Below are 57671 nucleotides of genomic sequence, written 5' to 3'. Positions count from 1 at the left end.
TTTGGTCCAATGCTCTTGCTTTGCTTCTATGGCATTCTTGTCGTTGGCTACGTTACCTTCCGTGATGGGATAGGTAAAGATGCGTTGTTGCTTCTGTGAGTAGTCTATGCCGAACGTAGAGCGGAGATTGAAGTTCTTGAACGGGTTCAGGTTGACGTATGCATCGCCGAACATGCGCCAGTATGTGTAGCGGTTGTCGGCATTGCGTTGCAGGCGCGCTACCGGATTTTCGCGGTCGGGATAGCCGCTGACGGGGCCGGCAAATTCACCTTCGGTAGTATATACCGGTAGTGAAGGATTGGCTTGCAGCACGTTTTGCAGGAATCCGCCGGGAGCTTGCACTTCGCTGGTACGGTTTACGGTGAAGTGCTCGCCTACGGTCAGCAGATTGTCTATCAGCTTGTAGTCGGCATTCATACGGGCGGATATACGGTCGAAATCGGTATCTTTGATGATACCCAGATTCTTGTAATATCCTAAGGAGAAGAAAGAAGAACCTTTCTCCGAGCCGTTGCTCACGGATACGTTGTATTGTTGGATGATACCTGTGCGTGTGGTACGGTCGAACCAGTCGGTGTCTGCGGCGGGTACTGTGCCGGCGGCATCCAGATACTTGCGCATGCTGATGCCGTTGAGTTGCGGGTAACCGTTTGCGCCGTAGCTCCAGTCATAGAGGTAGCCCAGGTTGTTGGTGTTCGGGTCTTGTCCTTCGTTCACGTAGGCTTGCCACATGGCGCGGCCGTATTCTTCGGCGTTCAGCACTTCCAGCTTGTTGGTGTACATGGAAGCGGAAACGGAAGCATCAAAGTTAATCTTGAGTTGCCCTTCTTTACCTTTCTTTGTGGTAATGATGATGACGCCGTTGGCGGCGCGGCTACCGTAGATAGAGGCGGAAGCGGCATCCTTCAGTACCTGTATGGATTCGATGTCACTGCCGTTCAGTTCGTGCATACCGCCTTTGGTGGGTACGCCGTCGATGATGTAGAGCGGGTCGTTGTTGTTCAGCGTACCTACGCCGCGAATACGGATGGTGGTACTGCCGCTCGGATTACCGTCGGCCGTAATGTTCATGCCCGGTACACGCCCCTGCATGGCTTTCATCGGATTGTTTTCGTTCTGCTTGGCTATCTCGTCCATGCTCACTACGGAGATGGAACCGGTAAGGTCGGCCTTGCGCTGTGTGGTGTAGCCGGTTACTACTACTTCCTGTAACATTTCCGAATCCTCGTGCATGATGACGGTCATGGATGTTTCCGCTTTCAGGGTCAGTGTTTGGTAGCCTATATAAGAGAAAGTGATTTCGGAGCCCGGCTTTACGGTGAGGGTGAAGTTGCCGTCTATATCCGTAATCGTTCCGTTGGTTTTATCTGCCTTATCCACAACGGATGCCCCGATGATGGGGTAGCTGTCGGTAGCAGAAGTTACCGTTCCCTTTATTTGGATGTTTTGCGCATAGACAAAACCGCATAATCCTAAAAGGAACATCATAATGCTAAGTTTTCTCATACATTATAAATTTATTGTTAACAGTTATCTTGTGAATTCTCAAAACAGCTTTCCCGATCATGTTTTGATGTTGCAAAGTAAATGGTTTGTATTGAAACAGGCTATAAAAAATGATACGGATGCTGCGAAATTTGTTTCATGATATGAGGCTGACCGCGCCCAGGAGATAGCCTGGTATCATTTTTAGCAGCATTTGTAACATTTGTGTTAGCCCTTTTCGCTTTTATTCCTTTTCTTTGCAATGTGCTTTCCCGAGCATTGAGCGAGTTCATAAAGTAAACATTAAATTTAATACCTGATTTTGAAAATGAAGCATTACTCTCATAGAACACTTCTTCCTTTTTGGGGAAAGGTTATTTTAACTTCTCTTATTATAATAATGAATATCGGCATTTGTGCGGCGCAGTCTGCCGGACTGAAAATCCATTATCTGGGTGCAAACCACAGTTTGGTGCAGGTGCGGGAACCGCAGAAGTATCTTTTGCTACCGGTGGAAGAGGCTGCTCCCGAAGCTACCGTCAATGTATTGGTGAACAATAAGACAGACCGGAGTTTTCAGGTTCGCCTGGCTGTCAACCGTATCGACTACCTCGTTCCGTTTGATTTGGAGCAGTATAAAGGCAAGACGGTAACTTTCGATATTCATACCGGCAACAGCCGTGCCAATGTACGTGATGCCATGGCGGATGCCTGTTGGAAAGAACTGAAGCTCTCCGATACGTTTGATGATGCCAACCGTGAGGAATTTCGTCCTCTTTACCACCATTCTCCCCTTTATGGCTGGATGAACGATCCTAACGGGATGTTTTACAAGGACGGAGAATACCACCTCTACTACCAGTGGAACCCATACGGCTCCATGTGGGGCAACATGAACTGGGGACATTCATCCAGCAAGGACTTGATAAGCTGGCAGCATCATCCGGTAGCCATACAGCCCAACGGCTTGGGCACTGTGTTCAGCGGTAGCAGTGTGGTGGATAAGGATAATACGGCAGGTTTCGGAAAGGGAGCTGTGATTGCCATTTATACTTCGGCGGGAGCCAGCCAGATGCAAAGCCTTGCGTATAGTCTGGACAACGGAATGACTTTCCATGTCTATGAAAACAATCCTATCATTGCCGTCGACAAGGAATGCCGTGACCCGAATATGTTCTGGCACGAGAAGAGCGGTAAATGGATTCTTATTTTGGCGGCCGCTCTGGAAAAGGAAATGTGGATATATTCCTCTCCCGATTTGAAGAACTGGACGAAGGAGAGCAGCTTCGGCCATGGATATGGCGCGCAGGATGGCGTATGGGAGTGTCCGGACCTCATGGAATTGCCCGTTCGCGGAACAGACCGTACAAAATGGGTACTGATTTGCAATATCAATCCCGGTGGACCTTTCGGCGGAAGCGCGGCACAGTATTTTGTCGGTGACTTTGACGGGAAGACCTTTACTTGCGATACTAAGCCCGAAATAACCAAATGGATGGATTACGGTAAAGACCATTATGCCGCCGTATCCTGGAGCAATGCGCCCGAAAAGCGACATACCGTGATTGCCTGGATGAGCAACTGGCAATATGCCAACAATGTACCTACCAAACAGTTCCGCAGCGCCAACACATTGCCGCGCGACATCGAATTGTACGAAGGCGGTGACGGTGAGCTCTACCTGGCCGTAACCCCTGCACCGGAAGTAAATGCATTGCGTGCAGGCAAGGCGTTGAAATACGGCTCTTTTTCTGCCGGAACAAAGAAGGTTTCCCGAAAACTTCCGGCCGAGAACAGCGGTATCTGTGAGATTAATCTCGAGCTGCTTCCCCGTTCGGCAGGTAAAGTATACATTACGCTGTCCAATGATAAGGATGAACGGACTGTGATGACTTACGACTTGGAGAACTCCACATTCAGCATGGACCGTACTGCAAGCGGACTTACGGATTTCAATAAGGATTTCCCTGCCATAACCGTAGCTCCCTGTCCGGCAGAAGCCAAGCTGCGTCTGCGTCTGTTTGTAGACCGTTGCAGCGTCGAAGCTTTCGAGGGTGACGGACGTTTTGCCATGACAAACCTTGTATTCCCACAGCATCCTTACACTACCGTTTCCGTTGCCGTAGATAAAGGGCGTTGCAAAGTCAACGACTTGACTGTAAATTCTTTAAAAGTTAACAACTAAATTCCGATATCTTATGAATAACAATAATAATTCACTTGCAAAGCTGCTTCCTATGATGCTTTGCTTCTTCGCCATGGGGTTTGTAGACCTTGTAGGCATCGCTTCCAACTATGTAAAAGCAGATTTAAACCTGACTGATTCCCAGGCAAATATATTCCCTTCTCTTGTGTTCTTCTGGTTCCTTATCTTCTCCGTACCTACGGGTATGTTGATGAACCGCATCGGACGCAAGAAAACGGTACTTCTCAGTTTGGTCGTAACTTTTGCATCCCTGTTGTTGCCGGTTTTCGGAGACGGGTATGCGCTGATGCTGATTTCGTTCTCGTTACTGGGTATCGGTAATGCGTTGATGCAGACATCGCTCAATCCGCTGCTTTCTAATGTTGTCAGCGGCGAGCGGTTGGCCAGTTCGCTGACTTTCGGACAGTTTGTAAAGGCGATCGCTTCTTTCCTTGCTCCTTATATCGCCATGTGGGGGGCTACGCAGGCTATACCTTCGTTGGGTATGGGCTGGAGAGTACTGTTTCCCGTTTATATGGTGATAGCGGTTGTCGCTATCCTATGGCTGGGCACTACGTCTATTCGTGAAGAAAAGGAAGAAGGACGTCCCTCTACTTTCGGCGAATGTCTTGCTTTGCTGGGGAAACCGTTTATATTGCTTTGTTTTCTGGGTATTATGTGCCATGTGGGTATCGATGTAGGTACGAATACCACTGCACCCAAGATATTGATGGAACGTCTGGGTATGTCGCTTGCCGATGCGGGGTTTGCAACAAGTCTTTATTTCATTTTCCGTACGGCAGGTTGTTTCCTCGGAGCCTTTATTTTGCAGAAGTTATCTGCGCGAACTTTCTTCGGAATCAGTGTGTTGTGTATGCTGGTGGCGATGATAGGGCTGTTCGTTTTCCAGGAGATGACGATGATATATGTGTGTATCGCTCTGATTGGTTTCGGCAACTCGAATATTTTCCCTGTTATTTTCTCGCAAGCGTTGCTGGCGATGCCGCAGAAGAAGAACGAAGTCAGCGGGTTGATGATTATGGGGTTGTTTGGCGGTACGATATTCCCGCTTGCCATGGGTGTGGCAAGTGACGCTATCGGTCAAAGCGGAGCGGTGGCCGTGATGACGGTGGGAGTACTGTACTTGTTTTTCTATATGATGAGAATGAAACGCTGACACTTTTGCGAGCGACTCTGCAAGGTATTGTGAGAGGGGGGTATCTCAGTCGTATACAGAGATACCCTGAGTATACGACTGAGCCTATCTGTGTATACGACTGAATAGGGCTCGATATGCGACCCTGTTTCTTTACCTTTTGCAATAACGATGACAATATGTAAAACTGTAAAATAATAATATCATGAATCAGATTGTAGTAGGAATGGGTGAGGCGCTTTGGGATTGCCTGCCCGAAGGAAAGAAAATCGGCGGTGCTCCGGCAAACTTTGCCTATCATGTATCGCAATTCGGCTTTGACAGCCGCGTAGTCAGTGCGGTAGGCGCTGATGCCGACGGTGATGAAATACTGGAAGTGTTTGCGCAGAAAGGTCTGCGTACGCAGATTGAACGTGTGCCTTATCCTACGGGCACGGTGCAAGTGACGCTCGATGCGATGGGCGTGCCCTGTTATGAAATAAAAGAGGGTGTGGCTTGGGACAATATACCTTTTACGGATGAGCTGAAACGTCTGGCTCTGAACACGCGCGCCGTATGCTTCGGTTCTTTGGCGCAGCGCAATGAGGTCAGCCGCATTACGATAAACCGTTTTCTCGATACCATGCCGGACTGTGAGGAACAATTGAAGATATTCGACATTAACCTGCGTCAGGGCTTTTATACCAAAGAGATACTATGTGACTCTATGCGTCGTTGCAATGTCTTAAAAATCAATGATGAGGAGTTGGTGACAATCAGCCGTATATTCGGTTATCCGGGTATCGACTTGCAGGACAAGTGCTGGATTCTTCTTGCTAAATACAATCTGAAAATGCTTATCCTCACTTGCGGTACAAACGGCAGCTATGTATTTACTCCGGGAGTTGTATCGTTCCAGGAGACCCCGAGAGTGCCCGTTGCCGATACGGTAGGCGCAGGCGACTCATTTACCGCTGCTTTTACATCGGCTGTTCTTAGCGGTAAACCGGTGCAGGAAGCTCATAAACTGGCAGTGGAAGTTTCAGCTTATGTATGTACGCAGAGTGGGGCGATGCCGGAATTGCCGCAGGTATTGAAAGACAGAATCTGATTTTTTTGTTATCTTTGCTCATCTGCAATCACTTAAACTCAGCGAAAGAAGATGAGACGATATATTTACCTGTTACAGTTTGTTCTGTTGGTATGTGGCGGCATAGTGACTTCCTGTTCCCGGCATGAGGTACGTTTCCATATCGGAGTATCGCAATGCAGCGATGACGAGTGGCGCCACCAGATGAATAATGAAATGTTGCGTGAAGCTCTTTTCTACGATGGCGTAGAAGTGGAGATACGTACAGTGAAAGATGATAATGCCAGGCAGGCAGAGGATATCAGACACTTTATAGAGGCGGGAGTGGACTTATTGATAGTCGCTCCCAATGAAGCCGAACCCATAACCCCGGTTGTAGAAGAAGCCTACGACCGGGGTATCCCTGTTATTGTGGTAGACCGCAGAATCCTTTCCGAAAAGTATACCGCTTATGTCGGAGCCGACAATTTCGAAATAGGCAAGGCGATAGGTAAATATGTGTCCAATATGCTTCATGGAAAAGGTACGGTAGTGGAGATTGCGGGATTGGCGGGTTCTACTCCTGCCATAGACCGGCATGAAGGATTTATGAGTGTCATATCCGCTTGTCCGGACATTCGGCTGCTGGCAAAAGAAGACGGTGCTTGGTTGCGTTCGCGGGCAGAAGAGAGAATGGATACTTTGCTCGACCGTTTTCCGGAAATAGATGTCGTCTATGCCCAAAACGACCGTATGGCTGCCGGAGCATATGCGGCCGCCATGCGCCGGAAAAGGGAAAAGGAGATGCGTTTTGTCGGTACGGATGCCATTCCCGGTGAGGGCTACGGGGTGGAACAGGTACTTTCGGGCGAATTGGATGCCACATTTATCTATCCCACAGGCGGTGACCGTGTCATGCAGATCGCGATGGATATTCTGAATAAACGGGACTTCCCCCGCAAAACGATTCTGAATACTTCGGTGGTAGACCGTGATAATGCGCTTATCATGAAGATGCAGACTGCCCATATCAGTTCACTCGATGAGAAGATTGAAACCTTGAATGGAAAAATCAATCAGTATCTGACACGCTATGCCACGCAGCAAGTCGTTTTGTATGGCAGCCTGCTGGTGCTTCTGTTGGTCGTGGGGTTACTGGTTGCCGTTTATCTTTCCTTGCGTACAAAGAATAGGCTGAACCGTGAGCTTTCCCTTCGGAAGGAACAACTGGAACAACAAAGAGACCAGCTGGAACAGCAGAAAGACCAGTTGGAACGGCTCTCTCGTGAACTGGAGGCCGCCACGCATGCCAAACTGGTATTCTTCACCAACGTTTCCCACGATTTCCGTACGCCGTTGACCCTGATTGCAGACCCCGTAGACCAACTTCTTGCCGACCGCTCTATCAGTGAACAATCGCACCAACTGTTGGAGCTGATGAAGAAGAATGTACATATTCTTTTGCGCCTTGTCAATCAGATTCTTGATTTCCGCAAAGTCGAGAACGGGCGTATGGAACTGCATCTCGAACCCTTTGATTTACTGAACAGCTTTGAGGGGTGGAATGATTCGTTCCGTGTGGCTCTGCTTAAAAAGCATATCGCTTTCAGCTTTGAACCTGCTCCCGGTGTAGACTATCGGATGCTGGCGGATGCCGAGAAAATGGAACGCATTTATTTCAATCTTCTTTCCAATGCGGTGAAGTACACACAGGAGAATGGAAAGATTGTGGTACGCCTCGAAGCGGAAGACCGTCACTTCCGGTTGTCGGTATTCAATTCGGGCAGCTATATTTCCACCACTGATGTCGAGGCTATTTTTGAACGTTTCTATCAGGTAGGCGGCCATCAGGCCGGTACGGGTATCGGTCTCGCCTTGGTGCGTGCTTTTGTGGAAATGCATGGCGGTAATATCATGGCGCACAGCAATGAGAAAGGAACTACTTTCACCGTCACTCTCCCGAAACGGGATGTGTCGCAGTATCATCCCGCCGTACCGACCTTGCCTGCCGATGAGAAAGATATTGCGTCCACATTGGTAGATGCGGATATTCCGACAGAAGAGGGGATGACGGAGGATGATTGTCCGACGGTGCTTGTCATTGATGATAATGCCGATATACGCCATTATGTCAAGGCTTTGCTTTCCAAGGAATATCGCGTACTGGATGCGGCGGACGGCGCGGCAGGCATCCGTCTTGCCATGAAATATGTGCCCGATGTGATTATATCTGATGTCATGATGCCCGGTATGGACGGTCTGGAATGTTGCCGTCGTCTGAAAGGGGAATTGCAGACTTGTCATATCCCGGTTATCCTGCTGACTGCCTGTTCGCTCGACGAACAGCGTATACAGGGTTATGAAGGCGGTGCGGATTCTTATATATCCAAGCCTTTCAACTCGCAACTGCTGCTCTCGCGCATCAGGAATCTTATTACGAACCACAGACAGTTGAAACAATTCTTCGGTGACAGCCGGTCGATAGAGAAAGAATCTATCAGCGAGCTTGATAAAGATTTTGTTACCCGTTTCAAGGTTTTGGTGGGCGAGAAGATGAAAGACCCGGAACTGAATGTTGAAGATTTGGGACGTGATATGGGAATGAGCCGCGTACAGCTTTACCGCAAACTAAAGTCGCTTACCAACTATTCTCCCAATGAACTGTTGCGCCAGATGCGCTTGAAGAAAGCCGCTTCTTTGCTTGCCGCTTCCGATATGACTATCGCCGAGGTTGCTTATGAAGTAGGCTTCTCATCACCGTCTTATTTTACGAAATGCTATAAGGAACAGTTCGGTGAAAGCCCTACCGATTTCCTAAAACGCAAAGGATGACATAGCCCGCCGGCAAAACGAATTTCAGTTATCGTATTGTCTTTCATTTCAGCATTTGCGGCAAATTATCCCTGCCCCAGAAGTAATATACGGCCAAGCCGATCCAGCTGGTCAGTATCACGAGGATGATTGCTACCAACCTCTTTTCGGTAGCGATGCCTCTCCATCGCCATATTTCCATTGCCGCCCTGATTGTCAGGATGACGCCGATTATCCAAATAATAAATCCGATCATACTATTTTCTTTCTTTTGTAAACAAATAGAGACTGCGTCCGGTTCACGGAGCAGTCTCTATTTTAGTGTATTATTTCAGTATCTGAAATTATTCGGCAACTTCAGCGCCCCAGTTTTCTTTAGAAAGACGCTTGTAGCTGTTGTAACGCCATTTAGCGTTTTCTTCAGCAGCTTTGAACAGCTCGTCGGCTTCCTGCGGATATTGTTTCATTACGGATGCGTAACGAACTTCACCCTTCAAGAAGTCTTGGAAGCCTGTCCAATCCGGTTCTTTGCTATCCAGCGTGAACGGATTCTTACCTTCAGCTTCCAGAGCCGGGTTATAACGCCACAAGTGCCAGTAACCGCACTTAACGGCTTTTTCTTCTTCAGCCTGGCTCTTACCCATACCTGCCTTCAAACCGTGGTTGATACACGGAGCGTAAGCGATGATGAGTGACGGACCGGGATATGCTTCTGCTTCGCGGATAGCCTTCAAAGTCTGAGCCTGGTCGGCGCCCATAGCGATTTGAGCAACATATACATAACCGTAAGTGGTAGCCATCAGACCGAGGTCTTTCTTGCGCACGCGCTTACCTGCAGCGGCAAACTTAGCGATAGCGCCTACCGGAGTAGCTTTAGAAGACTGACCGCCGGTATTGGAATAAACCTCAGTATCCAGAACGAGGATGTTAACGTCCTTACCGCTTGCGATTACATGGTCGAGACCGCCGTAACCGATATCGTAAGAAGCACCGTCACCACCGATGATCCACTGGCTGCGTTTAACCAGATATTGAGACAGACCTGCGATAGTCTTGCAGTTGTCGCATTTGTCTTTGGCAGCTTCTACCATAGGAATGATCTTTTCAGCCAATTCCTTAGTCTTGTCCGCATCGTACATGTTCTCAATCCAAGCCTGGAATACTTCTTTGTATTCAGCCGGAGTACCTTCTGCCGCGATAGCTTCTTCCATAGCCTTCACGATACGTGCACGCATCTTTTCGTTAGCGAGCTCCATACCCAGACCGAATTCGCAGAAGTCTTCGAACAGTGAGTTAGCCCAAGCGGGACCATGACCCTTTTCGTTCTTGGTATAAGGAGTGGAAGGAACAGAACCTGAGTAGATGGAAGAACATCCGGTAGCGTTAGCAACCATTTCACGGTCACCGAACAACTGAGAAATCAGTTTCACATACGGAGTTTCACCACAACCGGAGCAAGCGCCGGAGAACTCGAACAACGGAGTTGCGAACTGAGAGTTCTTAACGTTAGCCTTGATGTCAACCAGGTGTTGTTTGCTCTTCACGTTTTCTGCGCAGTAAGTCCAGTTGGCAGCTTCTGCCAGTTGGCTTTCAAGATGCTTCATGGTAAGAGCCTTGCCACCCTTCTTCGGGTTGCCCGGACAAACATCGGCACAGTTACCGCAGCCCAGACAGTCGAGAACGTCAACCTGGATACGGAATGTCATACCGTCGAATACCTTGCCGACAGCTTTCAGCTGGGCGAATTCAGCGCCCTTCTGCTCTTCAGCGTCGAGAACGAACGGACGGATAGAAGCGTGAGGACAAACGTAAGCACACTTGTTACACTGGATACAGTTTTCAGGATTCCATTCAGGAACGAAAGCTGCCACACCGCGTTTTTCGTACTTAGCCGTACCTTGTTCCCAAGTACCGTCTTCGATACCCTTGAACGCAGATACTTTCAGCAAGTCGCCGTCCTGTGCGTTGATAGGACGAACCACTTCGTTGATGAATGCAGGGTCGTTGTTTTCTGCTTTGGCGTCGTCAGCGAGGTTAGCCCAAGCCGGGTCAACGGCGAGCTGCTTGTATTCGCCACCACGGTCAACGGCAGCGTAGTTCTTGTTCACTACGTCTTCACCCTTCTTGCCGTAAGACTTAACGATGAATTTCTTCATCTGCTCAACAGCCTGTTCTACGGGAATTACACCTGTGATACGGAAGAATGCGGACTGGAGAATGGTATTGGTACGGTTGCCCAAACCGATTTCCTGTGCAATCTGAGTTGCGTTGATATAGTAAACAGAGATATTGTTCTGCGCGAAGTATTTCTTCACCTTGTTGGGCAGGTTCTTAGCCAACTCTTCACCTTCCCAGATGGTATTCAGCAAGAATGAGCCGTTCTTGCGCAGACCACGGGTTACATCGTACATGTGCAGGTAAGCCTGAACGTGGCAAGCCACAAAGTTCGGAGTATTTACCAAATATGTGGAGCGGATCGGAGTATCGCCGAAACGCAGGTGAGAACAAGTGAAACCGCCTGATTTCTTGGAGTCGTAAGAGAAGTAAGCCTGGCAGTGCTTGTCGGTGTTGTCACCGATAATCTTTACGGAGTTCTTGTTGGCGCCTACTGTACCGTCAGCACCCAAACCGTAGAACTTAGCTTCGAACATACCTTCGCCGCCCAATGCGATTTCTTCTTCCTGAGGAAGAGAAGTGAAAGTAACGTCGTCCACAATACCGATAGTGAAGTGGTTCTTCGGCATCGGCATGGCCAGGTTCTTGTAAACCGCGATGATTTGTGCAGGAGTAGTGTCCTTAGAACCCAAACCGTAACGGCCGCCTACGATAACCGGAGCGTTTTCCGCACCGTAGAAGCAGTCTTTTACATCGAGATACAACGGTTCGCCGTTAGCGCCCGGTTCTTTCGTACGGTCGAGTACGGCAATCTTCTTGGCAGTTTTGGGAACGGCGGCAAGGAAGTGCTTGGCAGAGAACGGACGATACAAGTGAACGGCAACCAAACCAACCTTTTCGCCATTGGCAACGAGGTAGTCGATAGCTTCGCGGGCAGCTTCCGTTACAGAACCCATAGCGATGATTACGCGTTCGGCATCTTCTGCGCCGTAGTAATCGAACAAACCGTACTTGCGGCCTGTGATTTTGGAAATCTCGTTCATGTATTCCTCAACGATAGCGGGAACAGCCTCGTAGTAGTTGTTGCAGGATTCACGGTGTTGGAAGAAGTGGTCGGGGTTTTCGGCCATACCGCGGGCAACCGGGTTCATCGGGTTCAGTGCGCGTGCACGGAATTCAGCCAAGGCTTCCTGATCGATAAGCGGAGCGAGGTCGTCGTTTTCCAACATTTCGATCTTCTGGATTTCGTGAGAAGTACGGAAACCGTCGAAGAAGTTCATGAACGGAACGCGAGACTTGATGGTAGCCAGGTGGGCAACACCTGCCAAGTCCATAACTTCCTGTACAGAACCTTCGGCCAACATGGCGAAACCTGTCTGACGTGCAGACATTACGTCCTGGTGGTCACCGAAGATACACAGTGCGTGGCTTGCCAAAGTACGTGCGGATACGTGGAATACGCAAGGCAGGAATTCACCGGCAATCTTGTACATATTCGGTATCATCAGCAACAAACCTTGTGAAGCGGTGTACGTGGTAGTCAGCGCACCTGCCTGCAAAGAACCGTGAACGGCACCGGCAGCACCACCTTCGGATTGCATTTCCTGTACCAATACTGTTTCGCCGAAGATATTTTTGCGACCTGCGGCAGCCCATTCGTCTACGTATTCAGCCATCGTAGAAGAGGGAGTGATAGGATAGATGGCGGCTACTTCTGAGAACATATACGAGATATGCGCTGCAGCCTGATTACCATCACAAGTAATGAATTTCTTCTGTTTAGTCATAACTAAATTGAATTTATTAAGTAAAAAAATCTCTTTGTCTGTAAATCCTAATACAGGAAACCGAACAACCAGAGCGGTATTTGATTGCCTCGGCCTATCTCCGCCTTGTGCAATGCGTACGTCACTCCCGGATTGTTTTTAATCCTCACGCCTTCCTGACAAATCTTGAAAGGCATCACTTCGTCCACCATGAACGAAATGTTCTTGTCGCCTTTGTTCACTTTGTGGTCTTTCCACATTGTGTTTACAAAGAACGTTTCCAGCACATCCTGTTCTTCCACCTTTACGGGATAGATGGAGTACATCAGATTGGAGTTGTGCATCATTATCTTCGACGGCTTTTTGGGAAATTCCTCTCCTTTCGGGTACACCATGTTGATAAGTCGTGCATCTGCCAGATACTTGATGTAATTCATCACCGTGGCTCTGGATGTCTGTATGTCGTTGGCCAGTTGGCTTACGTTGGGCGCTTTCGGTCCGTCCACGGCCAACAAATATAGTAATTTTTTTATCTTGGAGAGATATTTCAGCTCTATTTGTTTAATAAGAAGAATATCTACTTCCACCATCATGTTCATCGTCTTCAACAGATTCTCCGAGAAATTACGCTTTTCGAGGAAGAAAGGATAGAAGCCGTGGTGCATATAATCTTGGAAATAGTCCAGCGGGCGCACTTTGGAAAGAATGCCTTTGGCTATCTGCTCGTGGTTGCTCAGTATTTCTTCCAGCGAGTAGCAGCGGAACTTCATGCCTGTTTGCAGGTTCAGGTACTCGCGGAAAGAGAAGCCGCGCAGGTTATAACTTTTTACGATGTCCCGCAGTTCCAGGTTCTCCTCTTTCAGGCGCATCACGGACGAACCGGTAAAGACAATCTTCAGATTGGGAAAGCGGTCGTAGCACAGGCGCAGTTCCTTGCTCCAGTCCGGATGCTTGAATACTTGGTCTATCAACAGTACTTTTCCGCCGCGGCGTTGAAATTCGTAAGCGAAGTCCACGATGCTGTGACCGGAAAAGTAGAAGTTATTCATGTTGATGAAGAGGCAGGAACGGTCGGTACCGAATTTCTCTTTGGCGTATTGCAGCAGGAATGTGGTTTTACCTACCCCACGAGTGCCTTTGATACCGATAAGACGGTCGTTCCAGTCAATCTCGTCCATGAGGTCGCGGCGAACGGGGGCATTCGTATGCTCTACCAGATAAGCGTGTGTTCGGTAAAATGCTTCCATGCTTTAAATTCGGTTTATCGGGCGACAAATATACACCTTTTTTATAGAATTGCAAAGTAGAGATAGCAAAATATCTTGTCCATAGTTAAGTTTTATATATTTGTATGCTGTTCTTTTTCTCTGTAAGTTTGCAGTTCCGAATAATTATGAACTATAATCAATGAAACTATATCTTTTCAATCCGGATTCAGACCTTGCGCTTGCCAATAACGAGGCGAACTACATAGCCCCGGCTTCGGCCCGCCGTATGGCGCAGGACATGGCTTTGCTGCCGATATGGTATGCCGCTCCGGACAGTGCGGTACTGGCGCCTTCCGCCTACAATGCGGATTTTTTGCGGAGGATGCGGGAACTTTTCGGGTTGCGGGTGCAACTGGCCACCGAGCCTGAATTGCCCGACTATGCCGAAGCCTCGATTGTGCCGTGGGGATGGAATCCTTCCATTCGCAAATATCTCTTGAAGAGGGGCGTCAATGAAGACAAACTGCCTTCCCCTCGGCTTCTTGCGGACTACCGGTCGCTTTCTTCCCGTATTCAGGCCGTGGAGATGACGCGGCGCATGACGGGGCGTTATCCCGGATACACCTGTGGCGAACATACTCTTGTGAACAATATCGAGGATTGCGAACGCATAGTCAATGCAATGCACGCCTGTTTGCTTAAAGTACCCTGGTCCGGTAGCGGAAAGGGTCTGAACTGGTGCCTGCACGGATTTACGAAGCCCGTTTCCAATTGGTGTGAACGTATTTTGAGAGAGCAAGGTTGCCTTACGGCGGAACCTATATATAATAAGGTGGAAGATTTCGCCCTTGAATTTTATTCCGACGGGTGTGGCGGGGTACGCTTTGCGGGCTGTTCCATGTTTTCCACCAACGAGCACGGCGCATATACCGGCAATCTGCTTGCATCGGACGGGCAGATAGAAGAGATTATTGCACGCTATTTGCCTCTTGAGAAGCTGGAGCGCATTCGTGAAGCTCTCCGTACGGAATTGGCTTCGGTCTATGGGTATACCTATACCGGCTATCTGGGCGTAGACATGATGATTTGCCGGCAAGACAAGGAGAACAAATACCTTGTACACCCTTGCGTGGAGATAAATATGCGTATGAATATGGGTGTCGTCGCCCGCTTGTTTTACGATAGGTTTGCGGTTCCCGGCAGCAAGGGACGTTTCACGGTTGAATACGTTCCCGATAACGGAGCGTTGCGTGCACGGCACGAACAGGATATGCGGAATTATCCGTTGATTGTGGAGAACGGCAGACTTCTTTCCGGGTATCTGCCGTTGGTTCCGGTTACGGGTAAAAACTGTTATAGAGCGTATGTCCGGCTCTGATTTCCGCAGTCAATAACAAATCCGGGATTATAAACGTATTGCCTTTGCTTTTCTATCGGCAGGCGGGGCTTTCGTTGCCGCAACGGTCTACGGCGGTAACCGCAAAGTATTTCCGGGCAGTCCAGGGACGGATGGGAGCATATATGTATTCCGTTCCCTGTATGCGTTGCGCCACTATGTTCTCAGGGTCGGAGGTATCTACGGGATAGGTGTCGGAACCGTAGATTACATACGTCGGCGCATTCCGCTTGTCGTTGTCTGTGGCGGGTTGCCAGGTGATTCTCCAATATCCTTCGGCCGGTTTCTCGACATTGAGTCGCGTGGGGGCGGTTGGCGGCACATTGTCTATCCACGGCATGGCGGGTTGCAGGGCGGGGGCGGTGTAGTAGTTTTCTTCAAGTATGTCGTACAGTCCCTGCGTATTGTCCATCAGGTACTTCACGCGGTAGTGGCCTTCGCCTGCCAGACCGTGCGCACGGGTGAAGTTTAGTTGCCGTTCCACTTCGTCCACCGTCCAGTTGCCTTCACTTGGGTCGAGGAAGTAGATGCCCAGGCCGGGAATAATCTGCCGGCCGTTGCTTTGTTCCTGCCAGTCGAGGGCGAAAGGATAGAAGCCGTTGCCGCGGAAATACATCATGGGATAGACCTGGTCTTGTATGCCTTCGCCCAGCCAGCCTTGCACATCTTGGTAGACGGTGTGGAAAGCGTTCCAGCCGCGCGACGGATAACGGGAGGTATCGCGGTACTTGCCCACGGGGCAGGTGCTGACTTTCACCCAGGGCTTCAGCGCCTTGACGCCCTTATAGAGATAACGGACTATTTCGGTGATATTGTCCCGCCGCCATTGCGCGAGGTCGCGTCCGTTTCCGTATTTCTTATAGGTATAGCTGTCGGAGAAGCGCAAGGCATGCTCGGGGTAGCGCAGGTAATCGAAATGTACCCCGTCCACATCGTAACGTTCCACGACTTCACGGACGAGGCTCATCAGGTATTCTTTGGTCTGAGGGTGTCCGGGATTGAGAAAGTATTCGCGTTTGTAAGGTACGCAGATAGCCGGTTTGCGTTTGGTGACCGACTCCTTGCCGAGAGCGGCGACATGCTTGCGGTTGCCCAAAGGAATGGTTACCATCCAGGCATGGCATTCCATACCGCGTTTATGGCACTCGGCTACGGCGAAGGCAAGCGGGTCGTAACCGGGGTTGCCGCCTACTTTCCCTGTCAGAATGGAGTTGTAGGGCTCGATTGCGGATTTATAGAGTACGTCGCCACGGGTACGGGTTTGAAACAGTACGGTGTTGAAGTTGGCGGCTTTCAGTTTGTCCAATATCTCTATGAGCTCGGCCTGCTGCTTGCGGATACCTTCGGGAGTGGTGGCGCGGGTACGGGGCCAGTCCAGTCCGTAAACGGCGGTGACCCATGCGGCGCGTACCTCATGCTTGGGCGGGCGCTGGGCGGCAAGGGGGAGAAGACAAAAGATATATAATAGTATAAGGTTTAATCTCTTCATAATGCTATCTTGGTTTTGAGTAAATTCACATTTACTTCTTTATTTCTGTTATATTTCACGGCGAAGATAAGTAAATCGCTTGATAAATTTGCGTAGTTTAGTTGGAAACTGTTACATTTGCATACATAAAATACATTAACATTCAGCATATACGTTAAACATTAGCACGCCATGATTACATTTACGCTTTGCCTGCTGGCGCTGATTGCAGGCTATTTCATCTACGGACGCTTTATAGAACACGTATTCGGACCGGACGACCGTAAGACGCCCGCTCTTACGAAAGCCGACGGGGTGGACTATATCCCGCTGCCTACGTGGAAAATCTTTATGATACAATTTTTGAACATTGCAGGCTTGGGTCCGATTTTCGGCGCAATCATGGGAGCCAAGTTCGGTTCGGCATCCTACCTGTGGATAGTGTTCGGAAGTATCTTTGCCGGGGCCGTGCACGACTATTTTGCGGGAATGCTTTCGTTGCGTCACGACGGCGAGAGCCTGCCGGAGATTATAGGCCGCTATCTGGGCGTGACCACCAAGCAGGTGATGCGCGGATTTACCGTTATCCTGATGATACTCGTAGGAGCGGTTTTTGTGGCGGGTCCTGCCGGACTGCTCGCCAGCCTGACGCCGGAAACGCTGGATACTACTTTCTGGATTGTAGTGGTCTTTATCTATTATGTGCTTGCCACGCTGCTGCCGGTGGATAAGATAATCGGCAAGATATATCCGCTATTCGCCATCGCGCTGTTGTTTATGGCGGTGGGCATCTTGGTAATGCTCTACGTGAATCATCCGGCATTGCCGGAAGTGTGGGACGGGTTGCGGAACACCAATCCCGATGCTTCCGCGCTGCCTATATTTCCCATTATGTTCGTCAGCATCGCATGCGGCGCAATCAGCGGTTTTCATGCTACGCAAAGCCCGTTGATGGCACGTTGCATGACGAGTGAGCGCCATGGCCGTCCCGTATTCTACGGAGCCATGATTACCGAGGGTATCGTAGCTCTTATCTGGGCTGCGGCCGCTACTTATTTCTTCCATGAAAACGGAATGGAGGAGACGAATGCCGCCGTTATCGTGGATGCCATTACGAAGAACTGGTTGGGAACCGTCGGCGGTGTACTGGCTGTGTTGGGGGTGATTGCCGCTCCCATCACCAGCGGAGATACCGCTTTCCGTTCGGCGCGACTTATCGTCGCTGATTTCCTGGGTATGGAACAAAAATCGATGCGCCGTCGTTTATATATCTGCGTACCGATGTTTTTGGCGGCTATCGGATTGCTGCTGTACAGCCTGCGCGATAAAGACGGTTTCGATATGATATGGCGTTACTTTGCATGGGCCAACCAGACCTTGTCCGTCTTTACCTTATGGGCTGTCACGGTATATCTGGTGCGCGCGAAGAAGCAATATTTCCTGACGCTGATACCTGCCTTCTTCATGACCTGCGTTTGTACGACCTATATCTGCATAGCGCCCGAGGGTTTCGGCCTGTCGCATCCGGTGGCCTACGGTATAGGGATAGCCGGTGTCGTGATCGCGTTGGTGTGGTTCGCCGTATGGAAAAACAAACAGACTAAAACTCTTTGACTGATGAAGAAATTCAAGAAATCTACCGGGCTGACCGTAGCCTTGCTTATTTATGTTTCTGCCACCGCGGCGTATTTCCTGCCGCGCAATACGGAAATCAGCGATACGGAGAAGTATGTCACCGTAATCGCTTCGTATGTCATCGTGCTTGTACTGTGGCTGGTGCTCCGTAAGAAAGAAGAGCTGCAACGGAAGCGCCGTGAAGAAGATAGAACGGAACGAAAATAATTATTCACTCAAAAATAAAAACAAGATGAGAAGACTTGCATTACTCGTATGCCTGCTTATTGGCACTGTGGCTGCCCACGCGCAGTTTGAAAAAGGAAAATGGTTCGTAAATCCGTCCATTACCGGACTCAACCTTTCTTATAATACGGAAACGGACAAAGCGCATTTCGGCCTTGAAGCCAAAGGCGGTGCGTTTTTGATGGATAATGTAGCCCTGTTGATAGATGCCGGCGCCAAGTGGCAAGGCGGCGGGACGGATGTCTATACCCTGGGTGTGGGCGGACGTTATTATATCGACAAAGTAGGCGTTTTCCTCGGAGCTGACGTCAACTTGAACCGTTATAACTGGGACGGCGGTGACAAAACCCGTTTCGGCTTCGGCTTGGAAGGCGGTTACGCGTTCTTCCTGTCGCGTACGGTAACCATTGAACCTGCCGTTTATTGGGATATAAATAAAGACCGTTCGGAATTCGGACTGAAAGTGGGATTCGGTTTCTACTTCTAAGAGGACGGAAAGGCCTTTTACACGATAGTTGATTTCGTCTCCTAAGATGATTGGTTTTGTCTTAGGGGACGATTTTTTTTGTCTCATGGGATGAAAAAAAACGTCCCGTGAGATGGATTTGTTTATCTCACGAGACGATTCCGACTGGATTATGCGGTTGATTTATTGCAGCTTTTCTTTCAGGAACTGCCCGGTGTAGCTTGCCGCACAGGCCGCTACTTCTTCCGGCGTGCCCGTTGCCACGATGTAGCCGCCTTTGTCTCCGCCTTCGGGACCGAGGTCGATAACATGGTCGGCGCACTTCACTACGTCCATATTGTGCTCGATGATGACGATGGAATGGCCGCGGCGTATCAGCGCGTCAAAGGCTTCCAGTAATTTGCGGATGTCGTGGAAGTGCAGACCGGTGGTAGGCTCGTCGAAGATGAAGAGCGTCGGGTCGGCTTTCTCCATGCTGAGGTAGTATGCCAGTTTTACACGCTGGTTCTCACCGCCGGAGAGGGTAGAGGACGACTGGCCGAGTTTGATGTACCCCAGTCCGACATCTTGCAGCGGTTGCAGGCGCTTCACGATTTTCTTCTGTCCGTGCCCGGTGAAGAATTCGATGGCTTGGTTGACGGTCATTTCCAGTACATCGTAGATGTTGACATCATGGAACTTCACTTCCAGCGTATCCGACTTGAAGCGTTTGCCGTGGCAGGATTCGCACTCCAGCACAAGGTCGGCCATGAACTGCATCTCTACGGTGATGGTTCCTTCGCCCTTGCACTCCTCGCAACGGCCGCCCTCACTGTTGAAGCTGAAATGACCGGCGGTGTATCCCATCTGCTTGGCAAGAGGTTGTTCCGCCCATAATTTGCGGATTTCATCGTAAGCCTTGATGTAGGTCACGGGGTTGGAACGCGAGGATTTTCCGATAGGGTTCTGGTCTACAAACTCCACATTACGCAGCTCCTTCAAGTCTCCGCCGATAGAGGCGAACTCGCCCGGACGGTCGCTGCATTCGTCCAGCTCGCGTTTGAGGGCGCGGAAGAAGATGTCGCGCACCAACGTACTCTTGCCCGAACCCGATACGCCGGTGACTACCGTCATTACGTTAAGCGGGAAGCGCACGTCCACGCCTTTCAGATTGTTCTCGCGGGCTCCTGTGATTTCGATATACTGGTTCCACGGGCGGCGGCTTTCGGGCACGGGAATGGTTTCTTCACCCAGCAGATAACGCACGGTGTAGCTGTTGCTGTCTTTTTGCAAGTCTTTCATGTCTCCGCAGTAGACAACTTCGCCACCCAGGCGTCCGGCCTTGGGGCCGATGTCGATGATGTAATCGGCGGCGCGGATGATTTCTTCATCATGTTCCACTACGACCACCGTATTGCCCAGTTGTTGCAGTTGGCGCAAGACATGTATCAGCTTGTCCGTATCGCGGCTGTGAAGTCCGATACTCGGTTCGTCCAGGATGTAGAGACTGCCCACCAGGCTGCTTCCCAGAGAAGTCGCCAGATTGATACGCTGGCTTTCGCCGCCGGACAGCGAGTTGCTGAGGCGGTTCAGTGTGAGGTATCCCAGGCCTACGTCCAGCAGGAAGCGGATGCGGTTGTTGATTTCTATAAGGATGCGGCGGGCTACGTCGGTATCGTGCTTATCCAGCTTCAGGTTGTCGAAAAAGACTTTCAGTTCGGTGATGGGCAGGTCTACCAGCTCGGAGATGCTGCGTCCGCCCACCCTTACATAACCGGCTTCGGGCTTCAGCCTGGTGCCGTGGCATTTGGGGCAAAGGGTTTTACCGCGATAACGCGCCAGCATTACACGGTACTGTATCTTGTACTGGTTCTCCTGCAACATCTTGAAGAAGGCGTTGATGCCCTCGAAGTAGCGGGTTCCTTCCCACAGCATGCGGCGTTGCCCGTCCGTCAGTTCGTAATAGGGCGTGAAAATGGGGAAGCCGGCTTTCTCCGCGCCGCGTACCACCATGTCTTTCCATTCGCCCATTTTCTCTCCGCGCCAGCACACTACGGCGCCGTCGTATACGGAGAGGGAGCGGTTGGGGACAACAAGATGCTCGTCGATGCCAATGACACGTCCGAAGCCTTCGCATTCCGGACATGCCCCGATGGGGGAGTTGAACGAGAACATTTGGTCGTTGGGCTCTTCAAACGTGATGCCGTCCGCCTCGAATTTGGTGCTGAAACGGTAGAGGCTGGTCGTGCCGTCCGGTTGGTAGAAACGCAGCAGGCAGGCTCCGTCACCCTCGTACATGGCGGTTTCGGCAGAGTCGGTAAGGCGGCTGATGGCATCTTTGTCGCCGGAAACCGTCATGCGGTCTACCAAGAGGAATACGGTATCGCCGTCTTTGGGACGGTACTCGTCGATGCGTACCATCTCTCCGTTTACTTCCAGACGGTTGAAGCCTTGCTTCATGTCTATTTCCAGTTGCTGCTGCAAAGTACGTCCTTCACGAAGTAATATCGGGGTGAGCACGGTGTAGCGTGTTCCCTCGGGCTGCTCCAGCATGCAGTTTACGATGTCCTCGGTGGAATGTTTCTTTACCTCTTGTCCGCTGACCGGGCTGAATGTCCGTCCCACACGGGCATAGAGCAGGCGCAGGTATTCGTAAATCTCGGTAGAGGTTCCTACGGTGGAGCGGGGGTTGCGGCTGCTTACTTTCTGCTCGATGGCGATAGCGGGGGGGATGCCTTTGATGAAATCACATTCGGGCTTGCTCATACGTCCCAGAAACTGGCGGGCATAGCTGCTGAGGCTCTCCACGTAGCGGCGCTGCCCCTCGGCATAGAGCGTGTCGAACGCAAGTGAGGATTTACCGGAGCCGGACAGTCCGGTGATGACGACCAGTTTGTTGCGGGGTATCTCTACGTCGATGTTCTTCAGGTTGTTGACGCGGGCGCCCTTTATGGTGATAGATGTATTTTTTGTCATAGACTGTTGAAAATGAATTGGGGTACAAAGATAATCATTATCTTTGCCATGCAATATTTAAAAAGAACAAAATGAAACTTAGAAATCTCCTCTTGCCAGTATTGTTGTATGTGCTGACTTTGACCATGCAGGCGCAGCAAACGTCTACCGTCTATCCCAAACGTGAATTCCGTGCCGCGTGGATTCAGGCGGTGAACGGACAGTTTCGCGGTGTGCCCACCGACAAGCTGAAGCAGACTTTGATAAACCAGTTGAACTCCTTGCAGGGCGCGGGCATCAACGCCATTATCTTTCAGGTGCGTCCCGAAGCCGATGCGTTGTATGCTTCGCAGTACGAACCGTGGAGCCGCTTCCTGACCGGAGTACAGGGCAAAGCGCCGGAACCTTACTGGGACCCTATGCAGTTTATGATTGAAGAATGCCATAAACGGGGTATGGAGTTTCATGCCTGGATTAATCCCTATCGGGTAAAGACTTCGTTGAAGAACGAGCTTTCTCCCATTCATGTTTATAATTCGCATCCGGAGTGGTTTGTGACGTACGGCGATCAGTTGTACTTCGACCCGGCATTGCCCGAAAGCCGCAACCATATCTGTAAGGTGATAACCGACATCGTGTCGCGCTATGATGTGGATGCCATTCACATGGACGATTATTTCTATCCTTATCCCATCAAAGGAAAGGACTTTCCGGATGACGCAAGCTTTGCGCGCTATGGTGGCGGCTTCGGCAATAAGGCCGACTGGCGCCGCAGCAACGTGGATATTCTGATTCAGAAGATACATGAAACGGTTCGCGGACTGAAGCCCTGGGTGAAGTTCGGAGTAAGTCCTTTCGGTATCTATCGCAACCAGAGCAGCGACCCGTTGGGCAGCGATACGAACGGATTGCAGAACTACGATGATTTGTATGCCGATGTGCTTCTGTGGGCGCGCAAGGGCTGGATAGATTATAACATACCGCAGATATACTGGCAGATAGGACATCCGGCGGCCGATTATGAGACATTGGTGAAATGGTGGGCGAAGCATACGGAGAACCGTCCCCTGTTCATCGGCCAGTCCGTAATGAATACGGTACAGAATGCCGACCCGAAGAATTCCTCTATCAATCAGCTTCCCCGCAAGATGGCTTTGCAGCGTGCGTATCAAACTATCGGCGGTAGCTGCCAGTGGCCTGCCAGCGCGGTAGTGGAGAATGCCGGCAAGTATCGGGATGCACTGGTTGCCGAATATCATAAATATCCGGCTTTGCCGCCTGTGTTTGACTTTATGGATAATGAAGCGCCCGACAAGGTGCGTAAGGTAAAACCGGTGTGGACGGCCGACGGCTACATCCTTTTCTGGACTGCGCCGAAGTTCAAGGATGAAATGAACCGTCCGGTACAGTATGTTGTCTATCGTTTCGGCTCGAAGGAGAAGGTGGATATCGACGATCCCTCGCGCATCGTGGCCGTTACGCGCAATACTTTCTATAAGTTGCCTTACGAGAACGGTAAGACGAAATACCGTTATGTGGTTACGGCGCTCGACCGTTTGCATAACGAGTCCAAGTCGGTAGGCAAGAAAGTGAAGCTATAAAAGATACGGCAGACGTAGATGGAATATGCCCGGAAGATACATTCGTTTCTTCCGGGCATATTTTATTTTCTTCCGGGGATATTCGTCCGCCTTGACCGATAGCCGTCTTTTGTCCTGTACTAATAAAGTATCAGCCCTGCTATTCCGCACGCTATAATCATCAGTATGGGATTGGCCTTATACTTTCTTGTGCCGATGAAGGCTACAAGGAAGATGATGATACTGATTATGAAAGAGTACATGTCTTCATCGGGAGAGCTGAAGTTCTCCGCGTTCATCAAAACCAGCGCGGCCGATGCCAGCAGTCCGACCACCGCCGGGCGAAGTCCGCTGAATACGGCCTCTACCGAAGGATGCTTCTGATATTTCAGAAAGAACTTGCTGATAGTGAGCATCAGGATAAACGAGGGCAGCACTACGGCGAAAGTGGCTATGCAAGAACCCAGTACGCCCATGCTTGTGCCATATTGCTCGGCTATCGTAGTATAGCCTACATAGGTTGCCGAGTTGATACCGATGGGACCGGGCGTCATTTGACTGATAGCCACGATGTCCGTAAACTCCTGCGGCGTCAGCCAACCGTAGCGGGTGACCACCTCGCCCTGTATCATGGAAAGCATGGCGTATCCGCCGCCAAAACCGAAAAGCCCGATTTTAAAGAATGTATAGAATAGTTGAAGGAAAAGCATAATGCAGTGATTAAGGGTTAGTGGTTAGTGATTAGTGGTTAGTGGTTAGTGATTAGGGGGGGATACTGTTCTCTTTGGCTTTCAACTTTTCACTTTCGGATAGCGTAGCTTTCCGAACACGTATCCTCCTACGCCGGCGGCAATGATAATCCAGATAGGGGAGAAGCCCAATAGCCAGATAAGCAGTGCCGAGACAACCGGAATCCATATCGTGTAGCGGTTGACTTTGGCGGATTTGGCCATACTGAAAGTCGGAGCGGCTATCAGCGCGACAACCGCCGGACGGATGCCCTTGAAGATGCGCTCTACGTAAACGTTGTCTTTGAAGTTATGGAAAAACAGGGCTATGGCAAGGATTATGAGAAAAGAGGGCAGTATCGTTCCCAAAGCCGTGATGATGCTTCCCCGTATTCCCCGTAAGCGATAGCCTATGAATATGGATATGTTGACCGCGAGAATACCCGGCGCCGACTGGGAAATGGCGAGCAGGTCTATAAAATCTTCTTTGGCTATCCATTGGCGCTTTGTTACGATTTCATCCTCAATCAATGGCACCATGGCATAACCGCCGCCGATGGTGAATGCACCGATTTTGAAAAAGATGGAAAACGCTTCGATATATATATTCGTCATATCATGTGTAAATACTGTAACTCTGTTTATTGTTTGGCCTCACCGATATTTCCTTCGTCCTTGGCGTATTGGCTCGGACTTACATTGAAGTGTTTCTTGAATACTTCACGGAAATATTTGGCATCGCTGAACCCTGTCATCTCGGCCACTTCGGTGATGGTGTACTTCTGTTCTTTCAGCAGTTGCATGGCGCGTTTCAGGCGGATCAGCCGGACGTAATCTCCCGGCGCCTGGTCGGTCAGCGCCTTTAGCTTGTTGTAGAAGCTGGTACGGCTCATGTTGAGCAGGGTACAAAGCACATCAATCGTGAAGCTCGGATTGTCCATATTGTCCTCCACGTTCTTCTTGATGCTGGCAATGAATTTCCAGTCCAAATCCGTAGAACAGTTGATACATTCCGTATTGTGGGTATCGTCGTTCAAATCCAGATTGCCGTATCTGTGGCGCAGTAAAGCGCGGTTGGCGAGCAGATTGGCGATGGTGGCGCGCAGGATTCCGATATTAAACGGTTTCACGACATATTCGTCCGCTCCGGTTTGCAGTCCGTCAATGATGTTCTTGTCCGTATTGAGGGCTGTCAGCAGGATAATGGGGATGTGCGAGGTGTCGATGTCGTTCTTTACAATCTGGCACAGCTCATCACCCCGCATTTCGGGCATCATGATGTCCGATATAATCAGGTCGGGGAAATACTCTTTCACGATGTAAAGCGCCGATTTGCCGTTGGAGCATACCTGCACGTGGTAGTTCTCGGCCAGAGTGCGCCGCAGGTATTCCCTCAGTTCGTCGTTATCCTCTACTACCAGTATCTTCTGACGGTTATCGGCATCTTGGGTTTTCTGTTGGGCGTGTTCGTAGCCTTCGATGGGCGCATTGGCGGCAGGAGCGTTCGGCGTATCTTTCTTCGGAGCGGTGATTTGCTCCAGCTCATTACTCCTTTCCGGCTCTTTCTCTTTCATGGGAACGGGGCGGTGTATGGCCTTGCGGTAGCGCTTCTCGCCTTTGGGGAAAGATACTTTGATGCAGGAGCCTTTTCCTTCGGTACTGGTAAAGTTGAGCTTTCCCTTATGTATATGTACGAGCTTCCATACGAGAAGTAAGCCGATTCCGCTGCCGGTTACTTTGGAATTGATGGCGTTGCTGCCACGGAAATGCATCTTGAACAGTTTCTTCTGCTCGTCCAGCGGAATACCGATGCCCGTGTCGCTGACCTCTACGCTCCAGGTATCTTCTGTTTCGCAGGCATATACGTGCACGCTTCCGCCGTCGGGCGTATATTTCAGCGCGTTGGATATGATGTTCTTCAGAATAGAGTCCATTTTGTCCTTATCCAGCCAAACGTTCAGATAGCGGAAGTTGCTTTCGTAAGTCAGGTTGATGTGCTTTACGGAAGCGTATGAGCGGAAAGCGTTGATGGTATCGTTCATATAAGCTCCCAGCTCGTACTCGGATACGTAGAAATTGTTCGAATAGGTGTCCGCCCGTTCAAAGTTGATGAGGTTGGTAGTAAGACGTAGCAGGGCGTTGACATTGCGAAGCGCCGTGCTGAGGTTGTCCGTCCCTTCTTGGGTCAGCGTTTCACGGTCGTTGAGCTCTTCCAGTGGCGCTTTGATAAGCGTCAGCGGAGTACGGATGTCGTGCGCCGTGTTGACAAAGAAGCGAATCTTGTCATCGGATATCTTTCGTTGCTTGCGCAACACGATAATACGCAGCGCGATGCTCGCAAGGGCTATAAGAATGAGCGCATACAGCAGCAGCGCCCATATGCTGAGCCAGATGGGCTGCTCGATGATGATATCCATGCTGCGTTCTTCCAGGACGATGCGCCGGTCTTCATTGGATATGGCGCGGACGCGCAGGGTGTATTGACCGGGGTTCAGATTGGTGAAGCGGATGATATTCTCCTCTCCGGGGCGACTCCAGCCGTCATAGAACCCTTCCAGCTTCCAAGAATACAGGATGAGGGAAGGATAGTCGTAGTTGATGGAAGAAACCTGAAGCGAGAATATATTCTGATTGTATTTCAGTTTCAGGCTTTTCGTCTCGTCAATGTCCAACACCAGGGGCGAGCCTTCGTCTTTGGGGTATACCGTCTGGTAGAAAACGCGCAAGTCGCTGAATATCATGCGCGAACTGTACTCGCGGGGCAATACCATGTTTCTTGGAAATTCTATGGCGCCGTCGGTGCTTCCGAAAATGACGTTTCCATTCTTGCGCAGGGTTCCCGAACTGGCATTGAAGTGGTCGGAATGCAATCCTTGTTCTTTGGTCCAGTTATGGAAAATCTTCTCTTTGGGATAGAAACCGCTCAGCCCTTGTTCGGTGCTTAGCAGGATGTCGTCTTTCCCGTCAGACAGAATCATGTAGATGTTATTGGAGATAAGTGCGCAGTTATCCTTGTGATAGTGGTCGAAGCTTTTCTGAACGGGGTCGTATATGAGCAGACCGGAGTTGTTTGTTCCGATATACAGCAGTCCGTTGGGGTCTTGGTACAGGGAGTATATATAGGACGACTCTACCGGCATTGTAATATACCGGTATTTACCGGTCGCTTTCTCCAGCAGATACAGCCCGTTGGCCGTACCTATCCATATGGAATCCTTGTCTCTCTCCTTGATGTCCGTTACGGCTTCCAGTCCGGGAATCAATTCTATCTTCTGATGCTCGAAATCTATCTTCTTCAAGTTGTAGTAACCGCCCGACCATATATAGCCTTCGCTGTCCTTGGTAATGGAACGGATATATTTGTCGGGGCGAATCGTCTTACCGCCGAATAGGGCGGGGGTGAAGAAGCTGACGGAACGTTTCTTCTTGTCTATCTGGTAGATGCCGGAGCTGTAACCGCCCGCCCAGATGATGCCGGGGCTGACTTCGCACAGGGATATGAACGTGTGGTTCTGGTTCTCATGTTCTTTATTGAAAACGCTCATAAAGGAGTACCATTGCCGGGTGCGGTGCTCGTACAGGCTGATTCCGTTATTGGTGGCATACCATAAATCGCCTTCGTGGTCTTCGATGATGGCGTTTACCTGGTCGTTGATGAGGGATTGTTTATTGCCGATGGAATGCTTTATCCATTTGTAATCGCTGTACCGGTTGTTGCGTACGGTAATGCCGATGGGATAGTTCGCCATCCAGATACGTTGCTCGTCATCCACGTATATGTCGTAGATGGTATTGCCGTTCATGGCATTGTACCGGTTGAAGTCGGCCACGATGTACGGTTCGGACTGATAGGTATCCACATTCATTTTGTAGACACCCGCGCCGTCTGTCGCTATCAATATCTCATTCTCGCCGAAAGTGCAAATCCGGTTGATGCTGACGTCTATCAAACCCGACTTGACATGAAATGCCTTGTGAAGGTTGAGGTCGTATACATAAATCCCCCTTTGAAAAGTTCCGATGAAGATTTTGCGGCTGCCTTTATGAAAGAAAAGCTCGTTGATTTGTAACCTTAGCGTATCCAGCTTTTCGCAAGGACTCAGCGCGAGTATGTCGTTTTTCAGCTCGGCGTAATGTACGCCTACGTCCGTTCCTATGAAATAGTGGGTGGCATCTATCTGCTCGATATCCGTAATGCTCTCGTTGATTTCATTCTTGATGGTAACGGTCTTTTTCGTATCGCTGTCGTATAGGTAGATGTTTCTTTGATTGCAGAGCCATATTGTATTGTTGTCGTCAACAAAACCATAGCTGACGGGAGTATGTAAACCTTCCGTCTCGCTTTTGGGCAGCTTGTATGTCAGTTGGAAACGGTCGTGCTTGCTTTCGTAGCAGAAAACGCGGCCTTGCTTGCCGATTTCCCATAATCTGCCTTGCGAGTCCGAATACAGCCAGTTGAGGTTCATCATGGAGTTGATTTCTTCTTCGCCGTCCAGAAGTTTATATTGTTTGAATTCCTTTCCGTTGTAACGGTCGATACCGTCATGCGTGAGGAACCACATGTAACCTTTAGGTCCTTTTTGAATAGCATACACCCGCCTGTTGCTCAAACCATCCTCTACGCCGATGTACTTATATGTCTGAGCAGCAGCTAAAAAGGATGATACCAGGAAAATAAAGAAAAAGAAATGCTTTTTCATATCAGCCAATTTTGGAATTTGAGTTTGATAAACGTTCGGGGGGACTTAATATTAACACAAAAGTAGTGAATATGTTTGAGATATGCAAAAAAAAGAGAAACAGAGTACGAAGGCGATAAGTTGGCGGAACAGGACGGGGAATAAAAGAAATGTGCCAAAGATTCTGCATTGGCGGGAACTTTGGCACATTATTCTATTATCGCGTTATGGTTGGATGCTTTGTCATTTCCGGGTCTTTTCTTCCACCCACTTACGCGCGTTGACGAATGCTTCTATCCATGGAGTAACCTGGTCGCTGTGTACACGGTCTTGGGGATAGTAGCCGTTCTGCCACGGGAAGATGGAGCGTTCCAGGTGAGGCATGATAGCCAAATGGCGTCCGTTGGTGCTGGCTATGGCCGCGATGGAGTAGTCGGAACCGTTCGGATTGCCGGGATACTCATCGTAAGTATATTTTGCCACCACATTGTATTTATCCTCGTCGTAAGGCAGTGAGAACTTGCCTTCTCCGTGCGCCACCCAGATACCGAGCTTGCTGCCGCTCAAAGAGCCGAACATTACGCTGCGGTTGGTAGGAATGGTCAGGCCGATGAAGGTTGACTCGAATTTGTGAGAATCGTTATGCAGCATCTTTCCCTTCTTTTCGTGGTCGGGAGTGATGAGGCCTAATTCCATCATCAACTGGCAGCCGTTGCATACGCCGAGAGACAGCGTGTCTTCGCGTGCATAGAACTTGTCGAGCGCTTCTTTGGCTTTCGGGTTGAAAAGGAAAGCGCCCGCCCAGCCTTTGGCGGAGCCCAGTACGTCGGAATTGGAGAAACCGCCGCAGTAAACTACCATATTCACGTCTTCCAGTGTTTCACGTCCGCTGATAAGGTCGGTCATGGTTACGTCTTTCACGTCGAAGCCGGCAAGGTAGAGCGAGTACGCCATTTCGCGTTCACCGTTGGTTCCCTTTTCACGGATGATGGCGGCACGGATACCGGTCGGAGTACGACGGTCCGGGTCAAGGCCGTATTGTGAAAGCTTACCCTTGAATTCGGGTAGGAATACCAAATCCAGCGGTTGCATCTTGTAGTTCTCGAAACGCTTCTTGGCGCATCCGTTCATGGATTGCTTGCGGTCGAGCAGGTAAGATGAAGAATACCATACATCGCGCATATAGTCTATGCCGAACTGGTAAGTGGCATCGTTCTTGCTTATGAGGATGTGGCGCTCATCGGTCGGCTTACCGATTTTGATATAGCCTACACCGGCATCTTCCAGTATCTTCTTGACCTCTTCCTTACGCTTGTCGCTGATTTGGATAACGATACCCGGATTCTCGGCAAACAATATTTTGATGAGGTCTTGTTCCTTCATCTTGTCGAGGTTGATTTCCATACCGCCCTCTACATTGGCGAAGCACATTTCGAGCAGCGTAGTGATGAGACCGCCGGCTGAAATATCGTGTCCGGCAAGAACAAGTCCCTTGTTGATTAATTCCTGTACGGCCAGGAAGGCGTCGCGGAAGTATTCGGCGTCTTGTACGCAAGGCACTTCGTCGCCTACTTTACCCAGTGACTGCGCAAAGGCGGAACCGCCCAGTTTCAGTTTGTCGAAGCTGAAGTCGATATGGTAGAGGGTGGTCTTGTCGTCGTTGACGAGTACGGGAGACACCACTTTCTTCACATCCGAAACCTCACCGCCTGCAGATACGATAACCGTACCCGGAGCGATGACCTTGCTGCCGTCGGGATATTTCTGTGTCATGGACAAAGAGTCCTTACCCGTAGGAACATTGATTTGCAGGGCGCAGCAGAAGTCGCTCAATGCTTTTACCGCTGTATAGAGACGCGCGTCCTCGCCTTCTTGCGAGCGGCAAGGCCACATCCAGTTGGCCGACAGGGATACGCTGTCCAGACCTTCGGCAAGCGGAGCCCAAATCAGGTTGGTCAATGCCTCGCTGACGGAGAGGATGGAACCGGCCGCCGGGTCGGCAAGCGCTGCCTGCGGAGCGTGTCCCAAAGATGTTGCGATACCTTTCTCGCCGCGATAATCCAAAGCTACGACACCGCAGTCGCTCAACGGCAACTGAAGTTCGCCCTGGCACTGTTGGCGGGCAATCTTGCCTGTTACGGAACGGTCTACCTTGTTTGTCAACCAGTCTTTGCAGGCAACGGCTTCCAGCTGGAGTACGTTGGTGAGGTATTCATGCAGTTGTGACAACTCGTATTCCGGCATTTCATAATGACGCTCTACGGTTTTGTCCACCATATAAGTCTTGGGTGAGGAGCCGAACATCTGCTCTACGGCAAGGTCGAACGGACGTACGCCGTCGGCCTGCTGGAAAGCGAAGCGATGGTCGCCGGTCGTTTCGCCGACTACGTACATCGGGGCGCGCTCGCGTTCGGCCACCTTGCGTACATGCTCGATAGCTTCTTCCCGAATCAGCAAGCCCATACGCTCCTGACTTTCGTTGGCGATGATTTCTTTGGCGGATAGGGTCTTGTCGCCGATAGGCAGCTTGCTCATGTCGATAAGACCGCCGCACTCTTCCACCAGCTCGGACAGACAGTTTACGTGTCCGGCGGAACCGTGGTCGTGGATGGAAACCACCGGGTTGGCGTCTTCTTCACAAAGTGCGCGCACTACGTTGTAGGCGCGTTTCTGCATCTCCGCATTGGCACGCTGTACGGCGTTCAGTTCGATGCCGCTGCTGTAACGTCCCGTATCTACGGATGAAACGGACCCGCCGCCCAAACCGATGCGGTAGTTGTCGCCACCGATAACGACAACCTTGTTGCCTGCTTCGGGGGCGCCTTTCAGACAGTCGCGTTGCGTACCGTATCCCACACCGCCGGCAAGCATGATAACTTTGTCGTAACCGTAAACTTCATCTTTCTCTTTGTGCTCAAAGGTGAGTACGGAACCGCAAATCAGCGGTTGGCCGAACTTGTTTCCGAAATCGCTGGCGCCGTTGGACGCTTTAATCAGGATTTGTTCGGGAGTCTGATACAGCCATTCGCGTACCGGAAGTATGTCTTCCCAGGAACGTTCCTCGTCTGTACGGGGATAGGAAGTCATGTATACGGCTGTTCCGGCAATAGGCCATGAGCCTTTACCGCCGCCCATACGGTCGCGGATTTCACCGCCCGTACCGGTAGAAGCGCCGTTGAAAGGTTCTACGGTAGTAGGGAAGTTATGGGTCTCGGCCTTCAGGGAGATAACGCTCTTGATGTCCTTTATCCGGAAGAAGTCGGGCTTGGAGTGGTCTGCCGGGGCAAACTGCTCGATAACCGGACCTTCGGCAAAGGCTACATTGTCTTTATAGGCTGATATAATCTTGTTCGGGTTTTCCTGAGTGGTTTTCTTAATCATCTGGAAGAGGGAAGATTCCTGCTCCACTCCGTCGATGATGAAGGTACCGCCGAAGATTTTGTGACGGCAGTGCTCGGAATTGATTTGCGCGAAGCCGAACACCTCGGAGTCGGTCAACGGACGTCCCAGGTCTTTCTCTACTTTCTTAAGGTAGTCCATCTCCTCTTTGGAGAGCGCCAGACCTTCTTTTTCGTTGTATGCTTCCAGGTCATCGATATGGATTATCGGCTCCGGCTGGCGGTTGGTGGTAAATACGTTTTGGTCCAGACCTTTATACATACGTTGCAGCATCGGGTCACGCTCTGCGTTTTCGTCTTTTACGGGGAAATATTCTTCGATACGGGCGATACCGTTCAAACCCATGTTCTGGGTGATTTCCACAGCATTGGTACTCCAAGGAGTAATCATTTCACGGCGCGGGCCGACGAAATGTCCTTTCAGGTTGTCTTCACTTTCGGGGGCGGCTTCTCCAAAAAGCCAGCAGAGTTTGTCGCTGTCTGCCTGAGTAAGTTCGTGGTCACATTCTACGGCAATCACGCTCTTGGATGGTGTTCTGAAAAAAAGAATCATACTTTTATTTAAGAGTTTACGATTTGCTACTTTTGATTGAAGCTGCTGTCTGTCAGTTAGCCTCTTCTCTTTTCTTCTTGGGTGCAAAGATATACAAAATCGTCGGGCGGGAGAAAGAAATGGAAATAAAAAACTTCAGTCGGATGCGAGAGAACATGTTTCACGTTTCATAGGGATAATATAGCTTTTTAAAATCCTTTTCTGACGAAAAAACGTTAACTCTATTCGGTCGTCTCATAAAAAAGTCCGATATTTGCAGGCATGATTCAGATAGAGACCATATTTGACATATTGTGGAAGGGGTTCATAATCGGTGTTATAGTGTCCGCACCTTTGGGTCCTGTAGGAGTATTGTGCATTCAGCGTACTTTGAATAAAGGGCGCTGGTATGGTTTTGTAACCGGTATAGGAGCCTCGTTGAGCGATATAGCCTACGCTTTGCTGACAGGTTACGGAATGAGTTTCGTCTTCGATTATGTCAACAAGAATATTTTCTATCTGCAACTGTTCGGAAGTATCCTGCTGCTGATATTCGGTATTTACACGTTCCGCAGTAATCCGGTACAATCCATTCGTCCGGTATCCACCAGCAAGGGGTCTTATTTTCATAACTTTATCACGGCGTTCGCTGTCACTCTTTCCAATCCGCTTATCATCTTTCTTTTCGTAGGTCTGTTTGCGCGTTTTGCTTTCGTAAGCGAAGGCGTGTTGGTCTTCGAGGCCGTTACGGGGTATCTTGCCATTGCTTTGGGAGCGTTGGCGTGGTGGTTTGGAATTACCTTTTTCGTCAACAAGGTCCGTACGCAATTCAACTTACGCGGCATTTGGATATTGAACCGTATCATCGGCGGCATTGTCATGGTGGTGTCTGCACTCGGGCTGGTATTTACGCTGATGGGCGAATCGTTGTATTAGTTGACAGCCGGCAGACAGGGAATGTGACGTTTGAATCAATCATAAACAATAAATCATCAATCTCAACGTGAAGATCTCACAGCAACTGAAAGAGAAGAATATTGCCGAATACCTTATATATATGTGGCAAGTGGAAGACCTGCTTCGCGCTAATAAGTGCGATATAGACCTGCTTCGCAGTAACATTATTTCCCGCTACCCTGCGGAGGAGCATGCGGCTTTGGAAGAATGGTACGGCAATCTTGCCGATATGATGCGTGCCGAGGGCGTGACGGAGAAAGGGCATTTGCAGATTAACCGCAACGTCATCCGTAACCTTACGGACCTGCATGCCGATTTGCTGGCTTCCACGAAGTATCCTTTTTATAATGCGGCATACTTCAAGGCCTTGCCTTTTATTGTAGAATTGCGGCAAAAGGGCGGACAGGAGGAAGAACCCGAATTGGAAACCTGCTTTGAGGCGCTTTACGGCATATTGCTGCTGCGTTTGCAGAAAAAAGAAATCAGTCAGGGCACTGCTAAGGCGGTAGAGGCTATCAGCAGTTTTCTTTCCTTGCTCGCCAACTATTACGACAAGGACAAGAAAGGCGCGTTGAAGCTGGATAATGACTGACAGGATGTTTGTATGGGCTTGGATAATAAGTTGAGTGATAAATAGTAAATAATAGAATAGTAAATTGTCAACATACCTACGTGTCGGAGATAAAAGAAATATCATGACCGTAGGGAATAAATAGTAACTGTTAAGATGAATATATTGGTAACCGGCGCCAACGGTCAGCTTGGCAACGAGATGCGGGCGCTCTCCGCTGAAAATCAGCAACACACTTACTTCTTTACAGATGTGCAGGAACTGGATATATGTGATGAACAGGCCATACGTACATTCGTGGCCGGCAACCGGGTGGATGTTATCGTAAACTGTGCCGCTTATACGGCGGTAGACAAGGCGGAAGACAATCCGGAGCTTTGCGATAAACTGAACCATGTGGCTCCCGGCTATCTGGCTGCTGCCGCTGAGGCTTGCGGCGCCGCCATGATACAGGTGTCTACGGACTACGTGTTCGACGGCACCGGCCATATTCCTTATACGGAAGAAGTGACTCCTTGTCCCAACTCCGTTTACGGCTCCACGAAACTGGCGGGCGAACAGGCTGTTATGGAGAAGTGCAGTCGCGCAATGGTTATCCGTACGGCATGGCTGTACTCCGTTTACGGCAATAATTTTGTAAAGACCATGATTCGCTTGGGCAATGAGCGTGAGAAGCTGGGAGTCGTTTTCGACCAAATCGGTACGCCGACTTATGCCAACGATTTGGCGCGTGCCATCTTTGCGGCTATCAATCGAGGCATTGTTCCCGGTATTTACCATTTCAGCGACGAAGGTGTTTGTTCCTGGTATGATTTTACGGTAGCCATTCATCGCATAGCGGGCATTACCTCATGCAAAGTCAGTCCGTTGCATACGGACGAGTATCCGGCCAAGGCTCCGCGTCCGCAATATTCCGTATTGGACAAGACGAAGATTAAAAAGACTTTCGGCATCGGGATTCCCCACTGGGAAGAGAGCTTACAGGTCTGCATCGAGCGACTGGCGCAGCAAGCATAACGATATTTATTTGAATATTATACCTATTTATATATGGCAAGTAACAACGAGATAGAAAGAAGACGAACCTTTGCGATTATCGCGCATCCGGATGCCGGTAAGACATCGTTGACTGAAAAGCTGCTGCTGTTTGGCGGTCAGATTCAGGTAGCGGGCGCGGTGAAAAGCAATAAGATAAAGAAGACGGCGACGTCGGACTGGATGGATATTGAAAAACAGCGTGGTATCTCTGTAACCACTTCCGTAATGGAGTTTGATTATCACGATTACAAAATCAATATTCTCGATACTCCGGGTCACCAGGACTTTGCCGAAGATACTTACCGTACCCTGACGGCGGTGGACAGCGTTATCATTGTGGTGGACGGCGCGAAAGGTGTGGAAACCCAGACGCGCAAGCTGATGGAGGTCTGCCGTATGCGCAACACTCCGGTGATTATCTTCATCAATAAGATGGACCGTGAGGCGAAAGACCCGTTCGACCTGCTGGATGAGCTGGAAGAGGAGCTTTCCATCCATGTCCGTCCTCTGACATGGCCTATTGAGAGCGGCGCCCGCTTTAAGGGAGTTTATAACATCTACGAACATAATCTGAACCTGTACCAGCCTTCCAAACAGGTGGTGACGGAGAAAGTGGAAGTGGATATAAATACGGAAGAACTGGATAATCAGATAGGCTCTTCGCTGGCGGACAAGCTGCGCGGCGAGCTGGAGCTGATAGACGGGGTATATCCCGAATTTCAGGTAGGGGAATATCTGAAAGGTGAACTGGCTCCCGTATTCTTCGGTTCCGCCTTGAATAACTTCGGTGTGCAGGAGTTGCTGGACTGCTTTGTGGAGATTGCTCCCAGTCCCCGTCCTGTAAAGGCGGAAGAGCGTGAAGTGGAGCCGGACGAGCCGAAATTCACAGGCTTTATCTTCAAGATTACCGCCAATATCGACCCGAATCACCGTTCGTGTATCGCATTCTGCAAGATATGTTCCGGTAAGTTTACCCGTAATACGCCCTACCTGCATGTGCGTCATGGCAAGACCATGCGTTTCTCGTCGCCCACGCAGTTTATGGCGCAGCGCAAGACTACCATCGACGAGGCATGGGCGGGAGATATTATCGGCCTGCCGGATAACGGCACGTTCAAGATAGGCGATACGCTGACCGAGGGCGAGATGCTTCATTTCCGCGGTTTGCCGAGCTTCTCGCCGGAGATGTTCAAGTACATTGAGAATGCCGACCCGATGAAGCAGAAACAGCTTGCCAAAGGTATCGACCAGTTGATGGACGAAGGTGTGGCGCAGTTGTTTGTCAACCAGTTCAACGGACGCAAGATTATCGGTACGGTAGGGCAGTTGCAGTTCGAGGTTATCCAATACCGTCTGGAAAATGAGTACAGCGCCAAGTGCCGTTGGGAGCCGTTGAGCCTCTACAAGGCTTGCTGGATTGAAAGCGACGACCCCGCCGAACTGGAATCCTTCAAGAAACGCAAGTACCAGTATATGGCGAAAGACCGCGAGGGCAGGGATGTGTTTCTGGCAGACAGCGGCTATGTATTGCAAATGGCGCAAATGGACTTCAAAAACATAAAGTTCCACTTTACGAGCGAGTTCTGATAACAGGGAACCGAAACTTATTTTGAGGCACGGATTATACGAATTTACGCGGCTCTTGATTGACTTGAACCGCCGGATTCGTGTAATCCGTGTTTTTTGTCTTATACTTTACTCATTTACTCATTACTATTATATGCGCATGAAGTCCTGCCTCGATTTTATTCTGCCGTTATTTCTCCTTTGGGGGATAACGGCCTGTTCCGCTCCCGCCGATAAGGATATGTTGGAGTATGAACACTCCCTTGCCCATGCCGATTCGTTGGTACAGTCCGGTGTCGCCGACAGTGCCCGTACCGCTCGTCTGCTTTCCGGCCTGCATCGCGAATACGCCCGTGTAAAAGAACAGTCCGCAGGAAAACCTCTTCGTCTGATGCCGGTCACGGGGTGGAAGCATACTCTTTGGGGAGTGTTCGGCGCATTGATGCTGGGCTTGAATGTCTGGCTTTCCATACGGGACATAAAATTCACGAACGAGCGCAAGCACCGCCGTTACCTCATCAACTTGAGCGAGAATGAACGCCACCTGCATAACAACGAACGTGAGCGTGCCGAACTGGAAGAATGCCTCAAAGAGATGTCACTGGAAGATGACGAACGCGAAGAAGTACAACGCTCGTTGGTGAATCTTATGACCCGGGGCGGCCGGTTGCACGAGGAGAACGGAGTGCTTCGCGGACGTCTCAGGGAGTACGAAGACCATCCTGTCCCTTATGAGCTGGAACTGCTGCAAAAAGAGGGTGAACGTGCCCGTAAACTGGACGGACAGGTACAAGCGCTCACCGCCGCATTGATAGACCGTGACGAGGTGGTGGAGCGGTTGCGCGCTCATCCCAAGTTTCTGACGGAAGCCCAATGGGAACATCTGCGGCAACTGACAGACAAAGCGTATACAGGTATTTCCGAACGCCTCACTTCCCGCTTTCCCCAGCTCACGCCTGCCGACCTTCAGCTTTGCCTGCTGATGCGCCTGCGCTTCACGAACACACAGATAGCAACGCTTACGGCTGTCTCTCCCGCTTCTGTCTCTCAGCAGAAGTTCCGCTTGAAAAAGCGGCTGATACAGGCGGATGAATCTTTGTTCAAAAACGGGGAGACGGTGGATGTGGTGGTGTGCGGATGCTGATACGTGTTATTTCCCGGCAGGTGCTTGTGAGATTTATGTCTCCAATGCGATGCTCTCAGGAATTACCCATAGCCCAGTCTAGTATTACATTTTCCATGTGTAAAGTTTTGTTGCAATCCGGATAAGAGAGCCGAAACTGGGGTAAACTCGATTATACTGCAAAAAAAGTCCCGCCGGAAGTACTTCTTGACGGGGTAATCAAAGATAACGGCTGTGATACTCTCATACGCCGGCAGAGGCCGTCTTGCATAACGACAGAGATAGCCTCGCATAACGACAATGCCTGCCACCGTTAAGATAGCATGTCCGGCATCCGTGTTTTGTTGCTATATTTCAATTACCCGCCAACTTTTGCCTGTATCGTCTGATAATTTTCGATATAGCGCAAAGCCGCTACTTCCTTTTTAGAATACGGCAAGATTTTAGGAATCATTCAGGATATGAATCGTAGAGAGAAAGAAGTGTAAGTTTCTCGGTATTGTAGAGATACATTGGTTTCGTGATGCTGGTTGTCAGCTCTTTACATAGCGTTCAGGTAGAGATATTCATAGAATATTGAATCTCCGGTTTGGTATCCTATTGTCGGGTTGTAGAGATGTGCGGTTGATAATATGTTGATTTATAGCTGTTTTGCCGGGATTGTTGTAGAGCCTGTTTTCTTGTTATTCCTTCTTGTGTCCTTTAACTTTGCAACATCGAATTTGAGAAAAGCGAAATACTTTATCGTTGAGGCCTCGCGGTAGAGTTCTTCCTTATACTTCTTGAAAGAGATGCGGTTTCGGTCGGCCTTCAATCTGATCGGTCAAAGCGGTGATGACTGGCTCACTGGCAACTATTATATATTTACTTAATACATTATCAATTATGTTTTATAAGAAAACTCAACAAAAAATCAACGGTTTATGGTATCCTCAGTCCATCACATGGGGCAAAGCTGTTACAAGTAATCAGGTGGCGGATCAATTGGCGTTGCTTTCTACCGTTACCCGTGGTGACGCGTATGCCATCATTAAGAATTTGGGAAGCGTACTTTCTCTTTATATGGCGCAAGGACGTACGGTGAAAATAGACGGGGTAGGTACTTTTTATTATACGGCTGCCGCCAACAAGAATGGAGTGAAAACGTCTAAAGAGGTCAGCGCTTCTCAAATAGCGGGTGTACGTGTCCGTTTCATTCCCGAGGTCGAACGGGACATTAATAATAAGGTTGTTACCCGTAGTATGGTAGACAGTAATATCTGTTGGGAAGAGTGGGGCAAAACTTCAGCTTCCGGCAATGGCGGCAATGGAGATGATACGGGCGGCGGTGAAGAAGAAAATCCGTTAGGATAATCTTTATCGTATCCGGACAGGATTCTGTACCGACATCGCAGTATTGATAAATGAGTTCCCGTGTTGCCCTTCCGGACGGCACGGGAATTTCTGTTTTAGCATTATTTATAATTATATCACACTATTCTTTAACGAATTATCGCTAATTTCGGACGAATTTTTGCAATTCCGATAGAATAACTAATAATTTATAATATGGAAAACTTGAATTTAGCGCTCCTGCTAATGGTAGTAGGTATGGCAACGGTTTTTGCCATCCTGCTGATTGTTATCTACTTAGGTAAACTCCTCATCGCTCTTGTGAATAAATATGCTCCCGAAGAGGTTGCTCCTGCCAAACAGGCGGCAAATGCTCCTGCGGCTATTCCCGGCAATATCATGGCGGCCATCAACGCGGCTGTTACGGTGGTGACGCAAGGCAAGGGCAAGGTAGCGAAAGTAGAGAAAATCTGAAATAACTAATCTTATATAAACACACACAGGAATAATTTAGTATGAAAAAAGAAATTAAGTTCAGTTTGGTATTCAGGGATATGTGGCAAAGCGCCGGAAAGTATGTTCCCCGTGTAGACCAACTGGTAAAGGTAGCTCCCGCCATTATCGAGATGGGATGTTTTGCCCGTGTAGAAACGAATGGCGGCGGTTTTGAACAGGTAAATCTTTTGTTCGGCGAGAATCCCAATAAGGCTGTGCGCGAGTGGACGAAACCTTTCCACGAAGCCGGCATCCAGACACATATGTTGGACCGTGCGCTGAACGGTTTGCGCATGAGCCCTGTGCCCGCCGATGTGCGCAAGCTGTTTTATAAAGTAAAGAAAGCGCAGGGTACGGACATCACGCGTACTTTCTGCGGACTGAACGATATACGTAACATCGCCCCCTCCATCACTTATGCGCACGAGGCGGGAATGATTTCGCAGTGCTCTCTCTGCATCACCCATTCACCTATCCATACAGTGGAGTATTATACGGATATGGCATTGAAGCTTATCAAACTGGGTGCGGACGAAATCTGTATAAAGGACATGGCCGGTATCGGTCGTCCGGTATCTCTGGGCAAGATTGTGGCCAATATCAAAGCCGCCCATCCGGAAATTCCCATTCAATATCACAGCCATGCGGGTCCCGGCTTCAATATGGCGAGCATTCTCGAAGTATGTGAAGCCGGCTGCGACTACATCGACGTAGGTATGGAACCGCTGTCATGGGGTACCGGACATGCCGACCTGCTTAGCGTGCAAGCCATGCTGAAAGACGCCGGTTTCCAAGTACCTGAGGTCAATATGGAAGCCTACATGAAGGTGCGCGCCCTGATACAAGAGTTTATGGATGATTTCCTCGGCCTGTACATCAGCCCGAAGAACCGTCTGATGAACTCGTTGCTGATTGGTCCGGGACTTCCGGGCGGCATGATGGGCAGCTTGATGGCGGACTTGGAGTCCAATCTGGAATCTATCAACAAGTATAAGGCTAAACGTAACCTGCCGTTTATGAAGCAGGACGAACTGCTGATTAAACTCTTCAACGAAGTGGCTTACGTATGGCCGCGTGTAGGTTACCCGCCGTTGGTAACCCCGTTCAGCCAATATGTAAAGAACCTGTCCATGATGAACGTGATGGCTATGGAGAAAGGCAAGGAACGTTGGGGCATGATAGCCGACGATATTTGGGATATGCTGTTGGGCAAAGCCGGTAAACTGCCGGGTGAGCTTGCGCCCGAAATCGTGGAAAAGGCGGAACGTGAGGGACGTAAATTCTTCAACGGCAACCCGCAGGACAATTATCCCGATGCGCTTGATAAGTACCGCAAGCTGATGAAAGAAAACAAGTGGGAACTCGGAGAGGATGATGAGGAACTCTTTGAGTATGCCATGCATCCGGCGCAATACGAGGCGTACAAGAGCGGCAAGGCCAAAGAGGACTTTCTGGAAGACGTGGAAAAACGCCGTGCCGAACGTGATAAATCTCCTTTGGATGACGCCAAACCCAAAACGCTTACTGTACAGGTGGACGGACAGGCTTATCGCGTGACGGTGGCCTACGGCGACATAGACCTGCCGGCTTCCGCTACCGAGAAAGTCACCGCCCCCGTAGGCGAAGGACAGGAAGTGGCGGCTCCGCTCGAAGGCAAGTTCTTCCTGACCAAGAATGCGCAGGAAACTCCGCTCAAGGTAGGAGACAAGGTGAAGGAAGGCGACCTGCTTTGCTACATCGAGGCGATGAAGACTTATAATGCTATCCGTGCCGACTTTGGCGGAACGGTTACCGCTATCTGTGTCAATCCGGGTGATTCTGTTTCTGAAGATGATGTATTAATGAAGATTGGATAATGGAAGATATATTTGCGAAACTTTATGATATGACGGCGTTCAGCAATATCATTGCCGATCCGTCGTTCCTTGTAATGTATGCCATTGCCTTCATTTTGTTGTATCTGGGCATCAAGAAGCATTACGAACCGCTGTTGCTGGTTCCCATCGCTTTCGGTGTGCTCATAGCCAACTTCCCCGGCGGAGAGATGGGCGTGATTCAGGCGGATGAAAACGGTATGGTAATGGTGAACGGAGTGCTGAAGAACATCTGGGAGATGCCGTTGCATGAGATTGCGCACGACCTCGGACTGATGAACTTCATCTACTATATGCTGATAAAGACCGGATTCCTGCCGCCCATCATCTTTATGGGTGTGGGTGCGCTGACGGACTTCGGACCTATGCTCCGCAATCTGCGCCTTTCCATATTCGGCGCGGCTGCACAGCTTGGTATCTTTACAGTGCTGCTGTGCGCGGTAATGATAGGTTTTACACCGCAGGAAGCCGGTGCATTGGGCATTATCGGTGGCGCAGACGGTCCTACGGCTATCTTTACTACCATTAAACTTGCTCCGCACTTGCTGGGTCCTATCGCTATTGCGGCCTACTCGTATATGGCGTTGGTTCCGGTTATCATTCCATTGGTCGTGAAACTGCTTTGCAGCAAGAAGGAACTGATGATTAACATGAAGGAGCAGGAGAAGCTGTATCCTTCAAAGACCGAGATAAAGAACCTGCGTGTATTGAAGATTGTCTTCCCGATTGCCGTTACTACCATTGTAGCCCTTTTCGTACCGACGGCGGTACCTTTGATTGGTATGTTGATGTTCGGTAACCTGATTAAGGAAATAGGTTCCGATACCAGCCGCCTGTTCGATGCGGCGGCCAACAGCATTATGAATGCGGCAACCATCTTCCTGGGATTGAGCGTGGGTGCTACCATGACGAGCGAGGCGTTCCTTAACTGGACTACTATCGGTATCGTTATCGGCGGTTTCCTTGCGTTCGCCTTGTCTATCTCGGGCGGTATCTTCTTTGTGAAACTGTTCAACCTGTTCTCCAAGAAGAAGATTAATCCGCTGATTGGCGCAACAGGGTTGAGCGCTGTGCCTATGGCGAGTCGTGTATGTAATGAAATCGCTACCAAGTACGACCCCAAGAACCATGTGCTGAATTACTGTATGTCCAGTAATATTTCCGGTGTTATCGGTTCTGCGGTAGCGGCGGGCGTGCTGATTTCCTTCCTCGGGTAAGGGGTTGATGATATAAAAGAATGTGTTAAAACTATGAATGACTTCTCATTCTGTCATTCATAGTTTTAACACATTCTTTTTTACGCTTGCCTTTATTCACTGATGGCTTTCCTGTATTCGGCCACTGCCATTTTTGCGGCAAGGTGCGCGTTGATAAGGTTGGCTTGCGCTTGCGTCCACGAAAGTTGCGCGGAAAGCACATCGACCATGCTTGCCCTGCCTTCATTGTATGAGAACGTAACCAGGTCGAGATTCTCTTCGGCAAGCGCCATATTCTCTTGGGCTGTCTTTACCTGCTGTTCCGTTTCCGTCAGTTTGGTGGTAGCGGCGGATAATTCTTCCAAAATATTATCGGCTACATAGCTTTGCTGTAATCTCTGGATACCTATATATGCTTTTTGCTGGCGGTTGGTCTTGAAGCGTGCCCCCCATCGGAAAATGGGGATGTTGAGATTGAGCCCCGCAATGGGGGTGTGGGGTACGTCCTGTCCCATATAGGCGATACCGGTATCCCATCCGGTAGCCAAAAACATACTGAGTTGGGGATTGTACCGGCTGAGGGCGGCCTTGCGTTGCGCTTCGCTCTTGACGATACTGACATTGGTTCCGGCATAGTCCGCACGGCGTCCTAATACTTCGTCGAGGCTCAGTAAATCAATGGGAGGAGAGCCGGCGCCGATTTCGCAAAGACTGTCTACCGCGGCGTCCGGTTTTACTCCCATCAGAATATTGAGTCGCTGCAAGGCGAGGGTATGGTTCTGACGGGCTTTGATGAACTGCAGTTCAGCCTCCTTCTTGCGGGTGGAAATCATTAATAAGTCCGTACGGCTGATGGCGCCGTCATCGAACCTGTCTTGAATGATGCTGTATTGCCGGTTGACAATCTCTTCAAAACGGGCGGCAGCTTCGAGTGTCGCCAATGCGGCCGAAGCGTTCCAATAAATAGCATCGCTCTGGTAGTGTATCTGGTCGAGTGTCAGCTCTATGGCAAGCTTATCCAGTTCCTCATCGGCTTTGGCTATTCTCTTTTGGGCAATGAGCGAGCCGCCTGTATAAAGAGGCTGCCCCAATGTAGCCAATGCCTGGTAGGTATAGGGACGGTATTGTCCCGCAGGACTGTTCCAAGCGTCCAGGTGGCTCAAGTTGGCGGTCCCTTCGGCGGTAATGTCTATCTTGGGCAGGAAGCCTGTCTGCGCTATTTTGCGGGCCTCGGTGCTTGCGGCGGCTTTCAGGCGTTGTTGCTTCAGCAGTTGGCTGTATGCTTCCACTTTATCCCGATAGGCCTCGCGGCTGAGATACGTTTCCTGCGCCTCGGCGCTTATGCCAAGACTGATTACTGATAATATAAGTATAATTTTTCTCATCATTCAAATAGTAAATCGTAAATAGTCAAATCGTAAATCCCTTCATCCTTTTATTCCCTGTATCGCACAGTAGGCCACAGGCAATACAAACAGGGTGAGTATCGAAGCTACCAGCAGACCGCCCATGATAGTGGCTGCCATACCGCCGAACATGGCGTCGAACAATAACGGCAGCATACCCAAAATGGTGGTGCCCGATGCCATGGCTACGGGAACGATACGGGTGGTCGTTGCGCTGATGACCGCTTCGCGCGGCGCTTTTCCGGCAGCCGTTTCCGCATCGATTTGGTCTACGAGGACAATGGCGTTCTTGATGTTCATCCCGATAAGTCCCAGTAAACCCAAGATGGCGAAAAAGTCGAATGTCTTGCCCAATAGCAGCAGCCCCAATACGATGCCGATAAAGATGAGCGGCAACATCAGCAATATGACAATGGGCTTGCGGTAGGTCTTGAACAGGAACAGCAGGGTGACGAACATCAGGAAAAACGTCAGCGGCATATTGGCTGCCAGTGCGGCATTGGATTCGGCTTGGCTTTCCTGTTCGCCGAAGTACTTCATGGTATATCCTTCGGGGACGTCTATTTCGTTCTGCACCTGTTCCCATACACGGTTGAAGGCGGCAATGGCGTTCACTCCCCGGCGGGGGTCGGCTTGTGCCATCATAACCATTTGGCGGTTGTAGTCCTTTACATTGGAGAACTTATACTGATAGTCGAACTCACCGACCACCTGTTCCAGCGTGGTGGTTTCACGCGTAGTCCCGAATACGGGCAGTGTACGCAGGTCGTTAATGCGGAATGAGTCGGTTGTATTATCTTTCAGCAGGATAGGGAGTACTTGGTCGCCTTGCCGGTATTCTCCCAATGTCATTCCGTTGGTGCCGATTTGTATGCTTTGCGCCATGCTCTGGCGGGACACGCCTAACGGTTGCGCACGCTCCTGGCTGTATACGGGTTTCCATATGGGAATCTTGTTGCCCCATGAATTGCGTATATTGATAAGGTCTTTGTCACGGTGCATCATCTCCAGAACCCGGTTGGTCAGCGCCACTAAAGTATCCGTGTTATTGCCGATAAAGCCTATCTCGATAGCGGCATCTACGGCAGGCGAGAGCTTGAAGAGCGTGGTGCGGGTGATGGCATTGGGGTAATTCTCCTTCATATAGCTGTCCAGATTCTCCTCATATTCCTTGGTATATTTGCTGTCTGTCACTTCTACCAGAAGGTTGGCGAAGTTGGGCTTCGGACCGACGGAAGTGGATGCCAGATAGTAGCGTAGCGGGGTACTGCCGAAGGTGACGGAAACCCGTTTCACTTCCGGCTGTTCCAGCAGATGGGCTTCCACTTTCTTCATTTCCTTCTCTACATCGCGGATACCGTATCCGTCGGGATAGAATACGTCGGCACGGAAATAGGGCTTGTCCAGTGAGGGGAAGAAGTTTTGCGGCATCAGTCCCATGACAACGAGGGAGAGGATGAACAATACGACCATGCTTCCCAACGTCAACGCTTTTTTGCGTATCAGCAGGCTGAGGACAGATGCGAACTTATGGTAGAAAGGCTTGTCGTAGGGGTCTTTGTTGCTGTTGCCGGTTCGGGCTTTCAGTATGAAGTTACCGAAAGTGGTGGTTTGCGTCAATGCCAGTACCCAGCTTAATCCTAACGAGATGGCCAAGACGATGAACAACGGCTTCACAATCTCGGCGACGGAAGACGGCGCAAGATAAAGCGGCAGGAAGGAGCAGATGGCTATAAACGTTGCTCCAAGCAGTCCCCATTGCGGTTTGGTGGCGCCGTCTATCAGCGCTTTCCGTCTGTTTACACCGCGGGCTATGGCGATTTGCGCGTTGTCGGTCACTACGATAGCGTTGTCCACCAGCATTCCCATGGCGATGATGAAGCCTGCCAGCGAGGTACGGTTTAATCCGACTCCCAAAAATGACATGATAAGCAGCGTACCGCCGATGGAGAATATCAGTGAAGAACCGATGAGCACGCCGGCACGCATCCCCATTACCAGCATGATGATGACAATTACAATCAGAATGGATTCTATCAGGTTGATAATGAAACCATTGTTTGCTTCTTTGGCTATGATGTTTTCGGGATAAAGGCTTTCCAATTCCAGCCCTACGGGAATGAGAGGCAGCAGCTCGGCGAGTTTCTTGTCTACCAGTTCGCCGGTTTTTACTACATCCTTCTGCGGGTCGGTGGAGACACCGATGCCGATAGCCCGTTTTCCGTTGACGTGCATGATAGTACCGGGCGGGTCCATATAGCCCTTTTCGACAATGGCTATGTCGCCCAGCTTGACCTGGCCGCCGGGAGTGGTGATTAGCTGGTTACGGATGTCGTTGACGGTGGTATAAGTACCGTTGGCGATAATGCGCAACTGTTGTTCGCCCGCGCCGATTTCACCCGTATTGATAATCTGGTTCTGCGATTGCAGCAGGCTTGCCAGTTGTTTGGGGTCGATACCCATCCCCGCCAACTTGTTTACGGAGATAAAGATATTGATTACTTCCGTCTGTGTACCGAACAGGGCTACTTTCATCACTCCTTCGGCGGTGATGACCTGAGTTTTGATGCGTTCCGCCCAGTTGCGCATTTCTTCATAAGAGAAACCGTCGTCGCCGACCAGTCCGTAATAAATGCCGAATACATCGCCGAAGTCGTCCGATACCGTTGGCACGGAAGCTCCGGCGGGTAGTTGGGGCTGTATGTTGAGAACCTTACGACGCAGTTCATCCCATTTCTGCGGGATAGATGCTGCGGAGAGCGAAGGCTGCAACTCGAACGTAATCTTGGAAAGTCCGTACATGGACTCCGACTTTATCTTGTACACTCCGCTCATACTCTGTATTTCGCGGGAGATAGGTTCGGTAATGAGCCGTTCCACTTCAGCGGGTTCGGCTCCGGGATAGCGTGTCATAATGACCGCCGTCTTGATGACAAAGGGGGCGTCTTCTTTCTTTCCCAAACGGCCGAATGAGAATATGCCGCCGATGAGCAATACGGCAAGGAAGAAATAGACAATCTTTGTATTGTCTAATGAATATTTGGCTAAGTTCATATGTAAAAGGTGATAGGGTGATAAAGTTATAAAGTGATAGGGGAAAGGCTGTTACTCTACCTCTTTTACTCTCTGCCCCTCTACGAGTTGGTATACTCCGGCGATAACAACGGTTTCATCCGGTTTCAGCCCTTTGGAGATGAGAATATTGGCTTCACCGGTCGGTGAATATACGGTTACTTCGCGACGGCTTACCCTGTTATCTTTCACGATCCACACATAGGTGTTCTTGTTCTCGCTGTCGCCGAATACGGCGCTTAACGGTACATTCATCAGCTTTTCCTCTATGAAAGGGGCGATGTCCGAGGCGAGACGGATGTTACAGGTAAATCCGGGCTTCACATCATATACGGCACGGTCAAAAGCTGGGTCGTCGATGATGATGGTAACCGGGATGCCCGTACCGTCTGTTGAAATATCGAGATATTCTTCCAGTTTGGCGTTGAATATCGTACCCTTATAAGTATCGAACTCCACTTTGAACGTGGCGTCTTTGGCACGAAGCAGATACAGGTAATCATCGGGTACGGTGAATTTTATACGCAGTTTCTGCGTATTTACCAGCCGTACGATCCCCTCTCCCGAATTGACACGCTGATAGTTCTCCACCAGACGCTTTTCGATGGAGCCGTCGAAAGGGGCGAGCAGTTTCGTATCCCGCATATTGTTGGTAGATAGTTCGTAGGCGGATTTGGCCTTTTGATAATTGGCTGCGCTGATTTCATACTCCTGCAAGGAAATGGCCTGGCGGCTCAGCAGACGCTCGTTGCGCTCGACCTGCGCGGCAGCGGTTTCATAGGCAGCCTTGTCGGCGGCATATTGCAGGGAGATATCCCGGGGGGCGATGGCGGCGATCAGTTGTCCTTTCCTTACCCTTTGTCCTTCCACTACCGGAAGGTTGATGATTTGTCCGCTGACACGGAATGCCAGTTTCACATATTCCACCGCTTCTACCATGCCGGAGAAATCCTTGAGAATTACCGACTGTGAACGTACGGTAGCGGTTTTCACAGGTCGAACGAGGGTGGTTTCTTCCCTCTTTTTTTGCCCGCAGGACGTAATGATGAACGTCACCGCCAAGGCGAACAGATACATTTTCTTCATTTATTCCGATTAAGACAAGTCTTTGAGGTTGACGGTCAAAGCCAACCCTTGTCTTAATTCATAAACGTTTTGATATACCTGTATGTTCAGTTGGCTTCCGGCGGTCAGGCTGATTTTTATCTCTTTGCTTACCTGTATATGCAGCGTATTGCCTAAGTAGTTCACTTTGAACGAGTAACTGCTCCATTTCTCCGGTATGACGGGTTCTATCTTGAGTGTGTCGTTCAGTATTTGCAATCCCGCAAACCCGCGTACGATAGCCAGCCAACTGCCCGGCATACTGGTGATATGCAGTCCCTGGTCTCCTTCGTTGTTGTAGTCGTCCAGGTCGAGGCGGGTGGCGTGTAAGAATAATTGATACGCTTTCTCCACCTTTCCGATGCGTGCGGCAAGAATGGAATGGATATGCGGGGAAAGGGACGATTCGTGCACGGTCATCGGTTCGTAGAACTCAAAGTTGCGGCGGATGGTTTCCCGGTCGAAGTTGAAATAATAGAGGTATAGCCCGAGCAGAACGTCACCCTGCTTGATGTAACAGGAACGCAGGATACGATCCCACGACCAGTACTGGTTGATGGGGCGCTCGCCATCGGGAATGGCATCGGCGCTTTGCAGAACTTTGTCCATATAACCGTCGTTTTGCACGAAGATACCGCGTTCCGGGTCTTCCGGCAGATATATCCGTTCGATAATATCCCGCCAGCGTTCGCTCTCTTCCGTATAGTTCAGACGGGTGATACGGCGTATGCGGGCGTATTCGTCGGGGTATTGCCGTGCGATGATTTCAAGGAAACTGAGGGTGGTTCTGAGACAGCGCATGCAGGAGTAGTTGGTGTACCAGTTATTGTCTACGTTATTCTCGTATTCGTTGGGTCCGGTAACTCCCAAAATGACGTATTGCTGTTTGGGTTGTGAGAAAGACACCCGTTGGCTCCAGAAGCGGCTGATGGCTATCATTACTTCCAGTCCGTAGCGGGCGATGTAATCCAGTGTGCCTGTGAGGGTGGAGTGTTGCAGAATGGCATAGACAATCATGTTGTTCCGGTGAATCTCTTCAAAGGTAATCTCCCATTCGCTGTGACACTCCTCTCCATTGCTGGTGACTTGCGGAAAGAGGGCGGCTCCATTGTCGAATCCTAACTTACGGGCATTCTCAATGGCTTTGGGCAGTTGCTTATAGCGGTATATCAGCAGGTTTTCGGCAATCTTCTTCGGGGTGGAAAGCAGGAAGAAAGGTACGCAGCACAATTCGGTATTCCAGTAAGTATTTCCGCCGTACTTCTCGCCGGTGAAACCTTTGGGGCCGATATTCAGGCGGGGGTCGTCTCCCCGGTATGTTTGGTAGAGCTGGAAGATGTTGTAGCGTATGCCTTGCTGGGCTTCCGGGTCGCCTTCGATACTGACATCGGTTTCGTCCCATATCTCCTGCCAGGCATTCCGGTGCTCCTGTTCCAGAGCATCCCAACCTGTACTTTGGGCGTTGCGGGCTTCTGCTACGGAGGCTTCTATCAAATCCTGCCGTTCATAATAAAGGGACGATGCTATGGCAATGTATTTGACGAGCGTCACGGTATCTCCCGGCTTCACTTCAGTGCCTACGCTGAATCCGGCCTGTTTTTCTTTTTCTATCCGTATCGGGTTGGCAAAAGTCTCTTTATTGTTCTTGAAGAACCGGTAGGTCATGGCATAGCATATTTGCGCATCTTCCCGCCTGGTTTGCGTCCACAGATAGGCGCAATCGCTGGTGGTGCCGGAGCGCAGGATATTCCATATCTTTTCATCCGGATGCCTGACCGGGTTCGCGGTGTCTCCGTCAAGGATAGGCACGAGTGAAACCTTGCCTGTATAGTTGACGGACGTAACGCTGTACTTTATAAGGCAGAGATTGGGGTGAGCCATATTGGCGATATGTTCCACGTGCAGGCGGAGTTTGTTTCCCCGCGGAGAGGTTACTTCCGCGTCCCGATAAGAAATACCCGCTTTCATATCGAGGCGTCTGTTGAAACTGTCCACATCCCATTGTGCCAAGTCCAGTTCCTCGTCGATGAGGCGCAGGCTGATACGGCTCCAGTCCGGAGCATTGGGGATGCGTGTGTAGAATTGCGGAAAACCGTTCTTCCACCAGCCTACACGCATTTTGTCCAGAAAAGTGATACCTGCCACGAATGCGCCGCGATAGCTGTCGCTGCTGTATGGTTCTTCAAAATGTCCCCGTTGTCCGAAACGGCCGTTTCCAAGACTGAATATGCTTTCCGACCACCGCATGCGGTCGGCTTGAAAACTATCTTCTATAATATTCCATTCATCGGTTTTAAGGTATTTCTTCATGGCGCTCTTTTTCTGTGTTATCGGTGTAAAGATAGACAAATAAACGGATAAACAAATAAGATGCGGGAAAAAGAAACGCCCCGTTCCTTGGTGAGGAACGGGGCGTCGGGTGGTGGTTTACGACCTTTCTCCTTTGGTCTCTTTTATCAGATATACGCAGACGGCTCCGATAATGAGCATCACACCCGCCATTACCAGCATGTTTATTTCCGGGGGAAGCATTCCTTTCGGCGTAAACAGTGCCAGAATACTTCCGCCTAATGCCGCTGCCACGATTTGCGGGATACAGATGGTTCCGTTGAACAGTCCGAGGTATGTGCCCATGTGCCCGCCGGACAAGGCGTTGGTCAGAATGGTGAAAGGCAGCGCCAGCATGGCGGCCCATGCGCAACCTATCAGCAGGAAAGAGATGAACAGCACATACTGGCTGTGTACAAAATAAGTGGATATGAAGCCGATACCGCCCAACACGAGGCTCAGCGCGTAAATGAAGCGGCGGTCTTTGAACATAGGGATGCAGACCGCCCAAAGTACAGAGCCGATGGCTTGTACGGCAAACAGTACGCCTACCCAGTTGGCGGCTTCCTGATATTGCAGGCTCTTGGTGTCAAGAACTATTTTAGTGATTCCGTTTACAGTGTGTTCAACGGTCGGTGCGTCAAAAACATTTGCGGCTATGCTGCCGTTGGTGTATGTCCACATAAACATAAAAGCGAACCAGCAGAAGAACTGCACCAGTCCTACCGTCCAAAAGGCTTTCGGCGCTTTAACCAACAGCTTCAGCATATTGACTTTCTCATGTTCCTGTTCTTCTGTGATGCCATGATACTCGGCATATTCCGCAGGCGGCATTTCCTTGACTTTGACCGTTGTATAAATAACGCAGAATATCAGGATAGCGGCTCCGATGTAGAACGAATAGATTACAGAATCGGGAATTACCCCCTGCGGCGCCGTATTGCTGATGCCCACCCACGCAAATATAAACGGGAACAGATACCCCACCAGACTGCCGGCATTGCATAGGAAACTCTGAATGGAATAGGCGAGTCCTTTCTGTTTCTCATTCACCATATCGCCTACCATCATCTTGAACGGTTGCATCGCCATATTGATAGAGGTGTCCAGAAACATCAGCGATACCAGACCGAAAATCATGGCCGTACTTACCGCCATGCCGAAGCTGCCCGCATTGGGCAGCAGGCACATGACGAGCACCGCAACCAGCGAACCGATGAATAAATAAGGAATGCGACGTCCGAATCTCGTCCAGGTCTTGTCGCTGGCGGCTCCTACAATAGGCTGCACTATGATACCTGCCAACGGCGGTAATATCCAGAAATAACTCAAACTGTGCGGGTCAGCTCCCAAAGTGGAGAATATACGGCTGATATTCGCGCTTTGCAGGGCATACGCGATCTGTACGCCAAAAAAACCGAAGCTGATGTTCCACAGTTTCCAGAAACTTAAATCGGGTTTTACTTTCATTGTTCTTTTGTTTTTTATGATATTAGTATAATTCATTATTTCGTCGTTCCCCTCACCACCAGATTCGTCCGTACAATCTTATTGGTGCTTTTCTCCTCACTCCCTTCCAGCTTGTCGGTAAGGATGCCGAATGCGCTCTTGCCGACTTCCTCTCCATGCTGCTCCACCGTTGTCAGTTTCGGGTCGGTACTTTGGGCGATGGCTCCATCGGTGAACCCGCAGATAGAAACCTCGTCCGGTACTTTTAGTCCCACCAGCTTGCAGGCATACAATATGCCTGCCGCCGTTTCGTCGTTAATCGCAAAGAATCCGTCGGGGCGGTTGTCGCTTTCCAGCAAATCGGGTGTTATGGCAATGGCGCGTTCGCGATTGTCGCATAACTTAATCATGCTGTCGTCTACGGGAACCTTGTATTTCTTCATGGCATCCAGATAACCGTTACGCCGGTTCTTGGTAATTTCAAGATGCGGATCGGCTCCGTAAAAGAAGATGCGTTTACATCCTGTCTGAATCATGTACTCCACAGCGGCAAACGAACCGGCATAGTCGTCGACCACTACTCGCTCCGTCTTCAGTCCGGTACAGATGCGGTCGTAGAAAACAATCGGAATATTATTATTTAAGAGTTCCTGATAATGATCGTATTGTTCCGTATTCTTGGCAAGAGATGCAATGACGCCACAGACACGGGCGGCGAGAAAAGAATGAACTATTTTTACTTCCTGCCCGTACGATTCGTTGCTTTGCGCCACGATTATATTGTAACCGGCTTCGGCCGCCGCCGTTTCGATACCGCTCAATACGCACGAAAAGAAGTGATGCACCAGTTGGGGCACAATCACGCCAATCGTGTTGCTGCGGCTTGAACGAAGGTTGACGGCAAGTACATTGGGCTTATAATTATGTTCGCGCGCGTAGGCATGGATGAGGTCACGGGTTTCCCGGCTGATGTCCGGATTATCCTTGAGCGCTCTCGATACGGTGGAAGGAGAGACATTCAACGCCCGGGCAATATCCTTGATAGTTATCTGCGGTTTGTTCATGAGTATTATTTCTTTTTCAGCCAAAGGTAATGCAAACCGAAGGCAGTACAAAATATGCTTGCTTATTTTTAATGCTGAGTGCGGCTTATCTTATTTTGAAGATACTGCAAGCCGAAAGCGGTACAAAATGAACTTGCTTATTTTAGCTTCTCCGATGCGATTGCAAAAATAGGGGAATCTCGGAATAAATGCTTTATTGTTGACAGCAATCGGGTTAAGTATAAATGCAAACGATTGCATATTCATTATCTTTGACTAATTATTGATGGGACAGACCGGAGTAACCGCAATTTTTCTATATTTGCAGAAAAATAATTTAAGACTATGAATTGCATGAATTTGGGGACTTTACGAATGTTGATTGTAGGTTGCGGGCTTTTCCTGTCTGCTATGATACAAGCACAGCGTTCGGAATTTTTGCTTGAGAAGAATTGGAAATTTACTAAGGGTGATGTAACCGGGGCCGTATCGCCGGAGTTTGACGACAGTAAGTGGGAGACTGTCAGCGTACCGCACGATTGGGCTATCTTCGGACCTTTCGACCGCAGCAACGATTTGCAGAATGTTGCCATTACACAGAATTTTGAGAAGAAGGCATCCGTTAAGACAGGGCGTTCCGGCGGACTGCCGTATGTGGGCGTTGGCTGGTATCGTACGAAATTCGATGTTCCTGCCGGCAAACAGGCAACGCTGGTTTTTGACGGAGCCATGAGTGAAGCCCGTGTGTACGTCAATGGGAAAGAAGCCTGCTTTTGGCCGTTTGGCTATAATTCTTTCCATTGCAACGTTACGGAACTGCTGAATGAGAATGGCAAGAATAATGTGTTGTCGGTTCGCCTGGAGAACAAACCGCAGTCTTCTCGCTGGTATCCCGGTGCAGGACTGTATCGCAATGTACGTGTAGTAACAACAGACCGTATCTATGTTCCGGTGTGGGGCACGCAACTCACCACTCCGCACGTATCTTCCGAATACGCTTCCGTACGTCTGCGCACGGAGATAGCCAATGCGGGAGAAAATAATATCCGTGTGGTAACGGAGATTGTATCGCCGGACGGTAAGGTGGTTGCCGTAAAAGATAATACCGGTAAGATTAATCACGGCCGGCCTTTCGAACAGAATTTTCTGGTAAACAGTCCCGCCTTATGGTCGCCGGAGACACCTTATTTATATAAAGCATCTTCCAAAATATACGTAGACGGTAAACAGGTGGATGAATACATCACCCGCTTCGGTATTCGTAGCATAGAGATTGTTGCCGACAAAGGCTTCTTCCTGAATGGCAAGCACCGTAAATTTCAGGGCGTCTGCAATCATCACGACTTAGGACCTTTGGGAGCTGCTGTCAATGTAGCCGCCCTTCGCCGCCAGCTTACGCTGTTGAAGGATATGGGTTGCGACGCAGTCCGTACCTCACACAATATGCCGGCCCCGGAATTAGTGGAGCTTTGTGATGAGATGGGCTTTATGATGATGATAGAGCCTTTTGACGAATGGGACATTGCCAAATGTGAAAACGGTTATCACCGCTACTTTGGCGAATGGGCGGAGCGGGACATGGTGAATATGTTGCGTCATTACCGTAATAATGCCAGTGTGGTAATGTGGAGCATTGGCAATGAAGTGCCTACGCAATGCAGTCCGGAAGGTTATAAAGTCGCTTCGTTCCTGCAGGATATATGCCATCGTGAAGACCCTACGCGTCCTGTTACCTGCGGTATGGATCAGGTATCTTGTGTCTTGGAAAACGGATTTGCCGCCATGATAGACGTACCCGGTCTTAACTATCGTGCTCACCGTTATGTAGAATCCTATAATGCGCTTCCGCAAAATATCATTCTGGGGTCGGAGACTGCTTCTACCGTCAGTTCACGCGGCGTCTATAAATTTCCGGTGGAGAAGCGTGCCAGTGTGCGGTATGACGACCATCAATGTTCGGGATATGACATAGAGTGTTGCTATTGGTCTAATATCCCCGATGTGGATTTTGCCTTGGCTGATGATTATGACTGGACTATCGGGCAGTTTGTCTGGACTGGTTTCGACTATTTGGGTGAACCTTCTCCATACGATACGGATTCCTGGCCCAGCCATAGCTCCGTATTCGGTATCATAGACCTGGCAAGTCTGCCTAAAGACCGTTATTACCTGTATCGCAGCATTTGGAACAAGAATGTGAATACGCTGCATATCCTTCCTCATTGGACATGGCCGGGCAGGGAAGGAGAGAATACTCCCGTTTTCGTTTATACCAACTATCCCGGCGCAGAGCTTTTTATCAATGGTAAGAGCTACGGCAAGCAGCGTAAACTTACAGCCGGAGAGAGTGAAGCCTTGCAGGGTAAAGACTCGCTTGCCTTGCAGCGTCGCTACCGCCTGATGTGGATGGATGTTCCTTATGAACCGGGCGAACTGAAAGTGGTAGCCTATGATGCTGCCGGCAAACCGGTAGAGGAAAAAACTGTCCATACCGCCGGCAAGCCTCATCATCTGGAATTGGTGGCGGACCGTACCGGACTTGTTGCCGATGGCAAAGATTTGGCATATATCACGGTCCGTGTTGTCGATAAAGACGGTAATCTTTGTCCGTCCGACAACCGTCTTGTTTCTTTCTCTGTGAAGGGAGCCGGCCGTTATCGCGCCGCCGCTAATGGTGACGCCACCAGCCTCGACCTTTTCCACTTGCCCAAGATGCCCGCTTTCAATGGACAGCTGACGGCTATTGTGCAGAGTACGGAGCAATCCGGTGAGATTGTTTTTGAAGCCAAAGCCAAAGGTCTGCGGACAGGAAAAATCGTATTGTCTGCCGGTACACAGCGCTAATTGTGCCCTGTTTCTTTTGTTGCAGGGGAATAAACAGTATTCGAGTGCAGGCAAAACCGTCTTATCCCGGATTTAGTTGATTATTGGAATTGTCAACCGAATCCGGAGTAAGACGGTTTTTATATTATTGTTGGGGTATTTCCTTTTATGGCTTGCAACAGCTATTCCCTTCTTTTTGTTCGCTGTCACTGCGTATCAGACCGCAAATATGATGCAATCGTTTGCATTCTTCTTGCTGCACTTTTTGTAGCATCTGTGTTTCTTACTCGATAATATGGCATACATTTGTTGTATCATAATAAAGTATTTGAAGTACGTTCTGCAATAATGTTAATATACTGAAACGTTTTTTGAATATACTATAGATAATTAATATTGTTAACTTTAATTTTTGAATGCATGAAGCAAGTTAATCTTAGAATCTATCGAACGATTCTTCCCTTGTTATTAGGGCTATTCTTGTCAGTTGGCGCTTATGCACAGAACATCACGGTGAAAGGGCATGTGAAAGATGCTTTAGGTGGTGTGATTGGTGCTAATGTCGTGGAAAAAGGAAATACCACAAACGGTACTATTACGGATTTGGATGGTAATTTTACGTTAACGGTTCCCAAGGGAGCTACTTTGGTAGTTTCTTTTATCGGTTATAAAAGTCAGGAAGTACTTGCGGCTCCTTCTGTAGTAGTGACAATGGAAGATGATTCGCAATTATTGGATGCGGTAGTTGTAATCGGATACGGTTCGGTGAAGAAAAATGACCTGACAGGTTCGGTAACAGCAATCGACGCAGAAAAGATGGTAAAGGGTGCTGCAACTTCTGCTTCCGACCTTTTGGTTGGTAAAGCTGCCGGTGTAAGTGTCATTACCGATGGCGGTGCTCCGGGAGCCAGCGCTACGATTCGTGTACGCGGCGGTTCATCAATGTCAGCCAGCAACGATCCGTTGATTGTAATTGATGGCGTACCTGTGGATAATGAGGGGGTGAATGGTATGTCAAATCCGTTGGCTACTATACACCCTAATGATATTGAGACATTTACTATTCTAAAGGATGCCTCTTCAACGGCTATTTATGGTTCGCGTGCATCCAATGGCGTTATTATTATTACTACGAAAAAAGGACAGTCCGGCAAACCGAGAGTTTCTTATAACGGTTCATTTTCCATTAGTACGAAAACAAAGACTGTTGATGTAATGGGTGCTGATGAGTTCCGTGCTTTTGTAGAGGATAAATACGGAAAGGAAAGTAACCAATACGCAGCTTTGGGAAAAGCTTCTACAGATTGGCAGGATGAGATTTTCCGTACAGCTTTCAGTACCGATCATAATGTAAGCGTTTCAGGCTCTATTCCTAATATGCCTTACCGTGTATCTGTTGCATATACAAATGAAAATGGTATCTTGAAAACCTCTAATCTGCAACGTCTGACCGGTGCAATTAATTTGAATCCGACTTTC

Annotated in this window: 36 protein-coding genes (2 of these 36 running past the window's edge); 20 read left to right on the top strand and 16 right to left on the bottom strand. The window is 49.7% G+C overall.

The genetic code is table 11. The annotated features are described in order from the left end of the window. On the bottom strand, positions 1 to 1488 hold the beginning of the coding sequence (locus tag BUB52_RS02815; protein ID WP_009122461.1) for a SusC/RagA family TonB-linked outer membrane protein. 1593 nt of this gene lie to the left of the window's left edge; only the first 1488 of its 3081 coding nucleotides appear in the window; its start codon is at positions 1486 to 1488; its stop codon lies beyond the left edge, outside the window. Between the two features lie 325 nt (positions 1489 to 1813). On the opposite strand from BUB52_RS02815, the gene BUB52_RS02810 reads away from it, so the two are divergent. From BUB52_RS02810 to BUB52_RS02795, 4 genes are all read left to right on the top strand, one after another. Then, positions 1814 to 3670, top strand: a complete 1857-nt coding sequence (locus BUB52_RS02810; protein ID WP_009122459.1) for a glycoside hydrolase family 32 protein — start codon at positions 1814 to 1816, stop codon at positions 3668 to 3670. Between the two features lie 13 nt (positions 3671 to 3683). After that, positions 3684 to 4847, top strand: a complete 1164-nt coding sequence (locus BUB52_RS02805; RefSeq protein ID WP_009122458.1) for an MFS transporter — start codon at positions 3684 to 3686, stop codon at positions 4845 to 4847. A gap of 184 nt (positions 4848 to 5031) precedes the next feature. After that, a complete protein-coding gene (locus BUB52_RS02800) occupies positions 5032 to 5916 on the top strand; it encodes a carbohydrate kinase family protein (protein ID WP_009122457.1) in 885 nt (294 codons plus the stop codon). Positions 5917 to 5967: 51 nt separating this feature from the next. Continuing rightward, positions 5968 to 8706 carry a substrate-binding domain-containing protein gene (locus BUB52_RS02795; RefSeq protein WP_073212594.1) on the top strand — a complete coding sequence of 913 codons (2739 nt, stop codon included), beginning with the start codon at positions 5968 to 5970 and terminating at the stop codon, positions 8704 to 8706. 43 nt (positions 8707 to 8749) lie between these two features. Here BUB52_RS02795 and BUB52_RS02790 read toward each other — a convergent pair whose 3' ends face one another. From BUB52_RS02790 to BUB52_RS02780, 3 genes are all read right to left on the bottom strand, one after another. Further along, positions 8750 to 8941, bottom strand: a complete 192-nt coding sequence (locus BUB52_RS02790; RefSeq protein WP_009122455.1) for a hypothetical protein — start codon at positions 8939 to 8941, stop codon at positions 8750 to 8752. A gap of 88 nt (positions 8942 to 9029) precedes the next feature. Then, on the bottom strand, positions 9030 to 12587 hold the full coding sequence (nifJ, locus tag BUB52_RS02785) for a pyruvate:ferredoxin (flavodoxin) oxidoreductase (RefSeq protein ID WP_009122454.1): 3558 nt from the start codon (positions 12585 to 12587) through the stop codon (positions 9030 to 9032). A gap of 47 nt (positions 12588 to 12634) precedes the next feature. Beyond that, positions 12635 to 13813, bottom strand: a complete 1179-nt coding sequence (locus BUB52_RS02780) for an ATP-binding protein (RefSeq protein WP_039950924.1) — start codon at positions 13811 to 13813, stop codon at positions 12635 to 12637. 160 nt (positions 13814 to 13973) lie between these two features. Here BUB52_RS02780 and BUB52_RS02775 point away from each other — a divergent pair, with 160 nt between their 5' ends. Then, on the top strand, positions 13974 to 15152 hold the full coding sequence (locus tag BUB52_RS02775; protein ID WP_009122451.1) for a hypothetical protein: 1179 nt from the start codon (positions 13974 to 13976) through the stop codon (positions 15150 to 15152). Positions 15153 to 15204: 52 nt separating this feature from the next. Here BUB52_RS02775 and BUB52_RS02770 read toward each other — a convergent pair whose 3' ends face one another. Continuing rightward, complete coding sequence (locus BUB52_RS02770; protein ID WP_039950923.1) at positions 15205 to 16659, bottom strand: glycoside hydrolase family 10-like protein; 1455 nt, start codon at positions 16657 to 16659, stop codon at positions 15205 to 15207. A gap of 171 nt (positions 16660 to 16830) precedes the next feature. Between BUB52_RS02770 and BUB52_RS02765 the strand changes: the two genes are divergently transcribed. From BUB52_RS02765 to BUB52_RS02755, 3 genes are read left to right on the top strand one after another with little or no spacing between them, the layout of a single operon-like run. Next, positions 16831 to 18252, top strand: a complete 1422-nt coding sequence (locus BUB52_RS02765; protein WP_009122447.1) for a carbon starvation CstA family protein — start codon at positions 16831 to 16833, stop codon at positions 18250 to 18252. Positions 18253 to 18255: 3 nt separating this feature from the next. Continuing rightward, the gene (locus BUB52_RS02760; protein ID WP_009122446.1) at positions 18256 to 18480 is read left to right on the top strand and encodes a hypothetical protein; all 225 of its coding nucleotides are present in this window, start codon (positions 18256 to 18258) and stop codon (positions 18478 to 18480) included. A 25-nt stretch (positions 18481 to 18505) separates the two neighbouring features. Next, positions 18506 to 18985: a hypothetical protein gene (locus BUB52_RS02755; RefSeq protein ID WP_009122445.1), complete on the top strand. Its 480-nt coding sequence runs from the start codon at positions 18506 to 18508 to the stop codon at positions 18983 to 18985. Between the two features lie 162 nt (positions 18986 to 19147). Here BUB52_RS02755 and uvrA read toward each other — a convergent pair whose 3' ends face one another. Next, positions 19148 to 21919: an excinuclease ABC subunit UvrA gene (gene uvrA, locus BUB52_RS02750; RefSeq protein WP_039950922.1), complete on the bottom strand. Its 2772-nt coding sequence runs from the start codon at positions 21917 to 21919 to the stop codon at positions 19148 to 19150. A 71-nt stretch (positions 21920 to 21990) separates the two neighbouring features. On the opposite strand from uvrA, the gene BUB52_RS02745 reads away from it, so the two are divergent. Beyond that, positions 21991 to 23499, top strand: coding sequence for a glycoside hydrolase family 10-like protein (locus BUB52_RS02745; protein ID WP_009122441.1), 1509 nt, complete (start codon positions 21991 to 21993; stop codon positions 23497 to 23499). Between the two features lie 119 nt (positions 23500 to 23618). On the opposite strand, the gene BUB52_RS02740 is transcribed toward BUB52_RS02745, so the two are convergent. The 4 genes from BUB52_RS02740 to purL form a co-directional block, all read right to left on the bottom strand. After that, a complete protein-coding gene (locus tag BUB52_RS02740; protein ID WP_009122440.1) occupies positions 23619 to 24188 on the bottom strand; it encodes a chromate transporter in 570 nt (189 codons plus the stop codon). A gap of 81 nt (positions 24189 to 24269) precedes the next feature. Continuing rightward, complete coding sequence (locus BUB52_RS02735; RefSeq protein ID WP_009122439.1) at positions 24270 to 24821, bottom strand: chromate transporter; 552 nt, start codon at positions 24819 to 24821, stop codon at positions 24270 to 24272. A gap of 26 nt (positions 24822 to 24847) precedes the next feature. After that, positions 24848 to 28906, bottom strand: a complete 4059-nt coding sequence (locus tag BUB52_RS02730) for a hybrid sensor histidine kinase/response regulator transcription factor (RefSeq protein ID WP_009122438.1) — start codon at positions 28904 to 28906, stop codon at positions 24848 to 24850. 222 nt (positions 28907 to 29128) lie between these two features. Next, positions 29129 to 32836: a phosphoribosylformylglycinamidine synthase gene (gene purL / locus BUB52_RS02725; protein WP_009122437.1), complete on the bottom strand. Its 3708-nt coding sequence runs from the start codon at positions 32834 to 32836 to the stop codon at positions 29129 to 29131. 261 nt (positions 32837 to 33097) lie between these two features. On the opposite strand from purL, the gene BUB52_RS02715 reads away from it, so the two are divergent. From BUB52_RS02715 to BUB52_RS02675, 9 genes are all read left to right on the top strand, one after another. Next, positions 33098 to 33751: a LysE family translocator gene (locus BUB52_RS02715; RefSeq protein WP_009122436.1), complete on the top strand. Its 654-nt coding sequence runs from the start codon at positions 33098 to 33100 to the stop codon at positions 33749 to 33751. A gap of 67 nt (positions 33752 to 33818) precedes the next feature. Continuing rightward, the gene (locus tag BUB52_RS02710) at positions 33819 to 34364 is read left to right on the top strand and encodes a DUF4924 family protein (protein WP_009122435.1); all 546 of its coding nucleotides are present in this window, start codon (positions 33819 to 33821) and stop codon (positions 34362 to 34364) included. Positions 34365 to 34499: 135 nt separating this feature from the next. Continuing rightward, positions 34500 to 35360 carry a dTDP-4-dehydrorhamnose reductase gene (rfbD, locus tag BUB52_RS02705; RefSeq protein WP_009122434.1) on the top strand — a complete coding sequence of 287 codons (861 nt, stop codon included), beginning with the start codon at positions 34500 to 34502 and terminating at the stop codon, positions 35358 to 35360. A gap of 33 nt (positions 35361 to 35393) precedes the next feature. Beyond that, positions 35394 to 36968 (top strand): peptide chain release factor 3, encoded by a 1575-nt coding sequence (locus tag BUB52_RS02700; protein WP_009122433.1) that lies wholly within the window; start codon positions 35394 to 35396, stop codon positions 36966 to 36968. A 139-nt stretch (positions 36969 to 37107) separates the two neighbouring features. Continuing rightward, a complete protein-coding gene (locus BUB52_RS02695) occupies positions 37108 to 38091 on the top strand; it encodes a hypothetical protein (protein WP_009122432.1) in 984 nt (327 codons plus the stop codon). Between the two features lie 864 nt (positions 38092 to 38955). After that, complete coding sequence (locus BUB52_RS02690) at positions 38956 to 39423, top strand: HU family DNA-binding protein (RefSeq protein WP_374938774.1); 468 nt, start codon at positions 38956 to 38958, stop codon at positions 39421 to 39423. A 195-nt stretch (positions 39424 to 39618) separates the two neighbouring features. Further along, positions 39619 to 39876 (top strand): OadG family protein, encoded by a 258-nt coding sequence (locus BUB52_RS02685; protein WP_009122428.1) that lies wholly within the window; start codon positions 39619 to 39621, stop codon positions 39874 to 39876. 41 nt (positions 39877 to 39917) lie between these two features. After that, the gene (locus tag BUB52_RS02680; protein WP_009122427.1) at positions 39918 to 41753 is read left to right on the top strand and encodes a biotin/lipoyl-containing protein; all 1836 of its coding nucleotides are present in this window, start codon (positions 39918 to 39920) and stop codon (positions 41751 to 41753) included. Continuing rightward, complete coding sequence (locus tag BUB52_RS02675) at positions 41753 to 42988, top strand: sodium ion-translocating decarboxylase subunit beta (RefSeq protein WP_009122426.1); 1236 nt, start codon at positions 41753 to 41755, stop codon at positions 42986 to 42988. Before BUB52_RS02680 ends, BUB52_RS02675 begins: the two co-directional genes overlap by 1 nt. A gap of 92 nt (positions 42989 to 43080) precedes the next feature. On the opposite strand, the gene BUB52_RS02670 is transcribed toward BUB52_RS02675, so the two are convergent. The 6 genes from BUB52_RS02670 to BUB52_RS02645 form a co-directional block, all read right to left on the bottom strand. Further along, a complete protein-coding gene (locus tag BUB52_RS02670) occupies positions 43081 to 44355 on the bottom strand; it encodes a TolC family protein (RefSeq protein ID WP_009122425.1) in 1275 nt (424 codons plus the stop codon). A gap of 39 nt (positions 44356 to 44394) precedes the next feature. Then, a complete protein-coding gene (locus BUB52_RS02665; RefSeq protein ID WP_009122424.1) occupies positions 44395 to 47427 on the bottom strand; it encodes an efflux RND transporter permease subunit in 3033 nt (1010 codons plus the stop codon). A 51-nt stretch (positions 47428 to 47478) separates the two neighbouring features. Continuing rightward, positions 47479 to 48531, bottom strand: a complete 1053-nt coding sequence (locus tag BUB52_RS02660; RefSeq protein ID WP_009122423.1) for an efflux RND transporter periplasmic adaptor subunit — start codon at positions 48529 to 48531, stop codon at positions 47479 to 47481. A gap of 9 nt (positions 48532 to 48540) precedes the next feature. Further along, a complete protein-coding gene (locus tag BUB52_RS02655) occupies positions 48541 to 50859 on the bottom strand; it encodes a family 65 glycosyl hydrolase domain-containing protein (protein ID WP_009122422.1) in 2319 nt (772 codons plus the stop codon). A 117-nt stretch (positions 50860 to 50976) separates the two neighbouring features. Next, complete coding sequence (locus BUB52_RS02650; protein ID WP_022219179.1) at positions 50977 to 52347, bottom strand: SLC45 family MFS transporter; 1371 nt, start codon at positions 52345 to 52347, stop codon at positions 50977 to 50979. Positions 52348 to 52382: 35 nt separating this feature from the next. After that, a complete protein-coding gene (locus BUB52_RS02645) occupies positions 52383 to 53390 on the bottom strand; it encodes a LacI family DNA-binding transcriptional regulator (protein ID WP_039950921.1) in 1008 nt (335 codons plus the stop codon). A gap of 354 nt (positions 53391 to 53744) precedes the next feature. On the opposite strand from BUB52_RS02645, the gene BUB52_RS02640 reads away from it, so the two are divergent. Together BUB52_RS02640 and BUB52_RS02635 are read left to right on the top strand one after the other, a co-directional pair. Continuing rightward, positions 53745 to 56213 (top strand): glycoside hydrolase family 2 TIM barrel-domain containing protein, encoded by a 2469-nt coding sequence (locus BUB52_RS02640; RefSeq protein WP_009122418.1) that lies wholly within the window; start codon positions 53745 to 53747, stop codon positions 56211 to 56213. Between the two features lie 399 nt (positions 56214 to 56612). Further along, positions 56613 to 57671: the start of a SusC/RagA family TonB-linked outer membrane protein gene (locus BUB52_RS02635; protein WP_009122417.1), read on the top strand. Its footprint extends 1950 nt past the window's final position; the window shows 1059 of its 3009 coding nt (coding positions 1-1059); its start codon is at positions 56613 to 56615; its stop codon lies off the right edge, out of view.

Origin of the sequence: Bacteroides clarus YIT 12056, from assembly GCF_900129655.1 — a bacterium.
Lineage (GTDB): Bacteria > Bacteroidota > Bacteroidia > Bacteroidales > Bacteroidaceae > Bacteroides > Bacteroides clarus.
This window is presented reverse-complemented; position numbering and strand designations above follow the sequence as displayed.

What these genes read in the sequence shown, in the direction of transcription:
- BUB52_RS02800 (WP_009122457.1), top strand. Translation starts at nt 5,032, where the DNA reads ATGAATCAGATTGTAGTAGGAATGGGTGAGGCGCTTTGGGATTGCCTG.
- BUB52_RS02690 (WP_374938774.1), top strand. Translation starts at nt 38,956, where the DNA reads ATGTTTTATAAGAAAACTCAACAAAAAATCAACGGTTTATGGTATCCT.
- BUB52_RS02660 (WP_009122423.1), bottom strand. Translation starts at nt 48,531, where the DNA reads ATGAAGAAAATGTATCTGTTCGCCTTGGCGGTGACGTTCATCATTACG.
- BUB52_RS02735 (WP_009122439.1), bottom strand. Translation starts at nt 24,821, where the DNA reads ATGACGAATATATATATCGAAGCGTTTTCCATCTTTTTCAAAATCGGT.
- BUB52_RS02695 (WP_009122432.1), top strand. Translation starts at nt 37,108, where the DNA reads ATGAAGTCCTGCCTCGATTTTATTCTGCCGTTATTTCTCCTTTGGGGG.
- BUB52_RS02675 (WP_009122426.1), top strand. Translation starts at nt 41,753, where the DNA reads ATGGAAGATATATTTGCGAAACTTTATGATATGACGGCGTTCAGCAAT.
- BUB52_RS02755 (WP_009122445.1), top strand. Translation starts at nt 18,506, where the DNA reads ATGAGAAGACTTGCATTACTCGTATGCCTGCTTATTGGCACTGTGGCT.
- BUB52_RS02665 (WP_009122424.1), bottom strand. Translation starts at nt 47,427, where the DNA reads ATGAACTTAGCCAAATATTCATTAGACAATACAAAGATTGTCTATTTC.
- BUB52_RS02730 (WP_009122438.1), bottom strand. Translation starts at nt 28,906, where the DNA reads ATGAAAAAGCATTTCTTTTTCTTTATTTTCCTGGTATCATCCTTTTTA.
- BUB52_RS02790 (WP_009122455.1), bottom strand. Translation starts at nt 8,941, where the DNA reads ATGATCGGATTTATTATTTGGATAATCGGCGTCATCCTGACAATCAGG.
- BUB52_RS02765 (WP_009122447.1), top strand. Translation starts at nt 16,831, where the DNA reads ATGATTACATTTACGCTTTGCCTGCTGGCGCTGATTGCAGGCTATTTC.
- BUB52_RS02745 (WP_009122441.1), top strand. Translation starts at nt 21,991, where the DNA reads ATGAAACTTAGAAATCTCCTCTTGCCAGTATTGTTGTATGTGCTGACT.
- BUB52_RS02795 (WP_073212594.1), top strand. Translation starts at nt 5,968, where the DNA reads ATGAGACGATATATTTACCTGTTACAGTTTGTTCTGTTGGTATGTGGC.
- BUB52_RS02770 (WP_039950923.1), bottom strand. Translation starts at nt 16,659, where the DNA reads ATGAAGAGATTAAACCTTATACTATTATATATCTTTTGTCTTCTCCCC.
- BUB52_RS02655 (WP_009122422.1), bottom strand. Translation starts at nt 50,859, where the DNA reads ATGAAGAAATACCTTAAAACCGATGAATGGAATATTATAGAAGATAGT.
- BUB52_RS02715 (WP_009122436.1), top strand. Translation starts at nt 33,098, where the DNA reads ATGATTCAGATAGAGACCATATTTGACATATTGTGGAAGGGGTTCATA.
- purL (WP_009122437.1), bottom strand. Translation starts at nt 32,836, where the DNA reads ATGATTCTTTTTTTCAGAACACCATCCAAGAGCGTGATTGCCGTAGAA.
- BUB52_RS02810 (WP_009122459.1), top strand. Translation starts at nt 1,814, where the DNA reads ATGAAGCATTACTCTCATAGAACACTTCTTCCTTTTTGGGGAAAGGTT.
- BUB52_RS02775 (WP_009122451.1), top strand. Translation starts at nt 13,974, where the DNA reads ATGAAACTATATCTTTTCAATCCGGATTCAGACCTTGCGCTTGCCAAT.
- BUB52_RS02700 (WP_009122433.1), top strand. Translation starts at nt 35,394, where the DNA reads ATGGCAAGTAACAACGAGATAGAAAGAAGACGAACCTTTGCGATTATC.
- BUB52_RS02670 (WP_009122425.1), bottom strand. Translation starts at nt 44,355, where the DNA reads ATGATGAGAAAAATTATACTTATATTATCAGTAATCAGTCTTGGCATA.
- BUB52_RS02760 (WP_009122446.1), top strand. Translation starts at nt 18,256, where the DNA reads ATGAAGAAATTCAAGAAATCTACCGGGCTGACCGTAGCCTTGCTTATT.
- BUB52_RS02740 (WP_009122440.1), bottom strand. Translation starts at nt 24,188, where the DNA reads ATGCTTTTCCTTCAACTATTCTATACATTCTTTAAAATCGGGCTTTTC.
- uvrA (WP_039950922.1), bottom strand. Translation starts at nt 21,919, where the DNA reads ATGACAAAAAATACATCTATCACCATAAAGGGCGCCCGCGTCAACAAC.
- BUB52_RS02640 (WP_009122418.1), top strand. Translation starts at nt 53,745, where the DNA reads ATGTTGATTGTAGGTTGCGGGCTTTTCCTGTCTGCTATGATACAAGCA.
- nifJ (WP_009122454.1), bottom strand. Translation starts at nt 12,587, where the DNA reads ATGACTAAACAGAAGAAATTCATTACTTGTGATGGTAATCAGGCTGCA.
- BUB52_RS02780 (WP_039950924.1), bottom strand. Translation starts at nt 13,813, where the DNA reads ATGGAAGCATTTTACCGAACACACGCTTATCTGGTAGAGCATACGAAT.
- rfbD (WP_009122434.1), top strand. Translation starts at nt 34,500, where the DNA reads ATGAATATATTGGTAACCGGCGCCAACGGTCAGCTTGGCAACGAGATG.
- BUB52_RS02645 (WP_039950921.1), bottom strand. Translation starts at nt 53,390, where the DNA reads ATGAACAAACCGCAGATAACTATCAAGGATATTGCCCGGGCGTTGAAT.
- BUB52_RS02680 (WP_009122427.1), top strand. Translation starts at nt 39,918, where the DNA reads ATGAAAAAAGAAATTAAGTTCAGTTTGGTATTCAGGGATATGTGGCAA.
- BUB52_RS02685 (WP_009122428.1), top strand. Translation starts at nt 39,619, where the DNA reads ATGGAAAACTTGAATTTAGCGCTCCTGCTAATGGTAGTAGGTATGGCA.
- BUB52_RS02650 (WP_022219179.1), bottom strand. Translation starts at nt 52,347, where the DNA reads ATGAAAGTAAAACCCGATTTAAGTTTCTGGAAACTGTGGAACATCAGC.
- BUB52_RS02805 (WP_009122458.1), top strand. Translation starts at nt 3,684, where the DNA reads ATGAATAACAATAATAATTCACTTGCAAAGCTGCTTCCTATGATGCTT.